Origin of the sequence: Nonomuraea marmarensis, from assembly GCF_043197025.1 — a bacterium.
Taxonomy (GTDB): Bacteria; Actinomycetota; Actinomycetes; order Streptosporangiales; family Streptosporangiaceae; genus Nonomuraea; species Nonomuraea marmarensis.
Genome location: NZ_JBICRM010000002.1, coordinates 57,116 through 112,370, shown reverse-complemented (window position 1 = coordinate 112,370; position 55,255 = coordinate 57,116). Strand labels below are relative to the sequence as shown.

Sequence of the window (55,255 nt, the reverse complement as noted above, 5' to 3'; positions counted from 1 at the left end):
CAGCGGTCGTCGGTTTCGGGGGGCACTTGGGGGGCGAAGCCCCCCGAGGGTCTCGCGCCGCTGCGGATGACGAAGTGGTTCGACACCAACTACCACTACATCGTGCCGGAGATCGGGCCGGAGACCGTGTTCAAGCTGGACGCGGGCAAGCCGCTCGCCGAGGTCCGGGAGGCGCGGGCGCTGGGGTTCGAGACGCGGCCGGTGGTGGTGGGGCCGGTGACGTTCCTGCTGCTGGCCGGGGCCCTGGACCGGCTGGACGACGTGCTGGGCTGCTACGAGGAGCTGCTGTCCACGCTGGCCGCCGAGGGGGTCGAGTGGCTGCAGCTCGACGAGCCCGCGCTGGTGGGCGACCGGACGCCCGATGAGCTGGATGCCGTCGCGACCGCCTACGAGCGGCTGGGGGCTCTCGGCGCGCGGCCCGGGTTGTTCGTGGCCTCCTATTTCGGGGAGCTCGGCGAGTCGTTGCCGGTGCTGGCCGGCACGCCGGTGGAGGCCATCGGGGTGGACCTGGTGCGGGGCGGCGTTCCCGGCGCTGATCTGTCCGGGAAGATCGTGGTCGCCGGTGTGGTGTCCGGGCGCGACGTGTGGCGGACCTCGCCCGAACGGGCCCTGGCCACGCTCGGGGCCGTACGGGCCGCGCAGGTCGTGGTGAGCACCTCGTGCTCGCTGCTGCACGTGCCCTACGACGTCGGGGCCGAGCCTGACCTGGAGCCGTCGTTGAAGGCCCGGCTGGCGTTCGCGGAGCAGAAGGTGGCCGAGGTGGTGGCGCTCGCGCGGGCGGGGTTCCATGGGGCTTCTCCGGTGGATCCGTCTGTGGCGCTGCCGGGGCCCGTGGTGGCGGAGGGACGCAGCCCGTACGCCGTGCGCGCCGCGGCCCAGGCCGAGCACCTGCGGCTGCCCGCGCTGCCGATCACCACGATCGGGTCGTTCCCGCAGACCGGCGAGCTGCGCGCGGCCCGGGCGGCGCTGGCGGCGGGCACTCTCCCGGAGTCCGACTACGAGCGGCAGGTCGAGGCCGAGATCGAACGGGTCATCCGGGTGCAGGAACGGCTCGGGCTCGACGTCCTCGTGCACGGGGAGCCCGAGCGGAACGACATGGTCCAGTACTTCGCCGAACACCTCGACGGCTTCGCCGTCACCCAGAACGGGTGGGTCCAGTCGTACGGGTCGCGCTGCACCAGGCCGCCGATCCTGCACGGCGACGTCAGCCGTCCGGCGCCGATCACGGTGCGGTGGGCCGCGTACGCGCAGTCGCTCACCGGTAAGCCGGTCAAGGGCATGCTCACCGGGCCCGTCACCATCGTGGCCTGGTCGTTCGTACGGGACGACCTGCCACTCCGGGACGTCGTGTTCCAGGTCGCCGATGCCGTGCGCGACGAGGTGCGTGATCTGGAGGCCGCCGGGGTCTCGATCATCCAGGTGGACGAACCGGCGTTGCGCGAGCTGCTGCCGTTGCGGCGGGGGGCGCAGGCCGACTACCTGGAGTGGGCGGTGGCGGCGTACCGCAGGGCCACCTCTGGGGCCGGTGATCGGACCCAGATCCACACGCATCTGTGCTATTCGGACGCCGACCAGATCCTGGCCGCCATCGACGGCCTGGACGCGGACGTGACCACGATCGAGTCCGCCCGGTCGGGGGCCCGGATCCTGGGGGCGGTGGGGGCGTTCGGGCGGGGGCTCGGGCCCGGGGTGTACGACATTCACTCGCCTCGGGTGCCCGGAGCTGACGAGGTCGAGGACCTGCTCCGCAGGACGCTGGGGGTGCTGCCGGTGGAGCGGGTCTGGGTCAACCCGGACTGTGGGCTGAAGACGCGGACGTACGAGCAGGTGGAGGCTTCGCTGGCGAACGTGGTCACGGCCACGCGACGGGTACGCGAATCGCTCGGGGCGTGACGGCTCCTGCGCCGGCGGCCTTCCGCGACGAAGCCTGGCCGCCGGTGCAGGGTCGGCGACGGCTCGTTGGAGCCGGTGGCCAGGCCGGTCAGGGCGTGGTTCAGCGCGGGTCGTACGCCTTGGGCAGTCGCATGCCACGGTCGGCCATGATCTGCCGGACGCGGTTGGGGTAGTCCGTGATGATGCCGTCGATGCCCATGTCCATGAGGGCCTCTATGGTGGCGGGATCGTCGCAGGTCCACGGGATGACCTTCAGGCCACGGGCGTGCGCCTCCGACACCATCGTCTTGTCCGGGTAGAAGCGGAAGCCCGGGTCACCGATCTTCCCACTCTGCGGGAAGCCGTAGTTGGGAGACAGGGCCGTGACGCCGGGGATGGCGGCGGCCGCCTTCACGAAGTCGCCGTCATAGTCGTCAGCGTCAATGCCACCCAGCCACGGAGAGGCGCCGGGCTGGCCGACCTGGAGGAAGTCGTAGTTGGTCAGTGCCACCAGCGGCCACCTCGGCGCAAGCCGGTGCATTTCCTTCAGTGCGCCCCAGTCGAAGGACTGGATGGTGACCTGGTCCTCGATCCCCGAGGCGTGGATCTCCTCGAAGACCCGGCGGACGAACAGCTCGCGCGGCGCGGTCTGCTGCGGCGCGCCGGCCTCGACCTTGGTCTCGATGTTGAGCTTGACCTGCTTGGCATGGTAGCTCTTGACCAGGTTCAGGACGTCCTTGAGCTCGACCATCCGGAAGCCCTTGATCTGCTCCTGCTCGGGGAAACCAGGAAGCTGCTGATACCCGCAGTCCATCGTCTTGATCTGGGCCAAGGTCAGGTCTTTGATGAACTTGCCGACGTACGGGTACACCGGGTCGCCCGGCGTGAGCGGTGCGGTGTCCTTGCACTTCTGAGCGCTGATCTGGCGGTCGTGGTTGACGACGACCTTCTCATCCTTGGTGACGTGCGCGTCCAGCTCCAGGGTGCTGACCCCGAGGCGCATGGCCTTGCCGAACCCCTCCAGCGACTCCTCGGTCGTCAGGCCGAGGCCGCCGCGGTGGGCTTGCAGGTCGAAGTGGGTTTTCTGGGGTAGCACGCCGGGGTGATCGGCCGTTGACGCGTAGGCGGCTGCCGGCGCCGCGAGCGCGGGCACGAAGGCCAGGCTCACCAGGACATGGCGAAGGTGCATGGGGGTCCGTTCCTTAGGTCTATCTGGGCCCCACGACGCTAGGTCGTGGCCTGACCCCCGCTGTGGCCATGGCGTGATGGGGTCGTGAACGTTCGCGGAACGCGCAGCTCATCGCCCTACGATCACTAAGCTCAGAGCGTGCGAATTGACCTTGTCACGCTCGTCGTGGACGACTACGACCCGGCCATCACGTTCTTCGTCGACGTTCTCGGCTTCGATCTGGTCGAGGACTCACCGTCGCTGACGAACGACGGTCGTCCGAAACGGTGGGTCGTGGTCAGGCCGCAGGGAGCCGAAACGGGCATCCTGCTTGCCCGTGCCGACGGTGAGCGGCAGGCCACGATCGTCGGGGACCAGGTCGCCGGCCGGGTGGGGTTCTTTCTGCGGGTGGACGACTTCGATGCCGCCTGCGAACGAATGGTGGCCGCCGGCGTCGAGTTCGTGACCTCACCACGTGCGGAGCCGTACGGACGGGTCGCTGTGTTCCTCGACATCGCGGGGAACCGCTGGGACCTGCTCGGTCCGGCCTGATCGACCGCCAGCGGGTGAGGGCCTCATCCGGGGCAGATCCGGGTGGGCAATTCGACGGACACCTGCTTGCGGTCATCGTCGGTCAGGTCGCGCCCCAGCACCTCGCACACTCGCCGTTCCCACGCCGTCACGTCCAGCGGCAACACATCGGAGACGTATCCTTCCGTCTCGTCCCCGGCCCTCAGTCGGAGCAGCGTCCTGCCGTCCGCGGAGACGCCTAGGAACTCCTGAACCAGGGTGAACGTATAGGTGCCCTCGTACGTCACCCCATCGGGCCCGTCACCGTCTTCGGCGACGCCCAGCCCGTAGATGTGGATCTCCTTGTCGCTGATCAGGAACAGCTTGTGCTGCTGGTTGACGAACGTGGAGAACGTCCGATTGGTGGCGCCGAGACCGTTCTCCGAAACCGATCGCAGCGGGCCGAGCAGCTTCTTCAGCGGATGGCTGAGCCATACCTCCGGCAGTGCGCCGCTACGGAACACCAGCAGGTACCTGCCACTGGAGTCGAAGGTGAATCCCTCAATGGTGCCCGGCCCCATCTGCATCCGCCGCCCGCTGACCTCCTTCCCGGTCACCAGGTCGACGGTATGGATGTAGTCCCGCCCCCTCACGGCCACCAGGAGCTGGCCGGAGTTCCAGGGGCTGGGTTTTATTTGCCCGATGGTGGAACCGGGTCCCGTCAAGTCGAAACCGCTCTTGCGCCGTCCCGTCTTGACATCCCAGCGCTCCAACCGTCTCCCCGCACGCGTGAACAGTTCGCCGTTCTCGAGGAAGAAGTAGCTCAGTGGCTCCGTGTCCCCCGCGCTGTCGCGTGGCGGCATGGCCGTGGTGACCTGGGTGACGGTACGGAGCGAGGGGAGGGCACGCACGACCACCTTGTTGGCGGCCACCGGATCGGCGACATAACGCTCGTCCTCGCTCACTGCGGGCTCGCCGTAGACGTCCAGGCCGGGCGCGGTCGTGGAACGGTCCACCTCGGCGATCGTCCGCTGCCCCCCGCCCGTTTCGCTCACCCGGAGCTTCTTGCCGCCCTCGGCCTGAGCGACCATCCTGCACCCGTTGCACAGCAACGCCGGCTCGCCGAACCGTTCCTCCCGGTTTCTCAGCGAGGTGAGCACCACGGTGTCGCGTGTCATGGTCAGCAACGCCGGGGAGTCCGGCACGTCGACCAGGGCGAGCGGGCTCGGATCCTCCTGCGCCTCGATCCAGGTCGAGGACAGGCGCGAACCCTGCCGCAGGTCGACCAGTTCCCAGCCAGTTTGTCCCAGTATCATGCCGTATCGCCCGGAGTCGTCCACAGCGAAGTCTCGGCACGGCATCGCACTTCGATACCGCCCCTGCTGTGTCCCGTCGGGCAGTCGCAGCGCCGTGTACGTGGCGCTTTGACGGTTTTTTTCGGTCGAATTCGTGCAGACCACCGCGCTCGCGCCGTCGCCCGAGACACGGAGGCCGTCCGCCTTGCCGAGCCGCTTGAGGTTCACCTTCCGCCACAACGGCCGGCCCACGCTCGTGAGCACCCATACCGCACCGTCCCTGAGCGCGACGAGGGTTCTCTCGTCAGGGCCGAAACGTATCGACTCCGCGGCGAAGTCGAGCGTCCACGCCTGTTCGGGAGCCGTCACGCCGAGGGACTGAAACACCACCGTGCCCGGCCCGGTGGTCGCGATCCACCCGTCGTCACCGGACCGTACGATGTCGGCCCCCCGAGCGGGGAAGCCTTCAGGTTTCTCGCGGTTCTGCCGCGAGAGCGTGTGCCCGTCGTCCAGAGGCCAGCCATTACCCGGATCGACGCTGTGCCAGACCATGCTGCCGTCCTCGACGGCATACGCGACAAGGGTGCCGTCGGGCGACACGGCGGGCTGACTGGCGAACCCTCTGTAGGGCAGGTGCTGGAGCCGGTAGTCGCCGTTCGCCGAACGGACGTAGAGCGTCGCCGTACCCGAATCCGTGGTGCCGAGCACCACCCGTCCATCGGCGCTCGCGTCCACTCCGGCCAACAAGCCCAACGCCCCCGACGCGATCGCCTTCGTGTCCCGATGCTCGACGTACCGCTGGAGCAACTGGTTACGTGCATCCCAGGTCGGCGACGAACGAAACGCCTCGATCGCCAGCATCGCCGAAAGCCGGGGATCTCGTCTGGCCAAATCGGCCGCTGTTCGCGCCAGCGCTCTCGACCGCGCCTCAGCCGCCCGATCTTCGCTGACCTGTCCCTCACTGATCAGCATGGTCGTCAGGACGGCCAGCGCCATCAGCACCGCCACCGCGCCCGCCCACCCGGCACGTTTCCAGAACGACCTGGAGCGTTCGTGCCGGCGCCACCGGTCCAAATAGCCGAGCTCCGCCGCGTTCAGGTCCGCCCGTCGCTTGGTCAGCCACCCTTCGGCCTCCGCCAGTGCGCCCGATCTGGGCAGCCACTCCACGGTCTGGCCGGCCTGCTCCCAGCGCTCGACGTCTTCGTGCAACACGGCACGCCATTCCAGGAACCTGCGGTCCGCCGTCACCTGCTCGGCAAGTCGTGGCCAGCCGACGATCAGCGCCTCGTGGGCCAGCTCCACGGTCTCGCCCTCGTCCTCGTTGCTGCCCACCACGAGCAGGCGCCGGTCCGCGAGCGCCCGGGCGATCCGCCACTGATCCTCCGCCACATCCGCGCGTGGCACCACCCGCCGCAGGGCCGCCGCCTCACTGCCTGGCGACACCCGCACGAGCTGGGTCAGCAGTGCCTGCCCTACGGCCGCGTCCGATTTCGGAACGCAGTCCTGCCAGATGCCCTCGGCCTCTTTGGCCAGCGCCCCGCCTACGCCGTCGAGCCCCCCGTAGGCCTCGAAGGAGATCTGCCCATGCGACCGCTCCTGCCACAGCTTCTCCAGCACGAAGCCCAGCAGTGGGAGCGCGCCCGGCTCCTTCCCGGCGTCGTCCAGTATCGTCTCAACGAGCATCGGGGCGTAGTCCACCGCCGGAATCCCTTCGAGCGGTCGCTCGATGACCTCCTTCAACTGCTCGCGGCGCATTGGCGTGAGCGCGTAGACGGCGCGGCCCAGTGCGCTCCCCAGCGCGGGATGGGACAGCCCCGCCCCCAGGAAATCGGCCCGCAAGGTGAGCAGTACGCGCATGTCATCCGGCGGCCGGGCGGGGAACAGCACTTCCGCGGCGTCCTGCCCCTCCTCTGGCGGGCAGACGAGCAGCTCCTCGGCCTGGTCGACGACGATGAGCAACCGCTTCGCCTGGGAGCCGCGCAGGACCAACGGCGCGATCTCGCCCAGTCCCTCCTGTTTCAGCGCCTTCCGCACCTCTCGGGCCTTCGACAGCGCCTCCGCACCCGTCAGACCGGGATGCAGGAGTGCGGACAATCCGGCGCCGAGTGCGGACAACAGGGAACGTCCGGTGGACGGCCGGACAACGACGACCTCGTACGCGGCCCGCCGCAATAGCGGCACCACACCCGCCAGGGCCAGCGAGGACTTACCGCACCCCGACGGTCCGACCAGCGTGACCTGCGGTTGCCTGCGGACAAGAGCAGCGACCTCCTCGGCCTCGGTCTCCCGTCCGAAAAAGACCTCCGCATCGTCCTCGGAGAAGGCGGACAGCCCCCGGAACGGCGATCCAGGACCTATCGCATCCGTCAGTGACGGCACAGCCTCTGTCAACGTGCGCGTGGGAATGACAAAGCCCTGCCGCGTCCCCCCAGGCTGAGCGGCCACCACCATGCCGACCACACCGCCGAGTGCCTCGTCCCACACCGGGCCCCCGCTGAAGCCTCCGGTGAGGGGGACGTCCGACGGGCCGTCCAGAGAGCACTGCACCCATCCTTGCGCCGTACGCCCGCGCAACCGTCCAGCATGCCAGACCCCATCCGCCAGCCCTTCGGGAAAGCCCGGCACGCGCACCTTGTGGTCCCAGAGGTCATCCGCCTCCACCATGTGGAGCGCCCGGGCGCCGGGCATCCCGGCGTCCAGCCGCAGCACGGCGATGTCTCCGCTGTCGTCGTCGGCCGCGGGGATCCAGTGCTCGACACGGGTGCTCGCGACCGGCGCCGCCCCTGGCCCGGTGAACGGCAACTCCAGAGTGATCCGGGCATCCGGTGAGGGCGATTCCTCCGGTGGCAGGCGCAGCGCGCCGGAGACCACATGCGCGCACGTGATGGCGAGGTCGGGCGCGATCAGAAAGGCCGCGCCGGCGACCGGAGCGTTCCGACCGGAACCGCGGACACGCAGGGTGGCGCGGTTGAGCACATCGTCCCCGTTGCGTCCCGCCACGACTCCATGACCTTTCGCCCGTCACATCTCACGTCCGGCTCCTCACGGAGAGTATGGCCAGGGACCGGCCTTCACGCTTTGCCTTTCCATGACAAAGTCACGGCGAAGTTGGCGTCCGTGGCGGTGCTGGCGATCACCACGTCCGCCTCAGCGGAGAATGTGACGCCGAACTCCACGGTGATCTCATCCGGTGCCTGCGGCAGCTCTCCGAAACTGGCGACGAACTTCTCGGCCACCGGTCGAATGGTGTCGAGCATCTCGCCGAACGACCGGGACGCTCGGGCGACCGCCCGCCCGGCCCGGCCGACGCGGACCGGGGCATCGCCGTCCCTGTCCTGAATCTCCACCTTGACGACGTGGCCTTCCTCGCCGACCGGCAGTTCCACCACACGCATCGAGCCCACTCCCGTCTGACCGGAGGAGCCGCGGCACCCGCGGTGCCGTCCTGACTCCTCAACTCGTCCAGGGCCATGTGACCACGACGTCGATCCGGCGCGCGTCGACTTGCCGTGCTTTCCCGTGATGCGCAGGGACTCGTGTCCACCTCGATGAGGCGCTCAGGCGTCGTGACGCTCGCGAAACTCCTCGACCGTCATGCCGAACAGGAACTCGTCGTCGTAGCGTCCCGCGGCGTAGCGGCTCCTGCGCCGGCGGCCTTCCTCCACGAAGCCCAGCCGCCGGTGCAGGGCCAGCGACGGCTCGTTTGAGCTGTAGACCCACGCCTCGGCCTTCTGGAAGCGGCGCTCGAAGAACATGTAACGCAGCAGGATCACGATGGCGTCGCTGGCATAGCCCTTGCGGTGGTGCGGCGTGCCGATGCCGATCCCGTAGGCGAAGGTGCCGTGGACGCGGTCGATCTGGTGGGTGTTGATCGAGCCGACGGGGGCGTTGCCGTCCCTGGTGGCGATCACCAGATTGATCTCGTCGAGGTCGGACTCCTCCTCGGCCTGCTCGGTCGCCTGCTTCTTCGCCTGGGCGGCCGAACGGGGCGGGTGCAGCCGCCAGCCGTTCCTGACCGCGTCGGAGTCCTCCTCGAAGGCGAAGAACGCCTCCCAGTCCTCGGGCTCTTTGGCGCGCAGGCGCACACGCTCGCCGACCCATGCCGATGTCATGTCCGGCAGCAAAGCATGCCGCCGCTGCTCGTCGCGAACGGTTTTCGCGGCGAGTCGGGGGATGGCATGACGTCGGGACTCTCGTTGACATCAACCTGACTTGAGGTTGCACCGTAGGGGCCATGGAAAGCTTCGAGATCGGCGTCATCCTGCCCGGGATCGCCGTACAGCGTCGGGACGGCTTCGATCTGCGGGAGGCCGCCCGGCACGCCGAGGACGCCGGGCTGGACGGCGTGTGGCACGGCGACCATCTGGCCGTCGGCGGACCGACCCTGGACGCCTCGATCGCGTTGGCCACCGCCGCCGCGGCCACCGCCAGGATCAGGATCGGCGCCAGCGTGTTCGTTCCCGCGATCCGGCCCGTCGCCTGGGCCGCCAAACAGATCGCGACCCTCCAGTACGTGTCCGGCGACCGCCTCGTCCTCGGGGTCGGTTCGGGAGGCGGGCCCGAGCAGTGGGCCGCGGCGGGGGTTCCGTACGGCGAGCGCGGTGGGCGTACCGACACCGCCCTGGAGTTGCTCCCCCGGCTGCTGGCGGGCGAGGCGACCCGGCTGCGTGACGAGCCCGGGGAGCCCGTGGTCGAGCTGGCGCCGGCCGTGGCGATGCCGCCGGTGTGGGTAGGCAACGCCTCCGCCGCGGCGATCCGGCGGGCCGCCCGGCTGGGGGACGGCTGGTTCCCGTCCCTGATCTCGCCCCGCGAGGTCGCCGAGGGCGGGGCGCGGCTGGCCGAGCTGGCCGCCGCGCACGGCCGGCCCGCTCCGGTCATCGCCATCGGGGGCGCCGGCGCCCTGGGGAGCGGGCCCGGTATCCCGTCGCGGGAAGAAATCGCATCCGGCATCAGCGGCGGTTATGGGCGTCCGCTGGAGGAGGTCAGGGAGATCCCGCTCACGGGGCAGCCCAAGGAGGCCGCCGAGAGATTGGCCGGCTATCGCGACGCCGGGGCGCGGCACGCGATCATCGGGATCTCGGGTGGTGACTGGCGAGCTCAGGTCGATTTGCTGGCGGAGGTCCGGAGCCTGCTGCGTTAGGCGAATGTCCAGGGGAGATGGGTCAGCGCGGCGTCGGCGTAGTGGCGAGGCCCCGTGCTCAGGCCGTAGGCGAGGTCCTCGATCAGGGCGCAGCGGGCGTAGAAGAGCACTCTGGCCCGGTCCTGGTCGTCCAGCGTGAGGTCGTAGTGCGACAGTGTCAGGGCGAAGACTTCCGGGCCGAGGTCGCGGTAGATCAGGGCGAAGTCGTGGGCCGGGTCCGTTATGGCGGCGTCCGTCCAATCGATGATGCCGGTGATCGAGTTGGTGGCCGTGTCCACCAGGATGTGTTCCGCGCCCAGGTCGTTGTGGCAGAACCGCAGCGAGCGGGGCTCGTCCGGCGGGGTCTCGCGCAGGAAGCGCTCCACCAGGGGGCGTTGGGACTCCGGTACGTGGCCCTGCACGTCCCGGTAGTCGAGTTCGGCGTCCTGCAGGAGGGTCGGCGCCGGGTAGACGTCCAGGGGCGCCAGGTCCCGCAGCTCCGACGGCGCGAGTCCGTGTAACGCGCTCAGGAGGCCGCCCAGTGGCTCCGCCAGGCGCTCGGGGACGCTCACCGGGTGCTGGTCGAGGGGCTCGCCGGGGAGTTTGCGGTACGCGATCACGCCGGACTCGTCGTCGGCGAAGACCACTTCCGGGACCGGCAGCGGGGACAGCTCTCTGACGGCCGCCAGGAGGGCTACCTCCTGCCGGTTCGTCTCGGGGTCGGCCGCCTTGCTCCGTCGTACCAGCAGCTCGTCGTTGACCTCGTAGACCAGGTTGTCGAGGCCGTGGCCGAGCCGGCGGATGGAGCGCACCCGATAGTCGGGAAGGTGGCGGGCCAGCAACGTGCGGATGTCGCCAGTCACAATCCGTACATTAAGCCCGGCATGTCGGGTGTGCGAGTTATTTCAGGGCTCCCGAGGTCAGGCCGGACTGGATCTGGCGCTGGAAGACCGTGTAGACGATCAGCATGGGGAGGATGGCCAGGGTCAGGGCGGCGAAGAGGGCCGACCAGTCCTGGTCGTATCCGGCGGCGGTGGAGATGTCGGCGATGCCCTGGGTCAGCACCCATTTGTCCCGTTCCTGCAGCAGGACCAGCGGCAGCTGGTACTGGTTCCACTGGCCCAGGATGTTGAAGATGGTGATGCTGATGATGCCCGGCTTGGCCATCGGGAGCATGATCTGGAAGAAGACCCGCGTGTGCGAGGCCCCGTCCACCATCGCCGCCTCCCCCACCGCCGTCGGCAGCGTACGGAAGAAGGCCGACAGGAAGAAGACCGTGAACGGCATCGAGTACGCGATATAGACCAGCACCAGCCCGGCATGCGTGTTCAGCCCGATGAACGGCCCGATGACCGGCACGTTCCCCATGTTCTGGACCACGAAGAACAGCGGCGTCAGGGCCAGATACACCGGGAACGCCAGCCCGGAGACGAACAGCAGGTACACCGCCCGGTTGCCGCGGAACGGGTAACGAGCCAGCACGTACGCCGCCATCGACCCGATGAGCATCGTGCCGAACGTACTGAATGCCACGACGATGACGCTGTTGAGCATGTACTGGCCGATGTGCGCCTGTTCCCAGGCCCTGGCGAAGTTGTCCCAGCGCAGCGAGGCAGGCAGGGACCAGGCGTCACCGAAGATCTCGTCCTCGCTCTTCACCGAGGCCAGGAACGTCCACAGGATCGGCACCATCACCAGCAGCGTCCAGATCAGCAGCGCGAGGTGCGTCAGCACCCCGAGCGGGCCGAGCCGCCGCCGGCGCTCCTCGCGGGCGATCTTCCGCGAGTTCGCCGCCGTCCACGAGATCATCGTAGTCATCAGTACTCGATTCGTTCGCGCCGCGACAGGCGCAGCGAGAGGATCGCGAAGCCGACGGTGAAGAAGAACATCACCACGCCCAGCGCCGAGGCGTACCCGAAGCGGGAGTACTGGAAGGCGTTGCGGTAGATCTCGGCGGCCATGACCGTGGTCGACCAGTCCGGGCCGCCGTGCTGGTCGGTCATGACCCACACGATCGCGAACACGTCGAGCGCCAGGATGCCCAGGTAGACCCAGGCCACCTGCACGGTGTCCCAGAGCAGCGGCAGCGTGATCCGGAAGAAGAGACTCGTCCGCCCTGCCCCGTCGATCTGCGCCGCCTCGAACATGTCCTTCGGGATGGAGGCCAGCCCGGCCGAGAACAGCACCACGTAGAAGCCGACCGCCTGCCACACCATGACGCCCAGCACTGACCAGAACGCCACGTCAGGATCGGACAGGAACCCTACCGGTTGGATCCCGAGCGCCATCATGGGGCCATTCAGCATGCCGCTGCCGTCCGGCCGGAACACCTGCTGGAACAACACCGCCACCACCGCGACGGCCAGGACCTGCGGGAAGAAGAAGACCACCCGGTAGAACCGCGACCCGCGGATCCCCGTCACGCCCTGCGCGCCGCCCACGTTCAGCAGGAAAGCGAAGAACAGTGCGATGACGATCGTGATCAGCGGCAACAGCACGAGCAGCGCGCCGTTGTGCGTGACCGCCTTCCAGAAGATCCCGTCGCCGAAGAGGCGCTGGAAGTTGTCCAGGCCGATGAACGTGGGCGTGGCCGTCACGCCGCGCCAGTCCGTCATCGCGATGTAGAACGCCTGGAGGTACGGCGAGATCACGTAGACGACATAGAGGATCACCGGGGCTGCCAGGAACGAGGTGATGAACAGCCCGCGGCGATACCTGTTGAACATCATCAGCGCTGGTACTTCTTGATCGAGGAGTCGTTCTTGAGCTCGTCGGCCTTCTTCTGCAGGCGTTCGAGGTACTTGTCCGGGGTCAGGCGGCCGGACATGAGCTCGCCGGTGGCGGCGATGGCCTCGTCCTTGAGCTGGGCGTACCACGTCTGCCAGCGGTAGTAGACGACGTTCGCGCCCGCGTCGGCGAACGACTTGGTCGCGCTCGCGGCGCCAGGGGAGAGTTGCCGGCCCTCGCCGGCGCCCTTGACGACCGAGACCGTCTTCACCATCTCGCTGAAGTCGCCGGCCGCCTTCTTCGACAACATGGCCCGCAGGTACTCCATGCCGCCCTGCGGGTTGGGGCTCTTGGAGGGGACGATGAAGTTCTCGCTCGGCTGGCTGTGCAGGGTGCCGTAGGGCAGCTTGTCCGAGCCGGTGATGTCGGGGATCGGGAACATGGCGTACTCGAAGTCGGCCGGGGTCGTGGTCTTCTGCTCGTTCTCCAGCCAGGAGCCGGAGGGCAGCATGGCGACCTTGTACTTGTTCTGGGCCGTCTGCGTCTGCACGTGGTCGAGGCCGGCGGTGCCCTCCATGAGGTATTTGGCGCCGATCTCGGCCCAGGCCGTGGCCGAGGTCTTCATCGCCTCGCTGGTCCAGGCGCCGTCCTCGAGGTTGTCGATGTTGACGAGCACCTCGTTGCCGCCGATCTTCGCGGCCATCGTGAGCAGCGGCTCATAGAGATATTGCGGGAACTTCCCGGCATAGGTGAAAGGTGCCATCTTGCCGGACTTTTTGATCGTTTCGCAGAGCTTGAGGAACTCGTCCCAGGTCTTGGGCGCCTCCCAGCCGTTGTCGCGGAAGGCCTTCTGCGAATACCAGATGCCGAAGATGTAGTTCACATAGCCGAGCACGCTGAACGTGCCGTCGTAGGTGCCGAGGTCGATGACCGCCTGGTCGATGGTGTCCCTGACCTTGGTGTTCGGGTCGTCCCAGCTCGGCGCGTCGAGCAGCGGGGTGAGGTCCTGGAGCTGGTTGTCCTGGGCGAGCGCGCCGAAGTCCATGGCGTTGGCCCCGGAGTTGTCGATCACATCCGGGGGGTTGCCTCCGGCGAAGCGCGGCTGGAGGATCTTCGTGATCTCCTTGGTCGCGTTGTGCTTGATCTCGACGCCGGGGTGCTTGGTCTTGAACAGCGGCTGGTGGATGTTCTTGGCGTAGTCCTGGCCGAAGCCGCCGTCGAAGATCCAGACCTCCAGCGGCTTGTTGCCAGCCACGCCGAACGGGTTCGCCGCGCTGGTCGCGACCGGCGCCGACGACGACGTGGCCGCGGGTGGGGCGGCGGGCGTGGCACACGCGGCCAGCGCCCCTGCCACGGGCACGAGTGCGGCGCCGCGAAGGAGCTCTCGCCTGCTGATATGGGGGGTGTCGGGCATTGTGACTACTCCTGACTCTTCATGATCCGCGTCGGATGCGTCCTGCGTAGCGGCTCTCCAGGGCCTTGTTGTGCTCGTCGCCGCCGGTCACGTTGACCGACAGGTAGATGGGTGGCGTCTCGCCCATGGCCACGAGCTCCTGCACCGCCTCGGTGACCACCATCTGCGCCAGCAGCGCGGAGGTGATCGTGGAAACCGCGCCGTAACTGCCGCCGCCGGGCAGGTCGAGGATGGCGTCCCCGTACGGCGCGCCGTTGTCGAGTACGACGTCGGCCAGGTCGAGCAGCTTGCCGCCCGACGGGTGGCGCGAGGTCATCCGCATGCTGTGCTTGACCGAGGTCAGCGCGATCAGCGGATGGCCGCGTTCCTTGACGATCGTGGCCAGCTCCACGACCGTGCCGTTCACGCCCGAGCTGGAGATCAGCACGAACACGTCCTGGGGCGCGACCGGGGCCAGCTCGTAGATCTGGTGCGCGACGGCCGGATCCCGCTCCAGCTCCGGGGTCAGCACACTGGCCGGCTGCCCGCCGTACAGCACCAGGTCCTTGGGGGTGAGGCGGTTGCTGGGGACGAGGCCGCCGGCCCGTCCGGCGATCTCCATGGCGATGGCCTCGGAATGCCCCGAGCCGAACGCGTTGACCACGCCGCCCGCCCGGATCGAGGCCACGAGCAGCGCGGCCGCCGCGCGTACCGGCTCTGCCTGGCTTTCCGCGACCTGATGTGCCAGGTCGAGGACCTTGGATGCGAATGTCATTCAGCCTCTCTCCACCCGATGGCTCTCCACGGCGCTGATCGTGCGCTCGAACGCCTCGTTGGTGCGTTCGTAGGTCCGCTGGGCGACCGCCACGTAGACGGCGTCCAGCACGAACAGCTGCGAATGGACGGCGGCCAGCCCGCCGAGCCGGAACGTGGTCTCCCTGCTGGCGGTGGTCAGCACCAGATCCGCCAGCTCGGCCAGCGGGGAACGGGCGAAGGAGGTGACCGCGACCGTCAGCGCGCCGTGGCTGCCCGCCTCCGCCAGCGACTCCATGACCTCGCGGGTGCGGCCCCGGTGGCTGATGCCGATGGCCACGTCGCCCTTGCCGAGCAGCGCCGCCTCCGACAGGGCCACGTGCGCGTCGCCCGCGCTCCAGCCCGGGATGCCGATCCGCCGCAACCGGCCTTCCAGCATAGTAGCCACGTTACCGCTGGTAGAGACCCCTACGAGCAGCACACGCGGGGCCGCCACGATCGCGTCGGCCACCCTCGCGACCACGTCGAGGTCGAGTTGCGCGGCGGTGTCCTGGATGAGCCTGGTGTCGGCGGCGGCCATCACCTCGATGGCCGCGTCCAGCGGGTCGTCGGGGCCGATCTCGTGGCCGACGCCCGCGCCCCAGCCCGCCTGCGCCGCCCTGCCGGTCTCGGTGGCGAGCGCGACGCGCAGCTCGGCGTACCCGGAGAAGCCGAACGCCCGGCAGAACCTGGTCACGGTGGCGGGCGAGCTGCCCGCCCGCTCGGCCAGCGCGATGATGGTCGACCGCGCGGCCTCCGCCGGATCGCCGAGAATCACCTCGCCGACTCTGCGCAACGCCTCCGGCAAACCGGGTAGTTCTGTTTCGACTCGCCCAAGGGCTCCTGAAGTCACGAATATTCCTTCCGAATACTCGGTCTTCTGGCGAAAATTATTCTTGCTTCACGGTCCCGTCAACCCCCAGACTCGTTCCGTGACTCAATCGCTTGTGGTCGGTGTCGATGCCGGGGCCACCTCCACGCGGGTGGCCGTGCACGCGCTCGACGGCACCCGCGTCGGCTACGCGACGGCCGGGGCGGGCAATCCGACCGCTCACGGGCTGGCCAAGGCCGTGGCGGCGATCGACGCCGCGCTCGGGGAGGCGCTCGGGGGGCATGACGGGGGGCGGGTGGTCGCCTCGCTGGCCGGGGTCGCGGGGCACGTCGAGGAGATGCGGGCCGAGCTGGCGAAGGTCTGGGCGGATCATGGGATTCCGGGTGCGCCGAGGTTCATGGGGGATGTGGCGATCGCCTATGCGGCGGGGTCGCCGGAGCCCGACGGGGCGCTGCTGCTGTCCGGTACGGGGGCGGTGGCGGCCAGGATCGTGGGCTTCGACCTGGATGTGATCGCCGACGGGCTGGGATGGCTGCTCGGTGACGCCGGTTCCGGCTTCTGGATCGGGCGCGAGGCCGCCAAGGCGGTGGTCGACGCCTTCGACCGGGGCCCCGCAGAAGGCACGCTGGTCGCGCTCGTGGTGGAGCACTTCCTCGGCGGCGAGCGGCCCGCCACGCCGCGCGACGTCGCCGATCGCATCGTGCGGCTGGCGCAGGCCGACCATATGCGGCTGGCCGCGCTGTCCTCGCTGGTCAGCCGGGCCGCGGCGGCGGGCGACCCGATGGCGGTCAAGATCGTGCGGGAGGCCGCCGATCACCTGGTCGCCACGCTCAGGCGGGTGCACGTGTCCGGGCCTGTGGTGCTCGCCGGGAGCGTGCTGACCAGCCCCGGGCCGGTGCGGGAAGCCGTGACCCGGTTGCTGGCGGGCGAGACCGTGACGACAGCGGGCGACGCGGCGGGCGCGGCGGCCTGGCTGGCGGCTCGCGACCTGCTGCCGGAACCCGGCAGGAAGGCCCTGCACGCCGCCTTCACCGCCGGTGCTTAAGTGCGCGGCCCCGTGGTCGCGTTCCCCGCCGTCAGCCCTTGACCGCGCCCGCCGTCAAGCCCGTTCCGACGCGGCGCTGCAGGAACAGGAAGAGCAGCAGGGCGGGCAGCGCGAACAGGCTGGCGGCGGCCATCGTGGCGCCCCAGTCGGTGCCGAACACGTCCCTGAACGACGACAACCACACCGGCAGCGTCCTGCGGGACTGGTCCTTGATGATCAGCACGTTGACGAACGCGAACTCGTTCCACGCCGTGATGAACCCGAACAGCGAGGTCGCCATCAGTCCGGGCGCCAGCAGCGGGAACACCACCCGCCGGAACGCCACCATCCGGCTGCACCCGTCCACCTGCGCCGCCTCCTCCAGCTCCAGCGGGATCGCGGCCAGGAACCCGCGCAGCGTCACGATCGTGAACGGCAACGTGATCATGAAGTACACGCCGGTCAGCATGGCCAGCGAGTCCAGCAGCTCGCTGTCCCTGGCGATGATGAACACCGGCACCAGCAGCGCCTCCCACGGCGCCATCTGCGCCGCGAACACCGCCACCACGAACACGCCTCTCCCCCGCCATCGCATCCTGGTCACCGCGAACGCCGCCAGTAGCGCCACCACCAGCGCGATCAGCACCGCGGCCACCGTGACCAGCAGGCTGTTGCGCCAGTAGGTCCAGAACCCCGGCGCGTTGATCGCGGTGACGAAATGGTCGAGGGTCGGGTCGGCCGGCCAGAACGTCGGCGTGTCGGCCTGGATGTCCCTGGTCGGCTTGAACGCCGTCAGGAACATCCAGTAGACCGGAAAGATCGTGACCACCAGCACGACGACCGCCGAAGCGTTGAGCGCGAGCCTCTTCATGAGCGCACCATTCGACGCAGGTTGCTGACCAGGGCGACGGCGAGGATGACGACCGTGAGCATGGCGACCGCCGAGCCCAGGTCGTAGCGGTGCAGCACGCGGGCGATCTTGAACGCGTAGACCGGCAGGGTGGTCGTGGCGCCGTCGGGACCACCCTGGCTGAGTACCCAGATCTGCGGGAAGCACTTGGCCACCCAGATCACCTCCAGCGAGGCGACCAGCGCGAAGAGCTGCCTGAGCATCGGCACGGTGACCTTCCAGAACACCTGCCAGCCGGTACCGCCGTCGATCCTGGCCGACTCGTACAGCTCGCCCGGGATCGTGGTCAGCCCCGCGTAGAGGGTGAGCGCGGCGAACGGCACCGACTGCCACACGACCAGGACCACGAGTACGGCGAACGTGGCCGTCCCGTTCGCGAACCAGGCGTAACCCTGGAAGGAGTCGAACCCGAGCGCCACCAGCAGCCAGTTGACCACCCCCAGCTCCGACTGGAACAACCACTGGAACACCGTGGTCGCCGCGATGATGGGGGTGGCCCAGGCCAGGGCCAGGGCGCTCATGAGGGCCAGGCGCAGGCCGCGGCGCAGGCGTACGAGCATGAGGGCGACGCCGGTGGACAGGACCACGATGAGCACCACGTTGATCGCGGTCCAGCCGAGCGTGCGCAGCAGCACCTGCCAGAACTCCGCGCCGGACAGGAGCTCGGCGTAGTTGTCCAGGCCGACGAGGGTCGCGCCGCCCCTGATCAGCTCGCCCATGCGGAAGTGCTGGAACGAGATCACCGCCGCCTTGAGCAGCGGATAGAGCAGGAGGAAGGCCCCGCCTGCCACCGTGGGCGCGATGAGCAGGTAGGGCCAGTACGAGCGGTTCCCAGCCCGCATCAGGATCCGCTGTTCAGGGTCGTGGTGATCGACTCGGACACCTTCTTCGCCTCCGCCGCGGGGTTTCCGCCGGTGAGCACGGCGGTCATGTACTGCTTGATCACCGAGGTGGCCTCGACGGCGGCCCAGTTGGGGGTGTTCGGGGTGGCCCGGCCGTTGGCGGCGCCGGTGGCCATCGCGGCGGTGCCCTCGTCGCCCGACAACACGCCGGCCAGCGAGGTACGGTTCGGCACGAAGCTCATCGTCTTGGCCAGCTCGGTCTGGAACTGCTCGCCTGCCAGAGCCTTGACAAGCTCGTACGCCTCCTCCTGGCGCTTCGAGGCGGCCGGGACGATCAAGTCGGAGCCGCCGGTGAAGACGGTGCCCGGTTTGTCGGCCGTCTTACCCGGGATGGGGAAGAAGCCCAGCTTGTCCTTCAGCTTGGCGTCCACCTCCAGGACGCGGGCGGCGACGCCGGGGACGGCGATGATCTGCGCGACCTTGCCCTGCGCGAAGACCTCGTGCTGGGGCGGGTTCGCCTCGTCGGCGTCCTTGGGGCCCTTGCCGAGGGCCTGGAGTCGCTGGTAGAAGTCCATGCCGGCCAGGGCCTGCGGGGTGTCGAGGGCCCCCTTCCACTTGCCGCCCTCCTGGACCGCCAGGTCGCCGCCCTCGTCCCAGACGAAGCCGGCGAGGGCGTACCAGGTCTGGCCGGTCAGGTAGATGCCCTGATTACCACCTTTATTGAGATTTTTCGTGATATTTAGCCATTCGTCCCGGGTTTTCGGCGGCTCCTTGATGCCCGCCTGGGCGAACAGGTCCTTGTTGTAGACGACCACGCGGTTGGCGGCGTACCAGGGGATTCCGTACTGCTTGCCGTCGATGTTCCCCGGCTGGGCCAGGCCGGGCAGCCAGTCCTCGCCCTTGAGGTCGGCGATCTTGGCGGTCAGGTCCGTCACGCCGCCGCTGGCCGCGTACTGGGCGACCTGCGTGTTGCCCACCTCGATCACGTCGGGGGCGTCGGTGCTGGCCAGGGCGGCGGTGACGCGTTCGCCGATGCCGTCCCACGCCTGGATCTGGAGGTCGAGGTCCACGCCTTTGTGCGCGGCCTCGTACTCGGTCTCGAACTTCTTCAGCAGGTCCTGCGTGACGCTGCCGTCCATGATCCAGACGGTCAGCTTCGCGGGGGCGCCGCTCGCCTGCGCCCCGGGCGCCGGCTCGCCGCCTGTGCCGCACGCGCCGATCGCGAACACGGCCACCAGGGCAAGGATGCGGTTCTTCATGGCGTTCCTTCTGATGGGGGGTGCCTGCGCCCGCGAGGGCGCAGGGCTTGTCATGGGTTCGGGACGGTGTCCCTGAAGGCGGTGCCGGCGGAGCGCAGGGAGGCGACCCGGCTCTGCACGTCGGCGGGCGAGACGACCTCGTTCTTGCTGTAGTACAGCCAGTCGACCTGCTGCCGGTACGTACGCGTCCCCGTGGCCCCCTGGAGATCGATGAACCACTGGTTGAACATGATCCACATCGGGGTCTCGGGATAGTAGATGTCACCGTGATCGGCGAACAGGCGGCCGTCCACGTAGTACTTGATCCGGCCGCCGGAGACCTGGATGACGAGGTCGTGCCAGCCGGCGAAGCTCGCGCGCTCCTCGGTGTGGGTGTTCACGGCCTGCCAGGGGTCGCCCTGGTAGGTCTCCCAGCTCGTGGCGTAAAGGATGTTGGAGGGCTCGCCCCAGCCGCCGTTCGGCAGGTACTCGAAGTCGAGCTCGCCGTAGTCGGGGTCCAGGTTGTAGCGCAGCGGGGTGATGGTGAAGAACGTCTGCACCACGTGCTCGCCGTCGGGACCGCTGCTCGGCGCGTCGCTGAAGCGCACGCGAGCGGCGTAGGTGCCCTCGTGGAACTTGCGGTTCGTGGTGGACAACTCGGTCTGTACGGTGCCCGCCGCCGTGCCGTTCGTGGAGGAGTCGAGCGTCAGCAGGCCGCCCGGGAACGAGACCGCCGACGGCGACCAGGTGGCCCCCGGCACTCCCGGGCCGCCCGAACTGGAGCGGACCGTCCAGCCGCGCTGGGCCAGGAGCGGGTCACTGGAGTTCGTGTACGTGAAGTCGTCGAACAACACGCCCCCCGAACCTGGGGGAACGGTCGGGGTGACCGTGGGGGTCGGGTCCGGGTCGCTGCCCGTCGGCTTGCCCCAGGCGAGCTGGCCGTTGACGTACACGGTGACCTTGTCCCAGTTGGCGTAGCTCGTCTGGGGGCCGTAGGAGTAGTCGTCGCTCTGGGTGAAGGTCTGCCAGTCCGCGCGGTAGAAGCGCAGTTGCATGTCGCCGGTGTTCCTGGCGGGGGCCAGGCTGCCGGAGGTGAAGCCCACTTCCAGGTACTGGGCGGCGCCCGACTGGCGGACGAACTGCCCGGTCACCGTCGAACAGCTCACCACCGCCCAGGAGCAGGCGAAGCGGTAGGTCTCGGTGCCGGTGAGGTAATAGCGGATCTTGACCTGGTTGAGCGGGATCGTGGTGGTGCCGTCGTTGAAGAGCTGGAGCCAGGGCTCGGCCTGGGCCGTGGTGGCACCGGGGGAGCTGGTCCGGTACTGGAGGCGTACCGACTGGGCGGCGTCCGCCGGGACGGCCAGGGCTACGGCCGCCAGGACGACGGGGATGGCTAAGGAGAGTAGGATTTTTCCGAAATTTCGGGACATGGGTGTGGTTCTCCTTGGTTGTGCGGTCCCCCGAATTTCGTGCATGCCGAACAGAGGTGATGGCGCCCAAATGATCAGACGCCGCTGGTCAGGCGCCTCGGCGGATGCGGCCCGCGTACCGCGCTTCGAGCTTGAGGTTGTGCGCGTCGCCCTCCGGGACGTTGGCCGAGAGGTAGACCGGTGGCACTTCGCCGGCTTCGAGCAGGTTGCGTACCGTCTGGGCCACGACGAGCTGCGCCAGCAGCGCGGAGGTGATGGTGGAGACGGCACCGGTGGCGCCTCCGTCGGGCAGGGGCAGGACGGCGTCGCCGTAGGGCGCGTGGTTGTCCAGGACGACGTCGGCCAGGTCGGTGAGCTTGCGGCCCGAGGGGTGGCGGGACGCGACGGCTTCGCCGTGGGCGCGCGAGGTGATCGCGATCAGGTCGTGACCGCGCCGCTTGACGAGGGTGGCGAGCTCGACGACCACGCCGTTCACGCCCGAGTTGGAGATGATGACGAACAGGTCGTCCTGGTGGACGGGGGCCAGATCGAGGATGGTGCGGGCGATGGAGGGGTCGCGTTCGAGGTCGTAGCGGTCGAGCTCGGATCTGGGGGCGTCGCCGTACAGGACGATGTCTCTGAGCGCGAGCCGGTTGGTGGGGACGAGTCCGCCGGCGCGGCCGGCGATCTCCATGGCGACCGCTTCGGAGTGGCCTGACCCGAAGGCCTGGATGACGCCGCCGCCGGTCAGCGCCTTGGTGAAGAGGTCGGCGGCTCGCGTGATCTCCGGGTCTTCCGGGATGGTCCGGACAAGGTGGGCGATGTGGTTGGCGAATGTTTGTGGGCTTACTTGCGGATTTATTGTCATATATCCCCTTCTGGTGGGCTCTGTTCAGAAAGACGGTGTTCGGGCAGCCGGTGGCCGGCCACTGCGCGGACGGTGACGTCGAAGGCCTGCTTGGTGCGTTCGTAGGTGCGTTGGGCGACCGACACGTACACGACGTCGAGCACGAGCAGCTGCGAGTGGATCGCGGCGAAGCCCTCGGACCTGAAGCTCGTCGCGCGGCTGGCCGTGGTCAGCACCAGCTCGGCCACCTCGGCCAGCGGCGATCTCGGTTGCGAGGTGACGGCCACGGTGATCGCGCCGTGGCTGCCCGCCTCCGCCAGCACCTCGATGACCTCGCGCGTCCTGCCGCTGTGCGAGATCCCGATCGCCACGTCGCCCTGCCCGAGCAGCGCCGCGTCCGTCAGCGCGCTGTGCGCGTCGGACCTGCTCCAGGTGGGTACGCGCATGCGCTGCAGCCGGTATTCCATCTCGCTGGCCACGGCCGCGCTGCTCGACACCCCGAACAACAACACCCGCCCGGCCCTGGCCACGGCCTGCGCGACCTTCTCGACCACGGCCAGGTCGAGCTGGTCGCCGGTCTCCTGGATCAGGCGGATGTCGTTGCCGGAGACGACGCCGAGCACGCGTTCGAGGTTGTCGTCGGGTAGGATCTCCTGGCCGATGTCGGTCTGCCAGGTCTGCTGGGCCACCCGGCCGGTCTCGGTGGCGATGGCCACCCGCAGCTCGGCATATCCGGAGAAGCCGAGAGCCCGGCAGAAACGCGTGATGGTCGCGGTGGACGTCCCGCTCCGCTCGGCCAGGTCGACGATGGTCAGCCGGGCGGCCTCGCCCGGGCCGCCGAGAATCGTGTCGGCCACCTTGCGCAACGCCTCGGGCATGTCGTGCTGCTCGGCCCTGATGCGGCTCAGTAGTTCCACGCGGTGAAAATTATGCTCAAGTCTTGGCGTCGTCAAGCATTTGGGCAATAATTTTTGACATGAATGGGGTTCTGGGCGTCGACGCCGGCGGCACCTCCTCGCGGGCCGCGCTGTTCACGCCGGACGGCACGCTGGTACGTCGCGGGCACGCGGCCGGCGCCAACCCGGGGGCGCTCGGGATGGATCGGGCCGCCGCCAACCTGACCGCCGCCGTCCGCGCCGCGCTGGGTTCTGCGCAGGTCAGCGCCGTGGTCATCGGCTTGGCGGGACACCCCGACCGCTGCCGGTCGCTGACCGAGCGGGTCTTTCCGCCGCTCGTGCCCGAGGCCGCGCCGGTGCGGATCGTCGGCGACGTCGTGACCGCCTTCGCCGCCGGCACGTCCTCGCCGTCGGGGACCGTACTCATCTCGGGGACGGGGGCCATCGCGGCAAAAATTATCGACCACAGGCCGGTCGCGACCGCCGACGGGTTCGGCTGGCAGCTCGGGGACGAGGGCTCGGCCTTCTGGCTCGGCCGCGCCGCCGCCCGCGCCACCATCCGCACCCTCGCCACCGCTCGGGGTGGCGACCGGTCGGGGGGTGGATTGCTCGCGGTGCTCGTCGTCCGGCATCTCCTGCCCGGATCGGCGGGCGGCGATGCGGTCGCGGAGCTCGCGGCGGCCGTGCACGCGCGGTCCCCGCTGGCGCTCGCCGAGCTGGCGCCACTGGTGAGCGAGGCCGCGCGGGGCGGTGATCCGGTGGCGGTGTCCATCGTCGCCGAAGCCGCGTCCCGGCTCGCCAAAACCGCCTCCGAGGTGCACGAACCCGGCCTGCCGATCGTGCTCGCCGGTGGCGTGCTCACGGCGGACGGCCCTGTACGGGAGGCCGTACAGGGCCATCTGGAGGGTGCCGTCACGGCCGGAGACCCGGCGGGCGCGGCGGCGTGGCTGGCGGCGCGCCCGTTCCTGGACCCACGAGAGTCCGAGGCGCGCCACCCCCGTTTCACCCGCCCGCGCTAGCCCGCGGACGGCTCGGTGGGGTTCTTCGGCAGGCGCTCCTGGGTCACCATCAGGCGCAGCACGCCGGCCTGCTCCGACTCTGCCCGCCAGACGCTCCAGTCGTCGCCGACCTTGGCCGACTGCTCTTCCGGATCCTGTAGACGGCCTCGAACCGGTTCTTCCGGTCGTCATCCACGGGCGATCCCCATGGTCGGCCTCCTCTTGCGCGGCATTGGGACACCCCGTAAATGTCGGAGGCACCATCAGCATTTCAGCTGATTTTTCACTTTGTGAGCAGGGCGGCGCTCCCGTAGCTGCCTCCGAACCCCGTCACCAGCGCCACCTCACGCCCCGCCCGCAGCTCCCGTACGGCCTGGGCAACATTGTTCAGCCCATGCACGTAACCCTCGGAGAGCAGGCCGCCGTGCGGGTTCACCCAGGCGTGCCGGCGCTCCAGCAGGTACGGGCCGAGGTCCGCGCGCTCCACCAGGCCGAAGTCCTCCAACTGCCTCGGTACGAGCCACGAATAGGCGTCGTACGGCAGCGCCACGTCCACGTCCGACGGCCGCATGCCGGACGCCTCCCAGAGCATGGGCGCCACGTAGGCGGAGAAGATCGCGGTCACGTCCGGCGCGCGGTCCATCGACGAGCAGCCCGGGCCTCCCCCGCGTACCACCGCCTGGACGCGCGGCCCGTCGAGCACGCCGCTGACCACCAGTGCGCAGGCCCCGTCGGTCTCCTGGCAGCAGTCGACCGTGCGGAGCGGGGTGCAGACGTACGGCCTGGCGAGGTATTCGTCGAGTTCGAGCGGCTCGCGGCGCAGGGCCCGGGGGTTGGCCTTGGCGTTGTCCCTGGACTGGGCGACGACGGCGTGCAGGTGCTCGGCGGTGAGGCCGGTGTCGTGCAGGTAGCGGGTCGCGGCCAGGGCGAACAGCGGGATCGGGCCCGCCAGACCGTACGTGTATCGCTCCTGGGGGCCGGTGGAGGCGGTGTTCATGCGCCTGCCGGAGCGGCCGTTTAGCGCCCGATATATCACGATATTTCGCGCTAAACCGGCGTGTATGAGCATCGCCGCGTCCCCCAGGATCGACGCCGCCTGTGTGCCGCCTCCCGCGATGTCGTTGTGCCAGCCCAGCCGCTGCATCCCCAGGGAGCGGGCGACCTGAACGACAGGCGCGGAGTCGTTCATGTGGTAGCTGAGCAGGGCGTCCACGTCGCGCGGCTCGATCCCCGCGTCCGCGCAGGCCGCCCGGCACGCCTCGACCGCCAGCTCCAGCTCGGTGCGCCCGGACTCCCTGCTCAGGGCCGTCATCCCGACCCCGGCCACGGCCGCACACCCCGCGAAGGGCTGCATGCCCCCTCCTCCGACCATCGCGCCGATCGCCCGCCACGCTACCACTCCAGGCAAGCGCTTGCTCGGCCACGGTTTCCGGGCGGCCACAATGGCAATGGCTTTCGTCCCAATGCCTTCGCCGCACGGCTGCGTGAGGTGGTGGACAGGGTGCGCGACCAGCCGGTTATCGGGATTTAGCCGGAAATAGGTAACTGAGTATCTTCACGGGAGCTATCCGCTCTTGTAATACGAAGGTGCGATCTCCCGATAGCCCATCATCATCACGCAGAGGTGAGCGATGGATCTACGCTACGTCCGGTACGCGATGGCGATCGCACGGGCGGGCAGCCTCCGCAGGGCGGCCGCCGCACTGCACATTGCCCAGCCCACGCTGTCGGAGCAGCTCAGGGCGCTGGAGAAGGAGATCGGCGTCGAGCTGTTCAGCCGTTCGTCGAGTGGCGTGCAGCTCACCGAGGCGGGCGAGGCGTTCCTGGCCCAGGCCACGGTCGCGGTCGACGCCTTCGAACGCGCCGTGGTCGCCGCCAGGAGCAAGGGCGTGACCGCGCGCCTGGGCGTGGCCGACGGGCTGGCGGACGTGGTCGCCCGCCTGCTCTCCCAGCTCCAGACCGCGCGCCTGCGCGTGACCCCGATGGGCACGGCCGAGCAGATCGTCTCCATCGTGGACGGCACCCTGCAGGCCGGACTCGGGTACGCGCCCGGCTCCCTGCCCAGAGGCGTGGCCCGCATGCTCGTCCACCGCTTCCCGGTACGCGTCCTGCTCCCCCGCGGCCACCACCTGGCGGCGTACGAGACGGTGTCGCTGGCCGATCTGGCGTCGGAGCCGCTGGTGATGCCGGAGTCCGACGCGGTGGCGGGGGCCCGCCGCTTCCTGGAGGCATTCGTCCGCCACCGCCTCCACCCCCGCCTCGGCCCCGCGGCGGCCACCCACGACCTGGTCGTCAACCTGGTGGAGGAGGGCGCGGGCTACGCCCTCTGCGTGCACGAAGGCACGACGATTCCGGAAACTTTGGCGTTTATCCCTATAAAAGAGGACGTCCCCCCGCTGGAAGTGGTCTTCCTCTGGAACCGCCAGACCGACGTGCACGAGCTCGTCAGCGCCGCCCGCCACCTGGCCCGCTCTGGATAGCGCTATTATCTACCGATGCGCATCTCCGAACTCAGCGTCAAGTCCGGTGTGGCCATCCCGACGATCAAGTACTACCTGCGCGAGGGCCTGCTCCACCAGGGCGAGCAGACGGCCGCGACGCGGGCCGAGTACGACGGGTCCCACCTGCGCAGACTCCGCCTGATCCGAGCCCTGCTCGAAGTGGGCAGGCTCCCCGTGGCCTCGATCAAGAAGGTCATCGACGCCGTCGAGGACGAGTCCCTCCCCATTCACGAGATGCTCGGCATAGCCCACTACGCCCTCGGCCCCACCGTCGAGCCCGAGCCCGGCGAGGACTGGCGGCTCGCCCGCGAACAGGTCGACCGTCTCATCACCGACCTGGGCTGGAACATCCACCCCGACGCCCCCACCCGCGACGAGCTGGCCCAGACCCTGGTCAGGATGCGCCAGCTCGGCCTGCCCATCGACCTGACGCCGTACGTCGAGGCGGCTCGCAAGCTGGTGTCGGAGGTCGAGATGGACACCATCCCGTTCCACGGCCCGCGCGACGCCGCCGTGGAGGCCCTGGTGCTCGGCACGGTCCTGTACGGCAAGGCACTCGACACGCTGCGCCGCCTGGCCCAGGAGTCGGAGTCCGCCCAGCGGCTCAACCCTCAGTCCTAGATCATCTCGTTCGCGCGCAGGATCTCGACGGCCTGCACCGTGATGGCCCCGCGCCAGTCGAGCGCCCCGGCAGGCGAGATGCGCGCGTAGTCGACCACCCACCCGCCGTCATCCTGCTGCTCCCCCGCCAGCCGAACGAGGTCCGCCGCGATCACCTCGGGCTCGAACAACTCGCGGACCGGCTGGCCGGGGTAGGGCGCGAAGTCCAGCGGCCGCAGCGCCTCGTGTTCGGTGCCGCCCTCGACGCGCACCCTGCCGTCCGCGGGGATGTAGCCGCCGAGCCGCTTGAGCAGGTCGGCCGCCCGGGGCTGGCTGTCGTACACGGCATCGAGGAAGTGGATGGCGAACGACAGGATGTACGCGTGCGGCCGCTCGTCGAGCGCCTGGATGGCGTCGAGGCAGTAGCGCGTGGCCTTCTCCAGCCACGGATGCGCGGCCACGGCGGCGTCATGGACGGCGACGCGGTGGGCGGCGGCCGCGGACACCGAGGTGATCTGCAGGGAGGAGACGGCCGAGTCGGCGCCCGCCCACCAGGGCGCGGTGCCGTCGGCGACGGTGATCGGCAACGCGAACGGCAGCCCGCCGTCGGGCAGCGTGACCGACTCCAGCCAGTCGCACAGCGCCACGGCCTGGGGCGCGGTGTGCGGGGCGATCTCCTCGAAGACCTCGAAGGCGTGCAACGCCGCCCCCGGCTGGCTCTCGGGTGCGCGCAGATCGGGCTCCAGGCCCCAGCCGTACCCGCCGTCCGGGTTGCGGTAGCCCTCCAGGGCGCCCAGTGTGGAAGCCGGGTCGCCCTCGCCCACGAGCAGGTGGAATCGGCGGCGGTCCAGCGGCCTGGCGTGCGTGGCCATGAAGCCGGGGATCGCGGCAAGGTTCACGTTCATGGCTTCATCGTGCCCAGATCGCCGCCGCGCGGTCTTGTAGGTTCCGGACACGCCCGCGAGCGCTAGTCCCTGACCGTGACCGGGCGCTTCAGCAGCCACAGCGCCGCGCGCTGGAGCAGCGTCCTGTGGATCTCGTTGTCGTACGACCTCGTGTCGTGGCCCAGTGCGTCGTAGAAGACCCGGCCCCGCCGTACCGAGCGCGCCCAGACGAGTGGCTGGCCGTTCGACGACGCCAGCGGCACCACGTCCGGCAGTACGTCGAGGTCGCTGTAGACCTCGTCCACCACGTCGAAGTCCCGCAGGCCCTCCACCACCGGGTGCGTCCCGTGCACCCGCACGCCCGTCCAGCCCAGCGGCGGGTGGTGGGACTTGGGCCAGGTCCAGCAGCCGCCCAGGACGCGCGGCCAGCCCTGCCAGTCGTCGAAGCAGATCGACGCCGAGTGCATGCACAGCAGCCCGCCACCCCGGTCCAGGTGGTCGAGCAGCGTGGTACGGGCCTCGGCCGGCAGGCCGAAGCGCCACTCGGCCCGCAGGTCGGCGAAGCGATCCTGGTCCATCTGCCAGCGCAGCGCGTTGACGGTGATGAGCTGGACCTCCGACGGCTCGCTGAGCGCGCCCGCGATGTCCTCGGTGATCTCCGACTCGACCCCCACCTCGGCGAGCACCTCCGCGAGCGCGGCCGACGTGGCGGCGAAGTCGTGGAACAGTCCTCCTGAAAGGATCAGATTTCTCGCCACTTCCCAACCTCATCATGCTTATCGCGCTATTTCCACCCAGGAACTGCCCCGGCACGCCACCCGATCCGGTGACGGGGCATGATGCCTGCCGTGGACTTCGAGGAATATCGCCCGATGCTGCTCGGCCTGGCCTACCGCCTGCTGGGCAGCATGTGGGACGCCGAAGACGTGGTGCAGGAGGCCTGGCTGCGGTGGCAGGGCACCGACCAGAGCGTGGTCAGGGAGCCGCGGGCGTTCCTGATGACCGTGGTCTCGCGGCTGGCCCTCGACCAGCTCCGGTCCGCGCGGGTCAAACGGGAGGCGTACACCGGGCCGTGGTTGCCCGAGCCGGTGATGACGTCGGAGGCGGGGCCGCTGGACACGGCCGAGCTGCGTGACACCGTCTCGTTCGCGACCCTGCACCTGATGGAGCGGCTCTCGCCGCCCGAGCGGGCGGTGTTCGTGTTGCGGGAGGCGTTCGAGCTGCCGTACGACGAGATCGCGGAGATCGTCGGCACCTCCGTGGCCAACGCCAGGCAGCTGCACCGCCGGGCCTCCGTGCGGCTCGCCGAGGGGCGCGACAGGTTCCAGCCCGCGGCGGAGGACCACGCCAAGCTGCTGGTGAAGTTCATGGCGGCGGCGAGCGGCGGGGACCTGGCCGCGCTCACCGAGTTGTTCCACGAGGACGTCGTGGCCTGGAACGACGGAGGCGGCAAGGTCAAGGCGGCGCTGCGGCCGATCGTCGGCAAGCGCAAGGTGGCGGCCTTCCTGGGCGGCCTGATCGCCCGCTACGACTTCACGGACGCGCGGGTGCTCGAGGTCAACGGCGGGCTCGCGATCTGGACCCGGATCGGCGAGGTGCACCAACTCGTCGTGATCGAGCCGCGCGACGGGCTCATCAAGGAGATCTACGGCGTGCTGAACCCGGACAAGCTCACCCGCGTGCACGCCGAACAATCGGCCACCGATCTATAGTCGCCCGTATGGATCTCGGCATCTCGGGCAAGGTCGCCCTCGTCACCGGAGGCAGCGCGGGCATCGGCCTGGCCGCGGCCAGGAGTCTCGCGCGGGAGGGCTGCGACGTCTGCGTCTGCGCCCGAAATCCGGAACGGCTCGCGGACGCGGTGGTGGAGCTGCAGGAGTTCGGCAAGGTCGTGCACGCCGTGCTGGCCGATCTGGAGGACCCGGCCGCCGCCCGGCGGGTGGTCGAGGAGACCCGCGACGTGCTCGGCCCGATCGACATCCTCGTGGCCAATGGGGGCGGGCCGCCGGCCGGCCGTTTCGAGGAGGTCGGGCTCGACGACTGGGACGTCGCCGTCCAGCGCAACCTGCTCGGCACCGTACGCCTGATACGCACGGTCCTGCCCGACATGCGTTCGCGCGGCTGGGGGCGGATCGTCACGATCACCAGCAGGTCGGCCCGCGAGGCGCTCGACGGCCTGGCACTGTCCAACGCCACCCGCTCGGCCGTGGCCGGTGTCGTGCGCACGCTGGCCCGCGAGGTCGCCGGGGACGGCGTGCTGGTCAACAACGTGATGCCGGGCCCGATCGACACCGAGCGATTGCGGTCGACCACGGGCGACGAGGAAGCGCTGCTCAAACGGGGCCAGAGCGTCCCGGTCGGCCGCATCGGGCGCGCGGAGGAGGTGGGGGACGTGGTGGCGTTCCTGGCCAGCGAGCGGGCCTCGTTCGTGAACGGGATCTCGATGCTGGTCGACGGCGGCGAAAGCCGCGTCATCGCCTGACGAGCGTCCCGACGATCGCGGCCGCCCAGGTCTCGTCCGCTTCCGGCAGGTCGACGTAGTACGACAGGTTCGCCCGGTGGAAGCAGGCGCCCATCAACATCGAGGCGGCGGCCTGCGCGTCCAGGCCCGCGTCGAGCCGGCCGCCCCGCTGCTCGGCCCGCAGGATCTCGGCCAGCGACAGAATCGGCAGGTGCGGCCCCGAGCCGGTCTCGGCCAGCATCGCCCTGAACCCCGTCATCAGCGAGGGGTCGGCCAGCACGCCGGAGGCGATGCCCGCGGCCCTGGTGTAGAACTCCAGCGCCGCCAGCGCGAACTCCTTGAGGTTCGCGGCCACGTCACCCTGCCCCCCGCTCAGCCGCAGCCGCGTCAGCGCGGGCCCGAGCGCGGGCAGCCGCTCCAGCAGGACGGCCAGGAAGAGCGCCTCCTTGCCGGGGAAGTGCTTGTAGAGCAGCGCCTCGGAACAACCGGCCTGCCGCGCGATCCGCCGGGTCGTCGCGCCCGCGATGCCGAACTCGCGAATCGCCTGCTCGGCGGCGTCGACGATGCGATCGCGGGTGCGCATCCGTTCATGATATGAGCGAGTGCTTACTGATGCCCCAGCGCATGACATCCTTTCATTTAGGGACCTGTGACGAAGGTGGGGGCGCGACAGCATGGACAAGCCGGTCATCGTGACGGTGGACGACGACCCAGGCGTGTCGCGGGCGGTCGCCCGTGACCTGAGACGCCGCTATGGACAGGAATACCGGATCGTCCGCGCCGAGGCGGCGCGGGACGGCATCGAAGCGGTCAAGGAGATGCGGCTGCGCGGCGACGAGGTGGCGGCGATCCTGGCCGACTACCGGATGCCGCAGATGAACGGCGTGCAGTTCCTCGAGGCCGCCATGGACATGTATCCGTACGCGCGCAGGGTGTTGCTGACCGCCTACGCCGACACCGACGCCGCGATCCAGGCGATCAACGTCGTGGACCTCGATCACTACATGCTCAAGCCGTGGGATCCGCCGGAGGAGAAGTTCTATCCGGTGATCGACGGCCAGCTGGACGCCTGGTTGCGTACCGAGCGGATCGAGCGGTCCGAGTTGCGGGTGGTGGGCGACCGGTGGTCGGCGCGGTCGTACCAGGTGCGTGACTTCCTGGCCCGCAACCACGTGCCGTACCAGTGGATGCTGGCGGAGGACCCGGAGGGCGCGCAGCTGGTGAAGGCGGCGGGCGAGGATTGCCACCTGCCGCTGGTCGTGACCGCCGACGGCGTCACGCTGGAGTCGCCCGACCAGGCCACGCTGGCCACGGCGGTGGGCCTGTCGACGACCCCGGCCACCGACTTCTACGACCTGATCGTGGTGGGCGGCGGCCCCGCCGGGCTCGGCGCGGCCGTCTACGGCGCCTCCGAGGGGCTGAACACCGTGCTGGTCGAGGCGTACTCCTCGGGCGGGCAGGCGGGCCAGAGCTCCAGGATCGAGAACTACCTGGGCTTCCCCGACGGCGTCTCCGGTCAGCAGCTCGCGGACCGGGCGCGCAGGCAGGCGCTGAAGTTCGGGGCCGAGCTGCTGACCGCGCGCAAGGTGGTCACGCTGGAGCCGCGCGGGCAGGCGCGGGTGGTGGGCTTCAAGGACGGCGGGGAGATCGCGGCGCACGCGGTGATCCTGGCGACCGGCGTCACCTACCGCCGGCTGGACGCGCCGGGGCTGGATGAGTTCGTGTCCAGGGGCGTCTTCTACGGCGCGGCCCTGACCGAGGCGCCGGCCTGTAAGGACTCCGAGGTCTACATCGTGGGCGCGGCCAATTCGGCCGGTCAGGCTGCGGTCTACCTGTCGGGATTCGCGAGCAAGGTCCATTTGTTGGTGAGGAGTGATGGTTTGGAGAAGTCCATGTCTCACTACCTCATCGAGCAGATCGCCGCGTCCCCCAACATCGAGGTGCACCTCCAGACGGAGGTCGTCGGCGGTGGCGGCACCGGCCACCTGGAGCGGCTGACGCTGCTGGCCAAGGGCGAGGAGCATACGGTCGACGCGCAGTGGTTGTTCGTGTTCATCGGGGCCGAGCCGTACACGTCCTGGCTGGGCGAGACGGTGGAGCGGGACGCGAAGGGGTTCGTGCTGACCGGGCCGGATCTGGTGCAGGGCGGCAAGCGGCCACGGAACTGGCCGTTGCGGCGCGAGCCGTACTTCCTGGAGACGAACGTGCCGGGGGTGCTGGCCGCCGGTGACGTACGCGCCGACTCGATCAAGAGAGTGGCCTCCGCCGTCGGTGAGGGCGCGATGGCCGTCGCGCTCGTGCATCGGTATTTGGAGAAGCAATGATCGACATAGACGAACTCCGGAAGCTCTTCCTGTTCGAGCGGTTGTCCGACGAGCAGCTCACCAAGCTCGCGAGCAGCGGCAGGGTGCAGACGTACGCGCAGGACGAGGACGTCGTCCGGCAGGGCGACCCCGCCGAGTGCTTCGCGGTGCTGATCGAGGGCGAGATCCAAATGATCAGCGAGACGGTCAGCGCGGGGACCGTCGCGATGCCCCGCTCTTCACAGCCCGGCATCTACGGCGGCGCCACCGCGGCCTACCTCGGCGAGCGCGCGCCGGATACCTACCAACACACCCTGCGCGCGACCGCGCCCTCGCGGATGTTCCTGCTGCCGGCCAAGAAGTTCGCCTACATCGTGACAGAGTGGTTCCCGATGGCGATGCACCTGCTCGACGGCCTCATGTCGGGCGGCAGGATGCAGCGGGAGATCATCGACCGGCGGCAGCGGCTGACCGCGCTCGGCACGATCACGGCCGGGCTCACGCACGAGCTGAACAACCCGGCGGCGGCGGCCGTACGCGCGGTGGGCGAGCTGCGCTCGCTGATCAAGACCTCGCGCCTCCAGCTCGCCCAGCTCGCGCAGGACGGCATCCCGCCCGAGAAGCTGCGCACGCTGATCGAGGCGCAGGAGGCCTGCACCAGCAACCTGGACAAGCAGCCGCAACGCTCGCCGCTGGAGGTCTCCGACGCCGAGGACGAGCTGGGCGAGGCGCTGGAGAGCGTCGGCGTCGACGACGGGTGGGACCTGGCTCCCGCGCTGGTCAACGCCGGTTTCTCGGCCAAGGATCTGGAGAAGATCCGCACCAAGGTGGGCGCGGAGCACACGCCCGCCGCGCTGCACTGGCTGGCCGAGGCGATCGAGATCTCGCAGATGCTGAACGAGGTGACCGAGGCCACCGAGCGCATCACCACGCTGATCCGCTCGGCCAAGCAGTATTCGCAGATGGACCGGGCGCCGTTCCAGCAGGTGGACGTGCACGACCTGCTGGACAGCACGGTCGCGATCTTCCGTGGGAAGATCCCGCCGGGCATCAGCGTGGTCACCGACTACGACCGTACGCTGCCGCTCATCCCGTGTTACGCGGGCGAGCTCAACCAGGTGTGGACGAACCTGATCCACAACGCGCTGGACGCCATGGGCGAGCAGGGCACGCTGACGATCCGCACCGCCCACGACGAGGACGAGGCGATCGTCGAGATCGGCGACACCGGGCCCGGGGTGGCTGAGGCGATCAAGGAAAGGATCTTCGAGCCGTTCTTCACCACGAAGAGCGTGGGCGAGGGCACCGGTCTCGGCCTGGACATCTCGTACCGGATCGTGGCCGGCCGGCACGGTGGCGAGCTCAAGGTGCGCTCGGGGCCGGGCGACACCTGGTTCGAGGTGCGCCTGCCGCTGCGCGAGCCCGTGGCGGCCGCCTGAGCACAGCCCTTGTCAGAACGCTTCCTGACCGCATGTAATGGTTGACCGAAATGCGGGAAAGGGAGGCGGACTGGTGAGCGCGTCCGAGGCTGTGACAGGTTCCGGGAAAGGACTTTCGTGTTGATCACCGACTGGACCCGGCAGGCCCTCCCGGCCATGCTCGACGACCTCAGGGCCGTGGTGGAGCTGGAGACCCACAGCTACGACAAGGTCATGCTGGTCAAGGGGCTGCGCGAGATCCGCGGCCGGGCCGTCGGACGGCTCGGGACGCCGGACGACGAGGTCCTGCACGAAGGCGGCACGCACGGCGACATCCTGGAGCTGACCTACCAGGGCACCGCCCCCGGGACCGTGCTCCTGCTCAGCCACTACGACACCGTCTGGCCGGCGGGGACGCTGGCCGGGTGGCCGTTCACGGTGGTGGAGGGCAAGGCCACGGGGCCGGGCGTGTTCGACATGAAGACGGGGCTCGTGCAGTCGATCTGGGCGCTGCACGGGCTGCGGGAGCTGGGGTTGCCGCATCCGAGCGTGCGGTACCTGTTCAACGGGGACGAGGAGATCGGCAGCCCGGCCTCGCGCGAGCACATCGAGGCGGCCAGCGAGGACACGCTGGCGACTCTGGTCTTCGAGGCGTCCGCCGACGGCGCGCTGAAGACCGCGCGCAAGGGCGTGGGGCTGTTCAACGTGAGCGTTACCGGGGTCGAGGCGCACGCCGGGCTCGACCCGTACGCGGGCGCGAGCGCCATCCACGCACTGGCCGAGATCGTCACCACGCTGGCCCGCGCCGGCTCCCGGGAGCGCGGCACCACCGTGAACGTCGGCCTGATCAGCGGCGGCACCGGGCGCAACGTCGCGGCGGGACACGCGAGTTGCGGCGTCGACGTGCGGGTGACGGACCCGGCGGAGATGGGGCGGATCGACGACGTGTTCGCCGACCTGCGGGCGTCGGATCCGCGGGTGACGATCTCCGCGACCGGCGAGTGGAACCGGCCGCCCATGACGCCGAACTCCGCCTCCCGGCGGTTGTTCAAGGAGGCGCGGGAGGTAGCGGCCGAGTTCGGGTGGCTGCTTGACGAGGCGTCCGTCGGGGGTGCCAGCGACGGCAACTTCGTCTCGGCGCTCGGGCGTCCCGTGCTGGACGGGATGGGCGCGGTGGGGGACGGGGCGCACGCGCGGCACGAACACGTGCTGATCGAGCACATCCCGGAGCGCACCGCCCTCGCCATCGGCCTGCTCACGGCCCTGGCCTGACCGCCGCACCCTGACCGCCGAACCCACTGCCACACCTACGACTGCCGTAGCAGGCGACACCTCAAAGGGATTAGGGGCGCCGCAGCCGAATTAGGGGGAAGCAGGGGTCGCTCTTCTTGGGTGTCGTCAGGCACGTTCATCTCGAAGTTAACCACCGTTCAGAGAGGCGCCCCCAGAATGCGAATTCCGCTTTGCGAATCGAGGCTGAACGGGAGCCTGCGGATACTCCTGGCCTCCATCCTGTTATTCGGCCTTATGGCGATGGGAAGTCCCGCGCGGGCCCAGACCATCGCGCCGTTGCGCATCCTGCTCACCACCGACGACGGCTACAACGCCCCCCTCCTGCAGCAGCTACGAAAGGCCCTGACCAAGGCGGGCCACCACGTCACCGTCGTCGCACCGGTCGATGACTCCAGCGGCATCGGCACCTCCATCAACATCAAGTTCGGCACGACGCTGAAGGCAGCCGAGATGTCGCCCGGGGCGTGGGCGGTCGAGGGCAGCCCGGTGGACGCCGTAGCGTTCGGGATGAGCACGATCTTCCAGGACGTGCGACCGGATCTAGTCGTCTCCGGCCCCAACGAGGGAGAGAACGTGGCCGCGCTGGCCAATCACAGCGGCACCGTGGGCGCCGCGATCGCGGCGTTGGCCATCGGTGTCCCGTCCATCGCGGTGAGCATCGCCAAGGATGGATCTTCGCTTCCCAGCGCCCCCAAGGCCGTCGAGTTCACGGTCAGGCTCGTGAATCGGGTGGCCGCTACCGCGTCGAACGGCGGCCTTCTACCGCCGCGCACAGCCCTGAACGTCAACTATCCGGCCTTCCCGGCAGGCGAGGTCACCTTCGCCAGGCTGGGAACGTCACTCCCCATTTCGACCAGCTACGTCCCGGCCGCCGAGGTCTGCGCGACGTGCTACCGAATCTTGCCCGTCTTCTCGACCACACCTGACCCGGTGGCCGCGTCCGACCGCACCCTGCTGGCTGAGGGCAAAGTGACAATCACCCCTCTGGACGGCAGCTGGGAGGCCGACCCAAAGGTCTTCACGCTCGTCCGCAACCGCCTGGGCACTCTCACTCCCTGATGGGAGGCGGACCGGCGGCCCGGTGGGGTTCTGGGCCGAGGAAACCCTTGGGCCAGAACCATCGGGAAAGGCCGGCAAGCTTCGGAAAGCTGTCTGGAATCCCTGGCGCGGAGCGCTCATCGTGGAAGGCCATGCTTTCGGCCCCGGGGTTCGGGCGTGGTACGCTCCCAAGCGAGCGCTTGGTTAACCGTTGAGGGGCCGCCGCATGAAGTTCTCGACCTTCCACCTCTTCCACCGCTTCGACGGCCAGAGCTTCAAGGACGTCTACGACTACCACCTGGAGCTCATCGAGCTGGCCGAGGAGCTGGGCTTCGACGGGGTACGGCTGGCCGAGCACCACTTCCGCGACTACGGCGTCGTACCCAATCTGTTCACCATGCTCGCCCACGCCGCCGCCCGCACCTCCCGCCTCAGGCTGGGCACGGGCATCGTGGTGTTGCCGCTGCACAATCCGATCCACGTGGCCGAGGAGGCCGCGCAGGTGGACGTGCTCTCCGGCGGGCGGCTGGACCTGGGGATCGGGCGGGGGTACCAGAGCTTCGAGTTCGAGGGGTTCGGGATCGACCTGGCGGAGGCTCGTGACCGGTTCAACGAGGCGCTGGAGGTCGTCGTCGGGCTCTGGACGCAGGAGGCGTACCAGCACGAGGGGAAGTTCTACAAGACCGGCGCCGAGGTCTCGCTCGTGCCCAGGCCGCTGCAGTCCCCGCACCCGCCGCTGCACGTGGCGGCCGTCTCGCCCGAGACCGTGACCATCTACGCCGAGCGCGGGCTGCCCATCCTGGCCGATCCGGCGGCCACGTTCCGCAAGGTCGTCAAGGCGGCCGAGACCTGGCGGGAGACGGCCGCGCAGGCCGGGCACCCCGACGGCGCCGACCTGGTAGTGGCGCGCAGCGTGTACGTGGCCCCGACGCTGGAGCAGGCCCGCGCGGACCAGGCTCGGTTCGAGAGGTCGTTCGACCGCTCTCGCATCTTCAACGCGCGCAGCGCCCCGATCGATCCGAAGACCGGGCGGGCCGCGCAGGGCTTCGAGTACTACCAGGACCGCTATCTCAAGGGCGGCACAGTGTCGGCCGACTTCCGGTGGGAGCAGCTGGAGGTGATCGGGGATCCGGGGCGGGTGATCGAGCAGATCTCGCTGCTCAGGGACGCCGGTTTCACGAACCTGCTGTGCGACTTCGGCAGCACCCGGCCGATGCCGCTGGAGGAGATGAAGCGGGTCATGCGCTTCTTCGCGGCCGAGGTCATGCCCGCCTTCCACCTTCCCGCCGGAGGCTGACCATGATCCACAGTCTGTCCCTGTCAGACGTCCTCGCCGACCATGCCCGCAGCCGTCCGCAGGTCACGGCGGTGGTGGACGGGGACGTGCGGCTCACCTACCCGGAGCTCGACGCCCGGGTGACCCGCCTGGCCGACGCGCTGGCCAGGCATGGCGTCTCCGTGGGCGACCGGGTGGTGTGGCTCGGGCAGAACTCGCATGCGGTGCTGGAGCTGCTGCTGGCCTGCTCGCGGCTGGGCGCGATCTTCTGCCCGGCCAACTGGCGGCAGTCGGAGGACGAGCTGCGGTTCATTGTCACCGACCTCAGCCCTGCGGCAGTCGTCTGGGAGCCTTCGGACACCACCACCTCCCTCCAGGCGCAATCGGCGGGGACGGCAGTGTGGGTGCAGGCGGGCGAGGACTACGAGCAGCTGGTGGCGAGCGGCCCCATCAGGGAGTTCCCGCAGGTAGCCGACACCGAGCCGACCCTGGCCCTGTACACCGCCGCCTTCGAGGGCCGTCCCAACGCAGCCCTGCTCAGCAGCTCGGCCCTGATCGCCCACAGCGCGTCGCTCCTCGTCGTACGCCAGATGGAGCCCGGCTTCACCTTCCTCAACAACGGCCCGCTCTTCCATGTGGGCACCATGATGTTCTGCCTGGCCACCCTCCAGATCGGCGGCACGAACGTCTTCACCCCCGCCTTCGACCCCGAAGAGGTCTGCCGGCTGATCGACGCCGAGCGGGTGACGCAGGCGTTCCTGTTCGGGCAGATGATCGACGCGGTGGCGAAGGCGAACGCGGGCGGCAAGTACGACCTGTCGTCCCTCAGCTTCGTCTCCCACTCCGCCGAATGGGACGACATGATCACTGTGGACGACTCCCCCTGGTGCAGGTCCAAGATGGGCGGGTACGGGCAGACCGAGGTGGGCGGGATGCTCACCTTCCTGGGCTTGGCCGAGGGTGGCGCGGGGTTCGCGGGGCGGCCGAATCCGCTGGTCCAGGTACGGATCCTGGCCCCCGACGGCACCGAGGTCCCGGCGGGCGAGGTGGGCGAGATCTGCGCGAGGGGCAAGACCCTCTTTTCCGGATATTTCGCCCGGCCCGACTTAAATGCCGAAAAATCCAGAACCGGCTGGCATCACACCGGCGACCTGGGCCGCCGCGAGCCCGACGGCACCATCACCTTCATCGGCCCCAAGCTCCGAATGATCAAATCCGGTGCCGAGAACATCTACCCGGCCGAGGTCGAACGAGCCCTCAAATCCCACCCGTCAGTGGCCGACGCGGCGGTCATCGGCGTGCCCGACCCCGACTGGCACCAGGCGGTCAAGGCCGTCGTGGCACTCAAACCGGACGCCACAACCACAGCGGACGACCTGGTCGAGCACGTCAGAACGCTGCTGGCGTCGTACAAGAAACCGAGGCACGTCGCCTTCACGGACGCGATCCCGAAGCGCGGCTTCACCCCCGACTACGACGCTCTGGACGCCGCCCACGGCGGCGGCAACTACCCGGGCGCCTGATCGCGTAGGGGCAGTCCGGCCTCCAGGTGTGCCATGGCCCGGTCGAACTCGACCCGCGGATCCAGGTCCGGGTTGCGCACCCAGTCGAGCACAAGCGCCACGAGCACGCCGACGATCGCTCCCGTGACGTTGCGGATCTCCGGGTCCTCGGGCGCGCGGCGCTCGCGGGCCGCCAGGTGCTCGCGCAGGGTCCCCATGAGGCCGGTGACGTTTTCCAGGCTCGCCGCCCACAGTTCGGGAACCGTGAACAGGAGCCTGTCCCGCTCCAGACTGTCGGCGAACTCCTCCGGCGTCTGCATCTCCAGCACCCCGTGCATGGCCGCGCGCATGGCCTGGACGGGGTTGAGCTCAGGCGGCGCCGCCTGGAGCGCCTCCAGGAAGAGGGGGAACTGGTCGACCAGCACCAGGTCCTCTTTTCTTGGGAAGTAGCGGAAGACGGTGCTGGGCGCCACCTCCGCCGCCTCAGCGATCTGCTCGACCGTCGTCGCGGCGTACCCGTGATCGCGGAAGAGCCGCAGCGCCTCCTTCTGGATCAACGCCCTGGTCTTGGCCTTCTTCCGCTCCCGCAGGCCAGGTCGATCGCTCATGTCCGCATTCTCCGGCGTACGGCGGCCTGGCGTCCACTCATGAGAGATCACCATGTTTCGCTATACAGCTCTTATTTGAGAGTCTACTCTCGAAATTATGCGACTTCCCATCGAACGCCCGCCGGGCTGCCCCTTCGATCCGCCTGCCGAGCTCCGTGGCCTGCCGCCGATGAGCAGGCTGGAGTTCGCCGACGGCCATCTGGGCTGGCTGGCCACCACGAGCGCGGCGGCCCGCGCCGTGCTGGGCGACCCGAGGTTCAGCGCCAGGCAGGAGCTCAAGCACGCCGCCCTGCGCTCCGTACGCCCCGGGGGCCCCGCCAGCCCGGCCCCGCCCGGATTCTTCGCCGCGACCGACCCGCCGGAGCACACCCGCTACCGCCGCCTGCTCACCGGCCAGTTCACGGTACGCAGGATGCGGGTGCTGGAGCCGCGCATCGAGCGGATCGCGGCCGAGCACCTCGACGCCATGGCGAAGGCGGGACCCCCTGTCGACCTCGTACGGGCCTACGCGCTGCCGATCCCGTCGCTGGTCATCTGCGAGCTGCTCGGGGTCCCGTACGACGATCACGACTTCTTCCAGGAACGCAGCGCGCGGATCGTCACCCCGGGCGCCGACAGCGCGGGCGCGCTGGCCGACCTCACCACATACCTGGGCGCGCTGGTGCGCCGCAAGCGGGCCACGCCGGACGACGACCTCATCAGTGGGCTGACCGGCGACCTCACGGACGAGGAGCTGACCAACGTCGCCCTGATCCTGCTCGTCGCGGGCCACGAGACGACCGCGAACATGCTGGCCCTCGGCGTGTTCGCGCTCCTGGAGCATGGACAACCCTACGAAGACGCCGCGGTCGAGGAGTTGCTGCGCTGGTTGTCGATCCTGCATCTCGGCGCGCCGTCCCGTGCCGCGCTGGAGGACGTGGAGGTCGAGGGCGAGCTGGTCAGGCAGGGCGAGACGGTCGCGCTTTCCCTGCCCGTGATCAACCGGGATCGGGCGGTGTTCGAGGAGCCGGACGCGCTCCGGCTCGACCGCGCGGAGGCGCGCCGGCACCTGGCGTTCGGCTACGGCGTGCACCAGTGCCTCGGGCAGCAGCTCGCCAGGATCGAGCTGCGCATCGGCTACCGGGCGCTGTTCGAGCGCTTCCCCGGCCTGCGGCTGGCCGTCCCCGCCACCGAGGTGCCGCTCAAGACCGACGCCTCGGTGTACGGGGTCAGCGCCCTGCCCGTCACCTGGCCGGTGAGCTGATCTTCTCCAGCGTGTTGTCACGGCGGCTGGACGACGCGCTGTCCGGATTACAGGATGGCCAGCGGGGTGATCGGGCTGCCGGTGCCGCCCTCGATCCTGAGTGGCGCCGCCACGAACACGAACTCCGTACGTCCCCGCTCTCCCAGCTCCTCCAGCCAGAGCATCTCCACGAGGTGGATGCCGTGCCGGTGGAGGAGGATGAGGTGCAGGTCGTCGGCGAGGCCCTCGTCGGCGAGCCCCCGGGCGTCGAGCCCGCCGATGGCGGCGTTGTCCGAGGCCACCACGGACACGTCGTGCGCCGCCAGCCAGCGGCCCGCCTCCGCCGACAGTCCCGGCTGCCCCGACCAGTACTCCTCGTGCGAGCGCTGCCACACCAGCGGCCAGCCGGTACGGATCACCGCCACGTCACCGGGACCCGGCTCCGCGATCTCCTGGAGGAGCTCCGCCGGGATCCTGAAGTCGGCAGGCAGGTGGTCCAGGCCGAGGTGGCGGGCCACGTCGAACAACACTCCCCGCGCGACCACCCCGCCCACGTGCTCGATGCCGCACCTGGTGGCGCCGTACGAGCGGACCCGGGCGGCCGGGTGGCCGTTGTAGAGCTCGTCGCCGGACCACATGTGGCACAGCGCGTCCATGTGGGTCGTGGTGCCGTGGTGAGTGACGACCAGCGCGTCGTCGGCCACGCGCAGTCCCTCGCCGATCGGCCGGGCGCCGGCCGCGTAGTCGCCGCCGTCCACGGACATGAAGTGTTGCGGCAGCGGGCGGCCCGGCAGGTGCGGGACCGTCGTGGGCGCGGGCGAGGAGGTGGCGCCCCTGATCGGCATGGCCAGGCTCAGCACCTCGCCCGTGGTGGCGCTGCGCAGCGCATCGAGGACCACGGCCGGGGTGAGGAGGTTGAGGGTGCCGCGCTGATCGTCTAGGCCGAATCGTCCCCAGTTGTTAGGCTCGTGAGCCAAGTAAGCGCTTCCTTTCTCTGCGGCAGTCCCTGCGGAGGTGTCTCTGTGGAGGTTCTGATGCACTGCGATCCTCGGTTCTCCCGCGTGCGCGAGGTGTTCGAGCGGCATTTCACCGACGGTGAGGAGCTGGGCGCGGCCTTCGCCGTCTACCTGGACGGCGAGCCGGTCGTGGATCTGTGGGGCGGGGTCGCCGACCGGCACACCGGGCGGCCCTGGGAGTCCGGCACACCCGCCTTCGCGTACTCCTGCACCAAGGCGATCACCGCCACCGTGCTGCTGCAACTCGCCGAGCGGGGGCTGGTGGACGTGACCGCGCCGGTCGCGGACGTGTGGCCGGAGTTCGCCGCCCGGGGCAAAGGGGCGATCACCGTCGAGCACCTGCTCACCCACCAGTGCGGTTTGCCGGTGGTGGAGGAGACGGTGCCGGTGGAGGAGTTCGAGGACCAGGCGGCCATCGCGGCCCGGCTCGCCGGTCAGGCGCCGCTGTGGGAGCCGGGGTCGGCGCACGGGTATCACGCGCTGACGTACGGGTTCCTGGTGGGTGAGGTGATCAGGCGGGTGACGGGCAAGTCGGTGGGTGAGCTGGTGGCCGCCGAGATCGCCGCGCCGCAGGGGCTGGAGTTGTGGGTGGGCGCGCCGGACACGGTGATCGCCCGCACGGCCCGCCTCAAGGCCGGCGAACGCCCTCAAACGGGTACGGACGCCGGCCCGGCGGTTACCGAGACCGGGCGGTCGCGGGATGTGCTGGGTGAGATCGCCAGAGCGGCGCTGGATCCGCAGAGCCTGATGAACCGGGCGCTCGGCAACCCCGGCATGCACCGGCTCCATGGCGGCGCGAACAACCCGGTCATCCTGCGCGCCGGCTGGCCCGCCGCCGGAGTCGTCACCACTGCCAGGGGCCTGGCCGGGTTCTACCGGTCGCTGATCGCCGGTGACCTGCTGCGCCCCGAGACCCTGCGCGACGCGATCCGCCCCCGCGTGAACGGCCCCGACCGCGTCCTGCTCCTGGACACCTCGTTCGGGCTCGGCTACATGCGGCCGTCGCTGACGTTCCTGATGCCGTCCGGGACCGCGTTCGGCCACTCGGGCATGGGCGGCTCCATCGGGGTGGGCGACCCGGAGCGCGGCCTGGCCATCGGCTACGTCATGAACAAGATGGCCAACGCCCTGTCCGGCAACCTGCGCGGCCTGCGCCTGGTGGAGGCCGTCTACGACTCGTTGTGACAACACGGGGGGCTCAGTGCATGGTCACGCCGCCGCTCACCGACAGGGTCTGCCCGGTGATGTAGGCGGCGCGATCCGTGCACAGGTAGGAGACCAGGCCCGCCACATCGGCGGGCGTGCCGAGGCGGCGCAGCGGGATGCCCCGCGCGATTTTGTCGACCAGCCCCGGCTCGGCCACCGACACCCGCCGCAACATGGGTGTGTCGGTGGGGCCGGGGCAGACCACGTTCGAGGTGACCTGCGACTTGGCGGCCTCGCGGGCGAGCGACTTGGCCAGGCCGAACAACCCCGCCTTGGTCGCCGCGTACGCCCCCTCGCCGCCCGACCCGGCCCTGGCGCCGTCGGAGGAGATGAACACCAGCCGCCCCCACCGCCTGGCCATCATGCCCGGCAGCAGCAGCTTGGTCAGCAACATCGGCCCGCGCAGGTTGACCTGCCACATGAGGTCCCAGTTCGCCGGATCGCCGGCGGTGAACGGCTCCACGACCGACACCCCGGCGTTGTGCACCAGGATGTCCACCGGCCCCACCGCCCCGCCGAACTCCTCCACGGCCGCGGGCAAGGCCAGGTCCACGGCCAGCGCCCGCGCGCCGGCCAGGCCCGCGGCGACCTTCTCCGCGTTCGGCAGGTCCACGTCGGCGACCACGACCCGTGCCCCGAGCGCGGTCAGGTCCGCCGCGATGGCCGCGCCGATCGCGCCCGCTCCCCCGGTCACCACGGCCACCCGCCCGTCCAGGCGCAGCCCGTCCATCATTTCCACGCCTCGACCAGGTCCGCCGCGGTGGTGCGGGTGGCGAGCAGGCTGATCGTGTGCTTCAGTACGGCCTGCGCGTAGTCCTCCGGGATCCCCGCCACCGCGTCGGTCACCACCGTCACCCGGTAGCCCAGGTTGACCGCCTCCAGCGCGAGCCCCGGGATGCCGAGGTTGAGCGAGACCCCGATCGCGACCACGGCGGAGACGCCCAGCGAGCGCAGCGTCATGTCGAGCGAGGTGCCGGTGAACGGGGAGAACCCGTGGTATCGCCGGCTCTCCAGGTCGCCGCCGTCCCGCAGTTCGGGGATGATCTCGGCGGCGGGCGTACCCTCCAGCATGTGGCCCGGGTCCTTGAGCAGGGAGGCGATGAACGGCGAGTTCGCCGTGTGGGAGCCGGCCCGGTCGGGGCGGAAGGCGGCGGTGCAGTGGATCACCGGGAACCCCGCCGACCTGGCCGTGTGGAGCAGGCGGGCGGCGTTGGCGACGACGTCGTGCCGCGTGCAGGCGGCCACCAAGTCCGGAAATTTCGTGAGATCGCCGATGACGCCCCGCTGCATCTCCATCACCAGCACGGCCACGCGCTCCACCGGCGGACCTCCTCGATTTAGCCGAGCGCTTGCTTGGGCATGCATGAGCATATCACCCGCCACATAGCGTTATTTCTGGATAACGTGTGGCGAAATATCTCCAGTCGTGACAACCAGAACCCCGGGTGAGACCGTCGAATCGAAGACGGCCTAATGGGGGTTGGACTTGGTCCCTGGTTACCGCGAAGTACGCCAGCTCGGCGCCGGCCGCACCGGCCGTGTGTTCCTCGCCACCTACCAGTCGACGGGCGCCTACGTGGCGATCAAGTACCTGAACGCCACCCTGCGCAGGGACACCGAGTTCATGGACCGCTTCCGGACGGACACCCATGAGCTGGTCGAGATCGACGACCCGAACGTGGTCCGGCTCTACGAGTACGTCGAGACCCCCACCAGGGCCGCAGTCGTCATGGAGCTGGTTGACGGCGTGTCCCTGCGTACGTTGCTGGCCGAGCACGGCCGGACCAGCCCCGAGGCGGCGCTGGCCCTGCTCAAGAGCACGCTGCTGGCTCTGGCCGCGGCACACGAGAGGGGCGTGCCGCACCGCGACGTCAAGCCGGAGAACGTCCTGGTGCAGGCGGACGGCACCACCAAGCTGGCGGACTTCGGCGTGGTCGTGCACGCGGAGGAGCCGGGCGTGCCCGCGGGCAGTCCCGAGTACATGTCGCCCGAGTTGTGGACGCAGCACCGGGCGGGGCCGCCCGCGGACCTGTACGCGGCGGCGTGCGTGTTGTTCGAGGCGGTCAAGGGGCGGCCGCCCTACCGGGCGCACAAGGAGGACGCCGAAGGGGAGCTGGACGTTCCGGCGGTCCGCGACAAGCACCTGGTGGAGCCGGTGCCGCTGGAGGTCGTCCCGGACACGCTGCGCGACCTGCTCAAGCGGGGGCTGGCCAAGGATCCGGCGGTCAGGTACGCCTCGGCCCGGCACTTCGCCGCGGAGCTGGAGGAGGACGCGCTCGCCGGGTACGGCCCCGACTGGGAGAAACGCGGGCGGCGCCACCTGGCCGAGCTGGCCACGCTGCTGGCCCTGCGCTTCCCGCTGGCCAGGACCGACCGGGCGGCCGGCGCCGCGATCACCATCCGCGACCGGATGCTGAAGATGCCCAGGCTGCCTCCGCACCTGTGGGTCGCGGGCGCGACGGTGGTCGCCGTGGCGATCGCGCTCATGATGTCGGGCGGGCGGCTGCCGCCGGGTCCCGGCACGGTCCTGATGCCGCCGCCCAAGACGCACGGCGAGTACGACCCCAGGCCGGTCGACGCCGTCACACCCACGCCGAGCAGGACACCCCCGAAGCGCACGACCCCGACGCCCACTCGAAGACCGGCTTCCAGCCCGCCGCCCGCCAGTTCGCCCCCTCCGCCGCTGCCCACCGATCGGGGCGGGACCTCGGTGCCGCAACCCTCCGTGCAGGCGGCCAGCATCGTCCAGTGGAGCGGCACGGCCGGGGCGATCCAGGTCTCGGCGGACGGTACGGGGCCCGTGCGGCTGCGGATCTCGTACACGCGCAGGGACGGCGAGGAGGGTGCGGCCAGGACGCTCCGGCGGGAGACCCGCACCCTGCGCGGCAGCACCGCCTACACGAGCACCGTCGCGCACGATCCCGGGAGGGTGGCGTGCGGCAAGAGGGCATATTTCGGGATCCTCGTCATGACGGAACCGGCCGCGGTCAATGGGCCGCAGGTGAGCGAGGTGGCCGTGGACGGACCCGCCTGTGAAACGCCGGCCCCGGCTGACACGCCTACCCCGACCAGGTCCGGCACGGCCACGCCGAGCCAGGAGCAGAGCACCTCGGCCCTCCGCACGCCGCCGAGTTCGGAGCCCTCGAACGAGCCTTTCACCCAGCCCATCGACGAGCCCTCCGCCCAGCCGCTCGTCAGCCCCTCGGACGAGCCGCCGCCGACCCCGTGAGTGCACCGCTCGCGGCCCTTGCCGGTCAACCAAGCGTGCGCTAGCTTGGCAAGCGATGAGCGGTCACACCGATGCCCACCGGGCCGCCCGCGGCGAGCTGGCCATCCAGCGCTGTACGTCCTGCGACCGGCGCGTCCACCTCCCCGAGTCGGCCTGCCCCTGGTGTGGCGGCGCCGAGCTGGTCTTCGAGCCGGTCTCGGGCGAGGGCGTGGTGCACACGTTCACCGTCGTGCACCGCTCGTTCGCGCCCGGATACCGGGGGCGCGAGCCGTACGTGATGGCCTGGGTGGATCTGCCGGAAGGCGTCAGGGCGTTCGGGCATGTGGTGGGGTGCGCGCCGGAGGAGGTGCGCATCGGGATGCCGGTACGTGTGACGTTCGTCGATGAACTGCCGCATTGGAGGCCCGCGTGAAGCTCGGCAACGTGCTGATTCCCGTCGCCGACCTGGACGAGGCGATCGCCTTCTACGGACTGCCGGTGAAGTTCCGTGACGGTGACAGGTTCGCGGCGCTCGACGGGGGCGGGGTCACCGTGGCGCTGGCCGGGCCCGCCGAGCATGTCACGGCGTCGGCCGCGCCGTCGTACAAGGTGGACGACGTGGCCCTGGCCGTGGCGGCGATGGTGGCGCGCGGCGGCGAGGTGGTGCGGGCCCCCGAGGTTGGGCCGCATGAGACGCGGGCCGTGCTGCGCGATCCCTCAGGAAACGTCTTCGTGCTCTATTCGCCCCTCTGACCTGGAGGCACCCCCCATGGCACGATCGCCCTACGGCAACTACGGCCACGCGATCCTGACCGCGGCAGCGCTGCGCACGCCCGACCGGGTGGCGCTCACGTACTGCGGCGAGCAGAGCTTCACCTACGACGAGCTCAACAGGAACGTCAACCGCCGCGCCAACGCCCTGCTCGCCGCCGGGATCGTGCCGGGGCAGCGGGTGGCGGCGCTGCTCAACGAGACGCTGCAGGTGGCCGAGGTCTACCTGGCGCAGGCCAAGATCGGGGCGGTGACGGCAGCGCTGAACCCGTACTGGCCGGTGGAGACGTTGCGTGACGTGGTGGCGGCGTCGGGGTGCACGGCGTTCGTGTACGACGCGACGGTCGAGCACGTGGTCGAGCGGATCAGGCCGTCGCTCCCGGCCGTCACCACGTGGATCAAGGACCTGGCCGGGGACTCCGACGCGGAGCCGCCGCTGGGCGGGTTCCACGACGATCCGCTGGCGCTCTACTACACCTCGGGGACGACGGGGCTGCCCAAGGCCGTCGTGCACACCCACGCGTCCTCGCTGGCCACGGCGCAGATCTGGCTCGACGTGCCGCGCGGGCCCGACTCGGTGTTCGGCACGGGTGCGATCATCTGGGGCATCGGCTTCCCGGCCATCGTGGGGCCCGCCCTGTATGCCGGGATGCGGCTGGTGCTGGAGCAGGACTGGGGCCCGGCCAACTTCCTGCGGGTCGTCCCGCGCGAACGGGTCACGCATCTGTCGCAGATCCCCTCGTTCTACGCGGCCCTGCTGGGCTCGCCGGATCACGAAGGCGTGGACCTGTCGTCGATCCAGGTGATCATGCTGGGCGGGGAGCCGCTGACCGCGACCATGCTGGACCGGATCAAGGCCAGGCTGCCGCGGGCGGGCGTGTTCTCGTACTACGGGCAGACCGAGGCGCCGTACACGTGCATGGGGCGGGTGGACGACGGCTCGACGCCGCTGGGGTCCTCGGGCCGAGCTCGTACGGGGAACGCGGTGCGCATCACGGACCCCGCAGGGCGCCTGGTGATCGACGAGGTCGGCGAGATCAACCTGGCCGGGCCGCACCGGATGTCCGGCTACGACGGCCTGCCGGAGAAGACGGCGGAGGTCCTGCGCGGCGACTGGTACGTCGGTGGCGATCTCGGCACGCTCTCCGCCGACGGCGTGTTACGCGTGCTGGGCAGGCGGGAGGACTCGATACTCAAGCACGGCGTCTGGACGCAGCCGGTCGTGATCGAGGAGGCGGCTGCGGCGCTGGACGAGGTGGCTGAGGCGGGGGCGGTCGGCGTTCCCGAAGGGGCGGCCGCCCAGCGGGTGCTGCTGGCCGTCGTGCCGCGCGCCGGGCACACGCTGGACGCGTCCAAGCTGGCGCTCGCCCTGGCCGACATCCTGCCCGAACATCAGCGGCCCGACCACATCCTGGTGGCCGGCGAGCTGCCGCACTCGCAGGACGCCTCGGGCGGTCCAGGCAAGCTGCTGCGCAGGGAGATCCGCGAGCGGCACGGGCACCTGCTCGGTTGACATCCTCCCGCTCGTAGACGAGGGGGATTCCAACAGCAACTACCCCACGAGGATGAGGTCGCGTTGAGGTTCACGGTTCGCAGGCCCGCCCAATGGCGAGCCTCCCCATGCAGACACGGCATGCCCTGCCGCGTGTTGGATGTTGCGGGCCGCGTTCACGTCGGCGTTGCCGGCGTATCCGCAGGATCGGCAGCGGAAGACGGCTTGGCTCTCGCGCGCCCTCCGATCCACGATCCCGCACGCCGAGCACCGCTGACTCGTGTACGCGGGGTTGATCGTCACCACCCGGCCGGGAGCCTTGTGCTCCAGGCGCTCGACGAGTCGGCCCCAGCCCGCCGCGAGAATGGAGCGGTTGAGCCCGGCCTTCTGCCGCACGTGACGACCCGGCACCTCCACGGTGCCCTTGGCCGATCTGGTCATGTTCCGGATCTTCAGGTCTTCGACGCCGATGACGTCGAAGCGCCGGGCCAGGCCGGTGCTGGTCTTCTCGGCCCAATCCTTGCGCCGGTCGGCCTCGCGCGCCTTCAATCTCGCGATCGCCGACTTGACCTTCCCGCGCCGGTTCGACCCGCGGGTGGCGCGTGGAAGCTTGCGCAACAGTCGCAGCAGGCGCCTCTTCTCGCTGTCGCGCAGAGTCGGTGCATTCAGCAGCTCGCCCGTGGACAGAGCTGCGCTCGCGGCCACGCCCCGGTCCACGCCGACCACCTGCCCCGTCCCGGGCGCAGGGATCGGTTGCGGGATCGCGGCGAACGCCACGTGCCAGCGGCCCGCCCGATCGCGGGTGACGCGGTAGGACTTCACCCCCTCCGACACGGCACGCGACCAGCGAAAGCGGACCCATCCCACCTTGGGGATCTTCACTGCGCCCACACGGCGGGACAGGCGGCGCACGGCGTCCGGCTTGACCGCGACGATCCGAAACCCTTCGCCCTTCCCCCGTTTGCGCCAGGTCGGCCTGCGGTGGGTCCCGGCGAAGAAGTTGCTCACAGCCTGGGCGAAGTCCTTGATGGCCTGCTGCTGGACGATGACCGACCCGGCCCGCAGCCACGCGAACTCCGCCCTGGCCTCGGTCAACTGGCGGCACTGCTCAGCGAACCCCGGCCCGGTCTTACGGCCCGGCCTCCAGCAGGCGTGCTGCTCGACGGCCAGGTTCCAGACAAAACGGGCGTGGGCGCAATGCTCCAGCAACGCCGCCTCCTGGGCAGGCGTGGGCTGGAGCCGGTAGCGGGACACGCCGACCAACCTATCGACCACCACCGACAAATCCAGGAGACCGAAGTGGCTCACCGTTCCGCGTTTCCTCCCCGCCCTGAAGGACGGGGCCTCCACGCTGCAAGTGTCTGGTGAGCGCTTACGAGGCGGAGGTGAGCGACGGCGCGGCGGCGAGCCCCTACGAGCACGAAGTCAAGGCGTTCCTGAGTGAAGCCGGGGTGCCGGTGCCGCGCGGGGTGGTGGTGCGGGATCTCGACTTCGGGCCCGCCAGGGAGCTGGCCGAGCCGCTGGTGCTGAAGGCGTTCGGTCCCGGGCTGGTGCACAAGTCGGACGCCGGGGCCGTGGCGCTCGGGCTGACGTACGAGGAGCTCGGGGCGGCGGCGGCCGCGATGGCATCCCGGCTGGAGGTCGCGGGGTTCCTGGTCGAGGAGCAGGCCGAAGCGGGCGTGGAGCTCATCGTGGGCCTGGTGCGCGATCCGGGCTTCGGGCCGGTGCTGCTCACCGGGCTGGGCGGCGTGTGGACGGAGGTGCTGCGGGACACGGCGCTGCGACTCTGCCCGATCTCGGAAGAGGACGCGCGGCGCATGCTCGCGTCCCTGCGCGGCACCGAGCTCCTGTACGGCCACCGCGGCGGCCCGGCCGTGGACATGGACGCCGTGGTCAAGCTGCTCATGACGGTCGGCGGCCCCGGTGGGCTGTGGGAGCGGCTGGAGCTGGGCGAGTTCGAGCTGAACCCGGTCATCGCCACCCCTCCGGGGGTGATCGCGGTCGACGCCCGCCACCTGCCCGGCGAGTCCCCCGCCCCGGCGCCGCACCGGGAGCCGGCCGACTTCCTGCCCCTCTTCCAGCCCAGGGCCGTCGCCGTCGTCGGCGCGTCCGCGACCAGGCCGAACTTCGGGAACATTTTCCTCGGCTTCTACCAGGCCACCGGCATTCCCCTGGTGGCCGTGCACCCTGCGGCCGCCGAGGTGTCCGGGGTGCCCGCGGTGCCGTCTCTCGCGCGGGCGGACGTGGACTACGCCCTCGTCGCCGTGCCCGCCGAGCGGTGTGCCGAGGTGGTGCGGCAGGCGTACGGGGTGCCGTTCGTACAGGTGATGAGCGGCGGGTTCGGCGAGGCCGGGCGTACGGACCTGGAGGACGAGCTGGTCGAGGCCGCGAAGGCGGCGGGGACGCGGCTGCTCGGGCCGAACTGCATGGGGGTCTACTGCCCCCGGGGGCGGCAGACGTTCGTCGGCGGCGGGCTCGGACCGGCCGGGCCGGTCGCGCTGATCTCCCAGAGCGGCGGGCTCGCGGGCGAGGTGATCAAGGTCGGGGAGCGGCGCGGGCTGGCGTTCAGCCGGGTCGTCACCGTCGGGAACGCGGCCGACGTGACCCCCGCCGAGCTGCTCGGCTGGCTGGCCCGCGACGAGGAGACGCGGGCGGTCGGGCTGTATCTGGAGGACCCGCGTGACGGGCGGGAGCTGTACGAGGCGCTGCGGTCCATGGACCTGCCGGTGGTGCTGCTGGTCGGCGGGCGCAGCGGCCAGGGTCAGGAGGCGGCGGCCTCGCACACCGGCGGCCTGGTGAGCGACCGGCGGATCTGGGAGGCGGTGGCCGAGCAGACCGGGGCGGTGCTGGTGTCGAGCCAGGACGACCTGATCGGGGTGCTGGCGTTCTTCCAGGCGCACGGCTCGCGCGTCACCTCCGGGGATGGGGTGCTGGTGATCGGGCCGAGCGGGGGCGCGAGCGTGCTGGCCGCCGACGCGTTCGACCTGGCGGGGGTACGGCTGGACGCGTTGCCGGGCGACGCGCTGGACGAGTTGCGCGGGCTCGGGGTGACGGCGTCCGGGAATCCGCTCGAAGTGCCCGTGGGGCCTCTGGGGCGGGCCTCCCTCGTGCCCGAGGTGATCTCCGCTCTGGCGCGGCGCCGGCCGTACCGTGACGTGGTCGCGCACGTGAATGTGCAGGCCTTCTTCACGTACGGGGACGCGGCCGAGCCGTTGTACGCCTACGCGCGGGCCGTCGCCGGGGCGCAGGCCGCGCTGCCGGGCACCAGGATCACCCTCGTCACCAGGAACGGCGAGTGCGCGCCCGCGGGCGTCGAGGACGAAGTGAGGCGGATCGCGGCGGCGGCGGGGATCCCCGTCTACCGCTCCATGGAGGCGGCCGCGGTGGCCGTCGCGGCAGGAGGACGTTATGGGGCTGCTTGACGGCAAGGTCGCGTTGATCACCGGCGGGGCGCGGGGCATGGGGGCGGCGCACGTGCGGCTGTTCCTGGAGGAGGGGGCGCGGGTGGTGTTCGGTGACGTGCTGGACGAGGAGGGCAAGGCGCTGGCGGAGGAGACCGGCGCCACGTACGTCCGGCACGACGTCACCAGCCTGGACGAATGGGGGCGGGCGGTGGCGGCGGCCACGGATCTGTACGGCAAGCTCGACGTGCTGATCAACAACGCCGGGATCCTGAAATTTAGGCGCATTCACGACATGTCGCCCGACGACTTCGACCGGGTGATCGGCGTCAACCTCAAGGGCGCCTGGCTGGGGATCAAGTCGGTGATCGACCCCATGAAGGCGGCCGGGCGCGGCGCCATCGTGAACATCTCCTCGATCGAGGGCTTCGTCGGAGCCGAGGGGTTGTCGGCGTACTCGGCCTCGAAGTTCGGGCTGCGCGGCATCACCAAGTCGGCGGCGCGGGAGCTGGCCAGGTTCAAGATCCGGGTCAACTCGGTGCACCCGGGGGCGATCAACACCTCGATGGCCATGGACCCGGACATGATGAACGAGGTCGACGCCGAGTCCTTCGTGAAGTCCATGGTCATCAAGCGCTTCGCCAAGCCCGTGGAGGTGTCGCACGTGGTGGCGTTCCTGGCCTCGGATCGGGCCAGCTACTGCACGGGCAGCGAATTCACGGTGGACGGCGGCCTGACGACGGGTGCGGGGTACTGACGTTAGGTAGATCTTTTCGGATTAAATCACCCATGTCTGGATATTTCCGGCACCACGTCTGACCTGCGATTTCGACTCTCAGGCGAGGCTTTAACCTCCCTTGGGGCGCGCTTGACCTGCGATAACGGCACGGTAACCTCGCCTCATCACGGTAGACGACAAGCCTCCGGTTTCGTCACACCAGTCCCGGGTTACCCCCCTCACCCAGGGCTGCATGGATGAACCCGGTCTTGCCCGGAAGGTTCCCCCGCACTTCCATGACGCCAGAGACGCAGAAGTTCATCGACCTGCTCGAGAGCCAGGTCGGCTATGCCGCCAAAGGCGGCTACACCAAGTTCGGCGAGTGGTACGGCAACAACGTCGAGTTCGACGCGGACTACACCTCGGCCCCGTGGTGTGACATGTACCTCTCGTGGGCGGCGCACAAGCTCGGCTACGAGAAGTGGATCGGGCAGTTCGCGTGGACGGTGGCGCACGCGGAGTGGTTCCAGAAGCAGGACGCCTGGGGGCACAAGCCCGAGCCCGGCGCGTTCGTCTTCTACGACTGGAGCGGCACGAAGAACGTCGACAACATCGACCACGTCGGCATCGTGACCAAGGTCGAGGGCGACACGATCTTCACCATCGAGGGGAACATCGACGGCGGCCTCATCAAACGCAAGGAACGCGACACGAGCAAGGTGGTCGGATACGGCTACCCCGAACGCATCAAGTCCCGCCTGGAGGAGGCGACCCGGCAGGTCGACGGCCAGACGGTGCACGAACCCCCTCAGGCCACCTCCTCACCGACCACCACCACCGCCGCCGCAGGCAAGATGGGCCCCAAGATGGCCAAGCATGCCAAGCCCACTACGGCCGACACCAAGGCCGCGACCGCCGAACCCCTCCCCACGCACATCGACGCCTCGGCCACCGGCCCGCTGCCGAGCATCAACACGCCGACGATGATCGGCTCAGCCGTGGTGGCCGCGCTCGCGGTGCTCGCCGTGGCCAAGACCCGCCGCCGGTCCCGCCCCACGGCCGCGAGTACGCCGCCGCGTCCGGCCAGGAAGCCCAAGCGCCGCCGCCGCAGGACAACCGAGGACGAGCAGACGCTCCTGTGGATGCGGCACCTGCTGGACGGCGTCGCGGCCGACGCCGCCCAGACGGCCACCCCGCCGGCCGACGCCGGCCTCGCCACAGCCCCGCTCGCCGTGGAGGCCGCACCGCGCCACGCGTTGGGCCGCATCACGCCAACTCACCACATCGCCGACACCGGGCCTTTCGAGGTCGTCATCGACACCGGGCCACTGGAGCCGTTCGTCGACACGGGACCGTTCGAGCACATCGTCATCCCCGAGGCGACCAGCCCGTTCGATGCCTTCACCCCGGCCAGGCGCACGGTCGGGGACATCCTCGACGACCCCGGCCCCCATTACCGCGGGCGTCGCCGACGCCACGACATCGAGCCCGCCACATACTCGACCGGCATGACATCCCATGACCGGCACGGCGTCGAGCCTCCGCTGAGGCAGGCGGACGACCGCGAGTTGGTCGGCGCAGGCGGCCGGGGACGCCACCGCGCATGAGCGACCGTCACGACCCCACCCCGTAGTCGGCGGCGAAGGCGGTCAGCCGGGACACCGCGTCCCGGCCGCGGGTCCAGGGCCGGACGATCAGCCGTTCGACGCCCAGCGCCGCCCAGGCGGGCACCTCGTCGGGCGCGGCCAGCGAGTAGGCGTGGGCGGTCACGGGCACGCCCGCCCCGAGCCGGTCGAGCTGCGGCTTGATCGACTCGATGGTGTGCGGCATGCTGATCCACCCGTCGCAGAGCCGGGCCGCCCTGCGCAACGCGGCGGCCGACTCCCCGCCGGCGAGCACGGGCAACCGCCGCTGCACCGGCTTGGGCTCGAAGGCGACCTCCGGGAAGGAGTAGAACCTCCCGGAATGGGCGACCACCGGCTCGCTCCACAGCCGCCGGACCACCTCGATCGCCTCGTCGAGCCGGGCTCCCCTGGTGCCGAACGGGATCCCGGCCGCCTCCCACTCACCCCGGTACCAGCCCGCGCCGACCCCGCAGATGGCCCGTCCCGACGAGACCACGTCCAGCGTGGCGAACGCGCGGGCCGACACGAAGGGGTGGCGCAGGGCGAGCAGCTGCACCGCCGTACCGAGCCGGATGCGGGTGGTGAGGGCGGCGAGCCAGCACAGGTACGCGGGGGCGTCGAACAACGGCGTGGCCGGCTTGATCCCCGGGTCCGAGGTGCCCGGGTAGACGGCGAGGGACAGATCGGTGGCGAAGACGAGGTGCTCCGGCAACCACACCGACTCGAACCCCAGCTCGTCCGCCGCCACCGCCACGTCCTTCCAGGCGGCCGGATGCAGCAGCCCGAGCGGCACCCCGAACTTCATGGGTATCTCCGCAGGTCGCCGCCGAGTATGGCGGT

At 70.0% G+C, this 55,255-nt stretch carries 51 protein-coding genes (2 of these 51 cut by a window edge); 24 read left to right on the top strand and 27 right to left on the bottom strand.

The annotated features are described in order from the left end of the window. A protein-coding gene (metE, locus tag ACFLIM_RS03505) for a 5-methyltetrahydropteroyltriglutamate--homocysteine S-methyltransferase (RefSeq protein ID WP_393161806.1) crosses the window boundary here: on the top strand, window positions 1-1,893 show its 3' portion. Its footprint begins 318 nt before the window's first position; 1,893 of the gene's 2,211 nt are visible here — the last part of the coding sequence; its start codon lies beyond the left edge, outside the window; the stop codon is at window positions 1,891-1,893. 100 nt (window positions 1,894-1,993) lie between these two features. Here metE and ACFLIM_RS03500 read toward each other — a convergent pair whose 3' ends face one another. After that, entirely contained in the window at window positions 1,994-3,061 is a 1,068-nt protein-coding gene (locus ACFLIM_RS03500; protein WP_393161804.1) for a glycerophosphodiester phosphodiesterase family protein, read from the bottom strand. A gap of 138 nt (window positions 3,062-3,199) precedes the next feature. On the opposite strand from ACFLIM_RS03500, the gene ACFLIM_RS03495 reads away from it, so the two are divergent. Next, window positions 3,200-3,592, top strand: a complete 393-nt coding sequence (locus ACFLIM_RS03495) for a VOC family protein (protein WP_393161802.1) — start codon at window positions 3,200-3,202, stop codon at window positions 3,590-3,592. 23 nt (window positions 3,593-3,615) lie between these two features. Here ACFLIM_RS03495 and ACFLIM_RS03490 read toward each other — a convergent pair whose 3' ends face one another. The 3 genes from ACFLIM_RS03490 to ACFLIM_RS03480 form a co-directional block, all read right to left on the bottom strand. Further along, on the bottom strand, window positions 3,616-7,845 hold the full coding sequence (locus tag ACFLIM_RS03490; RefSeq protein WP_393161800.1) for an nSTAND1 domain-containing NTPase: 4,230 nt from the start codon (window positions 7,843-7,845) through the stop codon (window positions 3,616-3,618). Between the two features lie 71 nt (window positions 7,846-7,916). Continuing rightward, window positions 7,917-8,240 carry a CU044_2847 family protein gene (locus tag ACFLIM_RS03485; protein ID WP_393161798.1) on the bottom strand — a complete coding sequence of 108 codons (324 nt, stop codon included), beginning with the start codon at window positions 8,238-8,240 and terminating at the stop codon, window positions 7,917-7,919. 162 nt (window positions 8,241-8,402) lie between these two features. Next, the gene (locus ACFLIM_RS03480) at window positions 8,403-8,957 is read right to left on the bottom strand and encodes a GNAT family N-acetyltransferase (protein WP_393161796.1); all 555 of its coding nucleotides are present in this window, start codon (window positions 8,955-8,957) and stop codon (window positions 8,403-8,405) included. 122 nt (window positions 8,958-9,079) lie between these two features. Here ACFLIM_RS03480 and ACFLIM_RS03475 point away from each other — a divergent pair, with 122 nt between their 5' ends. Continuing rightward, window positions 9,080-9,985: an LLM class flavin-dependent oxidoreductase gene (locus ACFLIM_RS03475; protein ID WP_393161794.1), complete on the top strand. Its 906-nt coding sequence runs from the start codon at window positions 9,080-9,082 to the stop codon at window positions 9,983-9,985. Here the strand turns inward: ACFLIM_RS03475 and ACFLIM_RS03470 are convergent. Genes ACFLIM_RS03470 through ACFLIM_RS03445 form a run of 6 tightly spaced genes read right to left on the bottom strand, consistent with a single transcriptional unit; the run spans window position 9,982 to window position 15,729 of the window. Further along, the gene (locus ACFLIM_RS03470) at window positions 9,982-10,827 is read right to left on the bottom strand and encodes a phosphotransferase family protein (protein ID WP_393161792.1); all 846 of its coding nucleotides are present in this window, start codon (window positions 10,825-10,827) and stop codon (window positions 9,982-9,984) included. The genes ACFLIM_RS03475 and ACFLIM_RS03470 overlap by 4 nt on opposite strands. Before the next feature lie 37 nt (window positions 10,828-10,864). Next, entirely contained in the window at window positions 10,865-11,782 is a 918-nt protein-coding gene (locus tag ACFLIM_RS03465; protein ID WP_393161790.1) for a carbohydrate ABC transporter permease, read from the bottom strand. Then, window positions 11,782-12,693: a carbohydrate ABC transporter permease gene (locus tag ACFLIM_RS03460; protein WP_393161789.1), complete on the bottom strand. Its 912-nt coding sequence runs from the start codon at window positions 12,691-12,693 to the stop codon at window positions 11,782-11,784. The genes ACFLIM_RS03465 and ACFLIM_RS03460 overlap by 1 nt, the downstream gene beginning before the upstream one ends. After that, window positions 12,693-14,105, bottom strand: a complete 1,413-nt coding sequence (ngcE, locus tag ACFLIM_RS03455; RefSeq protein WP_393161787.1) for an N-acetylglucosamine/diacetylchitobiose ABC transporter substrate-binding protein — start codon at window positions 14,103-14,105, stop codon at window positions 12,693-12,695. Before ngcE ends, ACFLIM_RS03460 begins: the two co-directional genes overlap by 1 nt. A 19-nt stretch (window positions 14,106-14,124) precedes the next feature. Beyond that, window positions 14,125-14,859 carry a sugar isomerase domain-containing protein gene (locus ACFLIM_RS03450; RefSeq protein WP_393161785.1) on the bottom strand — a complete coding sequence of 245 codons (735 nt, stop codon included), beginning with the start codon at window positions 14,857-14,859 and terminating at the stop codon, window positions 14,125-14,127. After that, window positions 14,860-15,729 carry a MurR/RpiR family transcriptional regulator gene (locus ACFLIM_RS03445; RefSeq protein WP_393161783.1) on the bottom strand — a complete coding sequence of 290 codons (870 nt, stop codon included), beginning with the start codon at window positions 15,727-15,729 and terminating at the stop codon, window positions 14,860-14,862. A gap of 79 nt (window positions 15,730-15,808) precedes the next feature. Here ACFLIM_RS03445 and ACFLIM_RS03440 point away from each other — a divergent pair, with 79 nt between their 5' ends. After that, window positions 15,809-16,753: an N-acetylglucosamine kinase gene (locus ACFLIM_RS03440; RefSeq protein WP_393161781.1), complete on the top strand. Its 945-nt coding sequence runs from the start codon at window positions 15,809-15,811 to the stop codon at window positions 16,751-16,753. 31 nt (window positions 16,754-16,784) lie between these two features. On the opposite strand, the gene ACFLIM_RS03435 is transcribed toward ACFLIM_RS03440, so the two are convergent. The 6 genes from ACFLIM_RS03435 to ACFLIM_RS03410 form a co-directional block, all read right to left on the bottom strand. Beyond that, a complete protein-coding gene (locus tag ACFLIM_RS03435) occupies window positions 16,785-17,603 on the bottom strand; it encodes a carbohydrate ABC transporter permease (protein ID WP_393161779.1) in 819 nt (272 codons plus the stop codon). Then, window positions 17,600-18,484: a carbohydrate ABC transporter permease gene (locus ACFLIM_RS03430; RefSeq protein ID WP_393161777.1), complete on the bottom strand. Its 885-nt coding sequence runs from the start codon at window positions 18,482-18,484 to the stop codon at window positions 17,600-17,602. The genes ACFLIM_RS03435 and ACFLIM_RS03430 overlap by 4 nt, the downstream gene beginning before the upstream one ends. Then, entirely contained in the window at window positions 18,484-19,743 is a 1,260-nt protein-coding gene (locus ACFLIM_RS03425; protein WP_393161775.1) for an extracellular solute-binding protein, read from the bottom strand. The genes ACFLIM_RS03430 and ACFLIM_RS03425 overlap by 1 nt, the downstream gene beginning before the upstream one ends. Before the next feature lie 50 nt (window positions 19,744-19,793). Next, entirely contained in the window at window positions 19,794-21,152 is a 1,359-nt protein-coding gene (locus ACFLIM_RS03420) for a cellulose binding domain-containing protein (protein ID WP_393161773.1), read from the bottom strand. 88 nt (window positions 21,153-21,240) lie between these two features. Beyond that, a complete protein-coding gene (locus ACFLIM_RS03415) occupies window positions 21,241-21,999 on the bottom strand; it encodes a sugar isomerase domain-containing protein (RefSeq protein WP_393161771.1) in 759 nt (252 codons plus the stop codon). Next, the gene (locus tag ACFLIM_RS03410; protein WP_393161769.1) at window positions 21,996-22,895 is read right to left on the bottom strand and encodes a MurR/RpiR family transcriptional regulator; all 900 of its coding nucleotides are present in this window, start codon (window positions 22,893-22,895) and stop codon (window positions 21,996-21,998) included. Before ACFLIM_RS03410 ends, ACFLIM_RS03415 begins: the two co-directional genes overlap by 4 nt. 59 nt (window positions 22,896-22,954) lie before the next feature. Here ACFLIM_RS03410 and ACFLIM_RS03405 point away from each other — a divergent pair, with 59 nt between their 5' ends. Then, window positions 22,955-23,893, top strand: a complete 939-nt coding sequence (locus tag ACFLIM_RS03405) for an N-acetylglucosamine kinase (RefSeq protein WP_393161767.1) — start codon at window positions 22,955-22,957, stop codon at window positions 23,891-23,893. A gap of 262 nt (window positions 23,894-24,155) precedes the next feature. Here the strand turns inward: ACFLIM_RS03405 and ACFLIM_RS03400 are convergent, their stop codons facing one another. Next, entirely contained in the window at window positions 24,156-25,226 is a 1,071-nt protein-coding gene (locus ACFLIM_RS03400; protein ID WP_393161765.1) for a thiolase C-terminal domain-containing protein, read from the bottom strand. Window positions 25,227-25,503: 277 nt separating this feature from the next. Here ACFLIM_RS03400 and ACFLIM_RS03395 point away from each other — a divergent pair, with 277 nt between their 5' ends. Next, entirely contained in the window at window positions 25,504-26,352 is an 849-nt protein-coding gene (locus ACFLIM_RS03395; RefSeq protein WP_393161763.1) for a LysR family transcriptional regulator, read from the top strand. Window positions 26,353-26,367: 15 nt separating this feature from the next. Next, entirely contained in the window at window positions 26,368-26,994 is a 627-nt protein-coding gene (locus ACFLIM_RS03390; protein WP_393161760.1) for a MerR family transcriptional regulator, read from the top strand. Here the strand turns inward: ACFLIM_RS03390 and ACFLIM_RS03385 are convergent. Further along, the gene (locus tag ACFLIM_RS03385; protein WP_393161757.1) at window positions 26,991-27,878 is read right to left on the bottom strand and encodes a hypothetical protein; all 888 of its coding nucleotides are present in this window, start codon (window positions 27,876-27,878) and stop codon (window positions 26,991-26,993) included. The two genes, ACFLIM_RS03390 and ACFLIM_RS03385, sit on opposite strands and share 4 nt — an antisense overlap. Window positions 27,879-27,940: 62 nt before the next feature. Continuing rightward, window positions 27,941-28,615, bottom strand: coding sequence for a ThuA domain-containing protein (locus ACFLIM_RS03380; RefSeq protein WP_393161754.1), 675 nt, complete (start codon window positions 28,613-28,615; stop codon window positions 27,941-27,943). Between the two features lie 81 nt (window positions 28,616-28,696). Here ACFLIM_RS03380 and ACFLIM_RS03375 point away from each other — a divergent pair, with 81 nt between their 5' ends. Together ACFLIM_RS03375 and ACFLIM_RS03370 are read left to right on the top strand one after the other, a co-directional pair. Then, on the top strand, window positions 28,697-29,569 hold the full coding sequence (locus tag ACFLIM_RS03375) for an RNA polymerase sigma-70 factor (protein WP_393162502.1): 873 nt from the start codon (window positions 28,697-28,699) through the stop codon (window positions 29,567-29,569). A gap of 8 nt (window positions 29,570-29,577) precedes the next feature. Next, a complete protein-coding gene (locus tag ACFLIM_RS03370; protein WP_393161751.1) occupies window positions 29,578-30,339 on the top strand; it encodes an SDR family oxidoreductase in 762 nt (253 codons plus the stop codon). Here ACFLIM_RS03370 and ACFLIM_RS03365 read toward each other — a convergent pair. Continuing rightward, a complete protein-coding gene (locus ACFLIM_RS03365; protein WP_393161748.1) occupies window positions 30,329-30,901 on the bottom strand; it encodes a TetR/AcrR family transcriptional regulator in 573 nt (190 codons plus the stop codon). The genes ACFLIM_RS03370 and ACFLIM_RS03365 overlap by 11 nt on opposite strands. Window positions 30,902-30,992: 91 nt before the next feature. Here ACFLIM_RS03365 and ACFLIM_RS03360 point away from each other — a divergent pair, with 91 nt between their 5' ends. The 6 genes from ACFLIM_RS03360 to ACFLIM_RS03335 all read left to right on the top strand — a co-directional run bounded on the left by ACFLIM_RS03360 (window position 30,993) and on the right by ACFLIM_RS03335 (window position 39,169). After that, complete coding sequence (locus ACFLIM_RS03360) at window positions 30,993-32,642, top strand: FAD-dependent oxidoreductase (RefSeq protein ID WP_393161746.1); 1,650 nt, start codon at window positions 30,993-30,995, stop codon at window positions 32,640-32,642. Next, entirely contained in the window at window positions 32,639-34,060 is a 1,422-nt protein-coding gene (locus ACFLIM_RS03355) for an ATP-binding protein (RefSeq protein WP_393161744.1), read from the top strand. Before ACFLIM_RS03360 ends, ACFLIM_RS03355 begins: the two co-directional genes overlap by 4 nt. Before the next feature lie 156 nt (window positions 34,061-34,216). Next, window positions 34,217-35,311: a M20 family metallopeptidase gene (locus tag ACFLIM_RS03350; RefSeq protein ID WP_393162500.1), complete on the top strand. Its 1,095-nt coding sequence runs from the start codon at window positions 34,217-34,219 to the stop codon at window positions 35,309-35,311. A 261-nt stretch (window positions 35,312-35,572) separates the two neighbouring features. After that, on the top strand, window positions 35,573-36,391 hold the full coding sequence (gene surE / locus ACFLIM_RS03345) for a 5'/3'-nucleotidase SurE (RefSeq protein WP_393161742.1): 819 nt from the start codon (window positions 35,573-35,575) through the stop codon (window positions 36,389-36,391). Between the two features lie 205 nt (window positions 36,392-36,596). Further along, window positions 36,597-37,667, top strand: a complete 1,071-nt coding sequence (locus tag ACFLIM_RS03340) for an LLM class flavin-dependent oxidoreductase (RefSeq protein ID WP_393161740.1) — start codon at window positions 36,597-36,599, stop codon at window positions 37,665-37,667. A gap of 2 nt (window positions 37,668-37,669) precedes the next feature. Then, window positions 37,670-39,169 carry an AMP-binding protein gene (locus ACFLIM_RS03335; protein WP_393161737.1) on the top strand — a complete coding sequence of 500 codons (1,500 nt, stop codon included), beginning with the start codon at window positions 37,670-37,672 and terminating at the stop codon, window positions 39,167-39,169. On the opposite strand, the gene ACFLIM_RS03330 is transcribed toward ACFLIM_RS03335, so the two are convergent. Continuing rightward, window positions 39,154-39,756, bottom strand: coding sequence for a TetR/AcrR family transcriptional regulator (locus ACFLIM_RS03330; protein WP_393161734.1), 603 nt, complete (start codon window positions 39,754-39,756; stop codon window positions 39,154-39,156). The two genes, ACFLIM_RS03335 and ACFLIM_RS03330, sit on opposite strands and share 16 nt — an antisense overlap. Window positions 39,757-39,853: 97 nt before the next feature. On the opposite strand from ACFLIM_RS03330, the gene ACFLIM_RS03325 reads away from it, so the two are divergent. Further along, on the top strand, window positions 39,854-40,999 hold the full coding sequence (locus ACFLIM_RS03325; RefSeq protein WP_393161732.1) for a cytochrome P450: 1,146 nt from the start codon (window positions 39,854-39,856) through the stop codon (window positions 40,997-40,999). 47 nt (window positions 41,000-41,046) lie between these two features. On the opposite strand, the gene ACFLIM_RS03320 is transcribed toward ACFLIM_RS03325, so the two are convergent. Beyond that, entirely contained in the window at window positions 41,047-41,955 is a 909-nt protein-coding gene (locus tag ACFLIM_RS03320) for a cyclase family protein (protein ID WP_393161730.1), read from the bottom strand. A gap of 57 nt (window positions 41,956-42,012) precedes the next feature. On the opposite strand from ACFLIM_RS03320, the gene ACFLIM_RS03315 reads away from it, so the two are divergent. Further along, window positions 42,013-43,179 carry a serine hydrolase domain-containing protein gene (locus tag ACFLIM_RS03315; protein ID WP_393161727.1) on the top strand — a complete coding sequence of 389 codons (1,167 nt, stop codon included), beginning with the start codon at window positions 42,013-42,015 and terminating at the stop codon, window positions 43,177-43,179. 13 nt (window positions 43,180-43,192) lie between these two features. Here the strand turns inward: ACFLIM_RS03315 and ACFLIM_RS03310 are convergent, their stop codons facing one another. Together ACFLIM_RS03310 and ACFLIM_RS03305 are read right to left on the bottom strand one after the other, a co-directional pair. Next, window positions 43,193-43,930: an SDR family NAD(P)-dependent oxidoreductase gene (locus ACFLIM_RS03310; protein ID WP_393162498.1), complete on the bottom strand. Its 738-nt coding sequence runs from the start codon at window positions 43,928-43,930 to the stop codon at window positions 43,193-43,195. After that, window positions 43,930-44,520, bottom strand: coding sequence for a cysteine hydrolase (locus tag ACFLIM_RS03305; protein ID WP_393161725.1), 591 nt, complete (start codon window positions 44,518-44,520; stop codon window positions 43,930-43,932). The genes ACFLIM_RS03310 and ACFLIM_RS03305 overlap by 1 nt, the downstream gene beginning before the upstream one ends. Window positions 44,521-44,686: 166 nt before the next feature. Between ACFLIM_RS03305 and ACFLIM_RS03300 the strand changes: the two genes are divergently transcribed. The 4 genes from ACFLIM_RS03300 to ACFLIM_RS03285 are packed head-to-tail and all read left to right on the top strand — an operon-like array spanning window position 44,687 to window position 48,692. Continuing rightward, complete coding sequence (locus tag ACFLIM_RS03300) at window positions 44,687-46,429, top strand: protein kinase domain-containing protein (protein WP_393161723.1); 1,743 nt, start codon at window positions 44,687-44,689, stop codon at window positions 46,427-46,429. A gap of 55 nt (window positions 46,430-46,484) precedes the next feature. Then, entirely contained in the window at window positions 46,485-46,841 is a 357-nt protein-coding gene (locus ACFLIM_RS03295) for a Zn-ribbon domain-containing OB-fold protein (protein ID WP_393161720.1), read from the top strand. Next, on the top strand, window positions 46,838-47,161 hold the full coding sequence (locus ACFLIM_RS03290; RefSeq protein WP_393161718.1) for a VOC family protein: 324 nt from the start codon (window positions 46,838-46,840) through the stop codon (window positions 47,159-47,161). Before ACFLIM_RS03295 ends, ACFLIM_RS03290 begins: the two co-directional genes overlap by 4 nt. A gap of 16 nt (window positions 47,162-47,177) precedes the next feature. Beyond that, window positions 47,178-48,692 carry a class I adenylate-forming enzyme family protein gene (locus ACFLIM_RS03285; RefSeq protein WP_393161716.1) on the top strand — a complete coding sequence of 505 codons (1,515 nt, stop codon included), beginning with the start codon at window positions 47,178-47,180 and terminating at the stop codon, window positions 48,690-48,692. A 39-nt stretch (window positions 48,693-48,731) separates the two neighbouring features. On the opposite strand, the gene ACFLIM_RS03280 is transcribed toward ACFLIM_RS03285, so the two are convergent. After that, a complete protein-coding gene (locus ACFLIM_RS03280; protein WP_393161714.1) occupies window positions 48,732-49,979 on the bottom strand; it encodes an RNA-guided endonuclease InsQ/TnpB family protein in 1,248 nt (415 codons plus the stop codon). 56 nt (window positions 49,980-50,035) lie between these two features. Between ACFLIM_RS03280 and ACFLIM_RS03275 the strand changes: the two genes are divergently transcribed. From ACFLIM_RS03275 to ACFLIM_RS03265, 3 genes are all read left to right on the top strand, one after another. Then, window positions 50,036-52,093, top strand: a complete 2,058-nt coding sequence (locus ACFLIM_RS03275; protein WP_393161713.1) for an acetate--CoA ligase family protein — start codon at window positions 50,036-50,038, stop codon at window positions 52,091-52,093. After that, window positions 52,080-52,829 carry a glucose 1-dehydrogenase gene (locus ACFLIM_RS03270; protein ID WP_393161711.1) on the top strand — a complete coding sequence of 250 codons (750 nt, stop codon included), beginning with the start codon at window positions 52,080-52,082 and terminating at the stop codon, window positions 52,827-52,829. Before ACFLIM_RS03275 ends, ACFLIM_RS03270 begins: the two co-directional genes overlap by 14 nt. Window positions 52,830-53,086: 257 nt before the next feature. After that, window positions 53,087-54,397 carry a CHAP domain-containing protein gene (locus ACFLIM_RS03265; protein WP_393161709.1) on the top strand — a complete coding sequence of 437 codons (1,311 nt, stop codon included), beginning with the start codon at window positions 53,087-53,089 and terminating at the stop codon, window positions 54,395-54,397. Window positions 54,398-54,404: 7 nt separating this feature from the next. Here ACFLIM_RS03265 and ACFLIM_RS03260 read toward each other — a convergent pair whose 3' ends face one another. Both ACFLIM_RS03260 and ACFLIM_RS03255 read right to left on the bottom strand, forming a co-directional pair. Next, entirely contained in the window at window positions 54,405-55,220 is an 816-nt protein-coding gene (locus tag ACFLIM_RS03260) for a TIGR03619 family F420-dependent LLM class oxidoreductase (protein ID WP_393161707.1), read from the bottom strand. Continuing rightward, window positions 55,217-55,255, bottom strand: partial view of an acyl-CoA dehydrogenase family protein gene (locus ACFLIM_RS03255; protein WP_393161705.1) — the end only. It continues 918 nt past the right edge of the window; only the last 39 of its 957 coding nucleotides appear in the window; the start codon falls outside the window, past its right edge; the stop codon is at window positions 55,217-55,219. The genes ACFLIM_RS03260 and ACFLIM_RS03255 overlap by 4 nt, the downstream gene beginning before the upstream one ends.

What these genes read in the sequence shown, in the direction of transcription:
- ACFLIM_RS03460 (WP_393161789.1), bottom strand. Translation starts at nt 12,693, where the DNA reads ATGATGTTCAACAGGTATCGCCGCGGGCTGTTCATCACCTCGTTCCTG.
- ACFLIM_RS03310 (WP_393162498.1), bottom strand. Translation starts at nt 43,930, where the DNA reads ATGGACGGGCTGCGCCTGGACGGGCGGGTGGCCGTGGTGACCGGGGGA.
- ACFLIM_RS03285 (WP_393161716.1), top strand. Translation starts at nt 47,178, where the DNA reads ATGGCACGATCGCCCTACGGCAACTACGGCCACGCGATCCTGACCGCG.
- ACFLIM_RS03475 (WP_393161794.1), top strand. Translation starts at nt 9,080, where the DNA reads ATGGAAAGCTTCGAGATCGGCGTCATCCTGCCCGGGATCGCCGTACAG.
- ACFLIM_RS03430 (WP_393161777.1), bottom strand. Translation starts at nt 18,484, where the DNA reads ATGCGGGCTGGGAACCGCTCGTACTGGCCCTACCTGCTCATCGCGCCC.
- ACFLIM_RS03335 (WP_393161737.1), top strand. Translation starts at nt 37,670, where the DNA reads ATGATCCACAGTCTGTCCCTGTCAGACGTCCTCGCCGACCATGCCCGC.
- ACFLIM_RS03360 (WP_393161746.1), top strand. Translation starts at nt 30,993, where the DNA reads ATGGACAAGCCGGTCATCGTGACGGTGGACGACGACCCAGGCGTGTCG.
- ACFLIM_RS03390 (WP_393161760.1), top strand. Translation starts at nt 26,368, where the DNA reads ATGCGCATCTCCGAACTCAGCGTCAAGTCCGGTGTGGCCATCCCGACG.
- ACFLIM_RS03480 (WP_393161796.1), bottom strand. Translation starts at nt 8,957, where the DNA reads ATGACATCGGCATGGGTCGGCGAGCGTGTGCGCCTGCGCGCCAAAGAG.
- ACFLIM_RS03485 (WP_393161798.1), bottom strand. Translation starts at nt 8,240, where the DNA reads ATGCGTGTGGTGGAACTGCCGGTCGGCGAGGAAGGCCACGTCGTCAAG.
- ACFLIM_RS03355 (WP_393161744.1), top strand. Translation starts at nt 32,639, where the DNA reads ATGATCGACATAGACGAACTCCGGAAGCTCTTCCTGTTCGAGCGGTTG.
- ACFLIM_RS03425 (WP_393161775.1), bottom strand. Translation starts at nt 19,743, where the DNA reads ATGAAGAACCGCATCCTTGCCCTGGTGGCCGTGTTCGCGATCGGCGCG.
- ACFLIM_RS03270 (WP_393161711.1), top strand. Translation starts at nt 52,080, where the DNA reads ATGGGGCTGCTTGACGGCAAGGTCGCGTTGATCACCGGCGGGGCGCGG.
- ACFLIM_RS03315 (WP_393161727.1), top strand. Translation starts at nt 42,013, where the DNA reads ATGCACTGCGATCCTCGGTTCTCCCGCGTGCGCGAGGTGTTCGAGCGG.
- ACFLIM_RS03375 (WP_393162502.1), top strand. Translation starts at nt 28,697, where the DNA reads ATGCCTGCCGTGGACTTCGAGGAATATCGCCCGATGCTGCTCGGCCTG.
- ACFLIM_RS03435 (WP_393161779.1), bottom strand. Translation starts at nt 17,603, where the DNA reads ATGAAGAGGCTCGCGCTCAACGCTTCGGCGGTCGTCGTGCTGGTGGTC.
- ACFLIM_RS03465 (WP_393161790.1), bottom strand. Translation starts at nt 11,782, where the DNA reads ATGACTACGATGATCTCGTGGACGGCGGCGAACTCGCGGAAGATCGCC.
- ACFLIM_RS03330 (WP_393161734.1), bottom strand. Translation starts at nt 39,756, where the DNA reads ATGAGCGATCGACCTGGCCTGCGGGAGCGGAAGAAGGCCAAGACCAGG.
- surE (WP_393161742.1), top strand. Translation starts at nt 35,573, where the DNA reads ATGGGAAGTCCCGCGCGGGCCCAGACCATCGCGCCGTTGCGCATCCTG.
- ACFLIM_RS03420 (WP_393161773.1), bottom strand. Translation starts at nt 21,152, where the DNA reads ATGTCCCGAAATTTCGGAAAAATCCTACTCTCCTTAGCCATCCCCGTC.
- ngcE (WP_393161787.1), bottom strand. Translation starts at nt 14,105, where the DNA reads ATGCCCGACACCCCCCATATCAGCAGGCGAGAGCTCCTTCGCGGCGCC.
- ACFLIM_RS03500 (WP_393161804.1), bottom strand. Translation starts at nt 3,061, where the DNA reads ATGCACCTTCGCCATGTCCTGGTGAGCCTGGCCTTCGTGCCCGCGCTC.
- ACFLIM_RS03385 (WP_393161757.1), bottom strand. Translation starts at nt 27,878, where the DNA reads ATGAACGTGAACCTTGCCGCGATCCCCGGCTTCATGGCCACGCACGCC.
- ACFLIM_RS03450 (WP_393161785.1), bottom strand. Translation starts at nt 14,859, where the DNA reads ATGACATTCGCATCCAAGGTCCTCGACCTGGCACATCAGGTCGCGGAA.
- ACFLIM_RS03415 (WP_393161771.1), bottom strand. Translation starts at nt 21,999, where the DNA reads ATGACAATAAATCCGCAAGTAAGCCCACAAACATTCGCCAACCACATC.
- ACFLIM_RS03295 (WP_393161720.1), top strand. Translation starts at nt 46,485, where the DNA reads ATGAGCGGTCACACCGATGCCCACCGGGCCGCCCGCGGCGAGCTGGCC.
- ACFLIM_RS03325 (WP_393161732.1), top strand. Translation starts at nt 39,854, where the DNA reads ATGCGACTTCCCATCGAACGCCCGCCGGGCTGCCCCTTCGATCCGCCT.
- ACFLIM_RS03405 (WP_393161767.1), top strand. Translation starts at nt 22,955, where the DNA reads ATGAATGGGGTTCTGGGCGTCGACGCCGGCGGCACCTCCTCGCGGGCC.
- ACFLIM_RS03365 (WP_393161748.1), bottom strand. Translation starts at nt 30,901, where the DNA reads ATGCGCACCCGCGATCGCATCGTCGACGCCGCCGAGCAGGCGATTCGC.
- ACFLIM_RS03260 (WP_393161707.1), bottom strand. Translation starts at nt 55,220, where the DNA reads ATGAAGTTCGGGGTGCCGCTCGGGCTGCTGCATCCGGCCGCCTGGAAG.
- ACFLIM_RS03265 (WP_393161709.1), top strand. Translation starts at nt 53,087, where the DNA reads ATGACGCCAGAGACGCAGAAGTTCATCGACCTGCTCGAGAGCCAGGTC.
- ACFLIM_RS03350 (WP_393162500.1), top strand. Translation starts at nt 34,217, where the DNA reads ATGCTCGACGACCTCAGGGCCGTGGTGGAGCTGGAGACCCACAGCTAC.
- ACFLIM_RS03400 (WP_393161765.1), bottom strand. Translation starts at nt 25,226, where the DNA reads ATGCAGCCCTTCGCGGGGTGTGCGGCCGTGGCCGGGGTCGGGATGACG.
- ACFLIM_RS03340 (WP_393161740.1), top strand. Translation starts at nt 36,597, where the DNA reads ATGAAGTTCTCGACCTTCCACCTCTTCCACCGCTTCGACGGCCAGAGC.
- ACFLIM_RS03395 (WP_393161763.1), top strand. Translation starts at nt 25,504, where the DNA reads ATGGATCTACGCTACGTCCGGTACGCGATGGCGATCGCACGGGCGGGC.
- ACFLIM_RS03370 (WP_393161751.1), top strand. Translation starts at nt 29,578, where the DNA reads ATGGATCTCGGCATCTCGGGCAAGGTCGCCCTCGTCACCGGAGGCAGC.